Here is a 54,715-nt window from a genome sequence, read left to right as displayed (position 1 = left end):
GCTCGCACATATGCGGCGCACCGCGCTGCAAGACACTGAGGTCGGCGGCAAGACGATCAGGAAGGGCGACCGCGTCGTGATGTGGTACGTCTCCGGCAACCGCGACGACGAGGTGATCGACCGTCCCGACGAGTTCATCATCGATCGCGCCCGGCCGCGCATCCATCTGTCGTTCGGCTTCGGCATTCACCGCTGCGTCGGCATGCGGCTCGCCGAACTGCAGCTCAAGATCGTCTGGCAAGAGATGCTGAAGCGCTTCGACCGCATCGAGGTGGTCGGCGAGCCGAAGCGGGTCTATTCCAGCTTCGTCCGCGGCATCGAGAACCTGCCGGTGCGGATTCCGGGCTGAGCTTCGCCCTATTCGCGCTAGTCTTGTCACCTACTAGCGCGCGTGCTGACCCTTGTTGGTCGGCAACGGGCAATTGGTGCAGACCCGGTCGTCGCACATCCGGCAGATCGTGAAGCGATCCATCTCGGATGTATCCTGCCTTGCCAGCAGCTCGCGGATCAACGTTGCGAGCTGTTTTCGTTCAGCCGACGACAGCACGTCGAGCAGCGACGTGACGGCTGATATCCGCGACGCCAGCAGCTCGTTCCGGGATGCAGCGCCGGTCGCCGTCAGATGCAAGGCGACCTCGCGGCCGTCCTTGCCCGGACGGCGTTCGACCAGCCGGTCCGAAACCAGACGATCGACCAGCCGGACCGTTCCGGAATGCGACAGGCCGAGGATCCGCCTCAGCTTGTCGTTGGTCATGCCCTGGCCATAGCCGATGACGATGAGGGCCGCGGGCGTCTCGCCGCCGCGGCCGACCACCTCGCGTGCGCCCAGCTCGATCCGATCCATGACGGCGAGCGACAGCGCGCCCAGCAGATTGGCGATTCCGTTTTCCATGCGGGGAATAATATGTGCGCTACGCACAAAAAACAACTTGACCAGATATGTGCGCTACGCACATATTTATCCGGGAGAGCAAAAACGACGAAGAATGGAGAGAACGATGACGATCCGATGCGCCGCATTGGCCACGCCTGACGCCGCCGGCAGCGAGCCCACCCTGAAATACGTCCACGCCAACGGTGTGCGGTTTGCCTATCTCGAACAGGGCAGCGGACCGCTCGTGATGTTCCTGCACGGCTTTCCCGACAATGCCTGGTCGTATCGCAAGCAGCTGCAGGTGTTCGCGGATGCCGGGTATCGCGCGGTCGCGCCGTTCCTGCGCGGCTATGCGCCGACCGAGATTCCGGCCGACGGCATCTTCGATCCGATTGCGCTGGGCCAGGATCTCGAAGCGCTGATCGCGGCGCTGAGTGACGACGGACAAGCGCGTGTCGTCGGCATGGATTGGGGCGGCACGTCGACATTCCAGGTGCTGGCCACGGCGCCGTCGGCGATCAAGGCTGCGGTTGTCATGAACACCGCGCACCCGATCACAATCGCGAGCCTCAGGAGCGATCCCGATGCCGTTCGATCGGTCTTCCATGTCTATTTCTTTACGGTGCCTGGCGCTCACTCGGCGGTCAACATCGAGGGACTTCCGTTTGTCGACTACCTTTGGAAGTTGTGGTCGCCGGCCTTCGAGAACGACGCGCATCTCCGCTCGGTCAAGGAGACGCTCAGCTCGCCCGGCACCATGAAGGCGGCGCTGAAATACTACAACGGCCTGGTCGATGCGGGAGTTGCGGGCCGGCTGCCGATCAACGACATGCATACGCCGACGCTGACGATCTATGGCGGCAACGATCCGACAGTGCGGTATTCGATGAAGGAAGAGCCGCTGTTCAAGGGGCCCCATCAGCGCGTTGTTCTGCCCGATGTCGGACACTTCCCGCACCTCGAGCGTGAGGCCGAGGTCACCGGCCTGATCATGGACTGGTTCAAGACCCACGCCGCCGGCTGAACAGCCGTGCTTCAACCAGCGACCACGTCACGAAGTCTTTCGAATTCTCTCTGAACAGGAGTGCGCGCAATGGACGCCACGACACAGCAGCAATACGCCGAAACGTTTCACGGTCTTCACAGGACAGGCGATCCACTGGTCCTGTTCAACGCCTGGGATGTCGCGACCGCCAAGGCGATCGCCAAGACCTCGCCGGCCATTGCGACCAGCAGCGGCGCGGTGGCGTCCGCGCTCGGCTTTGCCGACGGCGAAAATGCCCCGCTCGACATCGTGGAAGGCCTGGTGTCGCGGATGACCGCTTCGGTCTCTGTTCCAGTATCGATCGATTTGGAGGCGGGATACGGCGACACTCCAGATGCCGCCGCGAATTCGGCTGCGAGGATCCTGAAGGCCGGCGCGATCGGCATCAATATCGAGGACGGGCTTGCCGGCGGAAAGCGGCATCTCGTCGATCCCGAGCAGCATGCCGCGAAGATCAGGGCGGTGCGGGACACCGCGCAACAGCTCGGCATTCGTCTCTTCATCAATGCGCGAACCGATCCGTTTCTGCTGAAGTTCGGCTCGCCGGAGCAATGCCTGGATGAAGCGGTGCGGCGCGCGAAGCTCTATGCCGATGCCGGCGCCGACGGCATTTTTGTGCCGGGCCTCACCGACCTCGCGCTGATCGAGCGGCTCGTTCAACTGACGCCGCTGCCGGTCAACATCATGGTGACGCGGGGCGTTCCCGAAATCGGCGAGCTCGCCCGCGCCGGCGTTCGCCGGGTCAGCCTTGGGCCGTGGCCGATGATGGCGGCGATGCGCGTCATCGGAGAGGCCGCCGCCGCGGTCGTCGCGAGCAAGCAATACGGCACGTTCCTGCAGCCGAACGCGTGACACCGGACGTTGCCAGGCCGAACAGGGGCTGACCGTCCGGCCGTCCTGTTCGGCCATGGTGGCTTACTCGATCACCTCGTCTGCGCCGCTGACGACTGAAGCAGAGAATTCGCGGCCAAGCAGCTTGGCGGTCTTCAGGTTGATGACGAACTCGACCTTGGTCACCAGTTGCACTGGAAGATCGGCCGGCTTTTCGCCCTTCAGCACCCGGCCGGCGTAGATGCCCGTCCGCCGATGCGACTGCATGAAATCTCCTCCGTAGCTCATCAACCCTCCGGCCATCGGGAAGTCTCGGGTTTGCGTAATTGCTGGAACGCCATATTCCATCGCGAGGTCGGCCAATCGCTTACTGCGAAACGCGAAATACGGATCGGAGGTGAAAACGAGTGCGTTCGCCGACTCCTTCGCCACGGAAGCGAATACAGCTTCAAATTCATCTTCCTTGCTTGCACTCATGATCTGCAGATGGACTCCCAGGGTTTCCGCAGCGGAGCGAAGCCTCTGCAATTGTGAAGGCGCGGTCGGACTTGTCGGGTTGGTAACGACTCCCAATGTGGTCGCCGCCGGCAGGAGTTCGTGCATCAACTCGAGCCGCTTCGGCGACACATCGACGCTCAGGCTCGAGACTCCCGTGATATTGCCTCCCGACCGCGACAGGCTGTCCACCACACCGAGTTGAACAGGATCGCCGCCCATCTCAAAGACGATTGTCTTGGTGGCACCGGCGGCTTTCGCGGCGAGCGCAACAGGAGCGCCGCCGGGCGCAACCACCAGATCGACATTGCGCTCGATCAATTCGCGTGCCAATGCCGGAAGCCTTGCATATTGCCCGTTGGCCCATCGGTACTCGATCGCAACATTTTGGCCTTCGAAGAAGCCAGCTTCGCGAAGTCCCTGGTGAAAGGCCCTCAGCCGGCTGCCAAACAGATCCGGCGATTCCGGGCAGAGATAGCCGATGACCGGCAAAGACGGCTTCTGCGCGTGCGAGGATGTGGTCCACGCGGCCGCACCCGCCATCATCAGAAGGAAATCACGCCGCCTGGAGCGTCCGTGCGACGTTGCTGCACTGGAATGAGCGTAACTCACGCGCTGCCAACCCGCTGCCGTTCCGCATCTGGCACAGCATATCGCACGATGCTAGGCCAGTCGCCGGTGGATTGCGCCGAGCACCGCCGCTCGGTTCGGCTAGAGCGCATCGCAGGAAATTCCAAATACCGGAATTGCCTCGTCGAAGCCCTTGATTTGTCGGCTCCCGATATCCTCCAGGGCACGCTTGTCTCTCACGCTGGCGGCGGTGCCGGCATCCATCAGGATTTCCGCATCTGCGGCAGATGCGCACAGGCGCGCCGCGAGATTTACGACGCTGCCAATGGCTGTGTAATCGAGCCGATCATCATAGCCGATCCGGCCGACGGTCGCCGGTCCGCTGGCGAGCCCAACTCCGAAGCCAACATTGTAGCCTCGCGACCGCCAACCGCCGATCAGCCCTTGCACGCGCTTCTGCATTTCGATCGCAAGGTCGACGGCTCTCAACGCAGGCTCCTCGACCGGAACGGGCGCGTTCACCAGCACCATCAGCCCGTCTCCGGAGAAGCTGATGAGCGTCGCTTCAAACTGCGCAATGACCCTGCCCAGAACCTCATAGTATTCGGACAGCACGCTCATGACTTCCTCAGGTGCGACGCCCGCGGAAAACGCGGTGAACCCTCGCAAATCGCAGAACACCACGACGACATCGGTACGGCGGCCATCCAGCACGCTGTCGTCACCGGTCCGATCGACGAGATCGGCGACCTGAGGCGCGAGAAACCGCTTGAGCTTCGCGATACGCTCCTGGTGTTGCTGTGCAAGCGCAAGCTCACCGGCCATCCTGTTGAAGCTGTTTGCGAGCCGCTGAAACTCGTCTCCGGTCTGAATCGAAATGCGGTGCTCGAAGGACCCGGCGCCGATCCGTTCCGTCCCTTCCTCAAGCAGCTTGATCGGCTCCATCATCCGGTGCGCAAACGCATAGGCGAGAAGTCCTGCGAATATGGTGCTGCCTGCGAGAAGCACTGTGGTCCGCCGCAACGCGGCGTAGATCGGGGCGTAAGCCTCGGAGAGCGGCTGTGCCACCACAACGGTCCAATCGGGCCCCGCCACAGGAGCCTCACTGGCAGCAACTTGACGCCCCTGTGCGTCACGGCTCGTTGCAAAACCGGCTCTGGGGCCGATCGCGTCGCGTATGGCGCGAAATGGCTGCGAAGTCGTCTCCTCCACGCCGCGGAGGACGAGGCTGATGTCAGGATGGGCGATGAGACGGCCCGGCCGGTCCAGGACAAAGGCAAGGCCGGTCTCTCCGACCTTGATCGCCGAGACGACATCCCAGATCAGCTTGAGATTGACTTCGGCGATGACTGCGCCGACCGCGGACCGGTTACCCACCAGCGCAATCGTCAAATAGGGTTCTGAGCCTCGGTTATAGCTGACATCGCTGAACCAGACCTGGCGCGCGTGAGCACCGACCAGCGCAGGTTCAGCCGAGCGGTCGGTACGGCTTTCAATGCGATTGAGGCCGACCCGCGAGACGTGGAGGCGCTCCAATCCATTGTTGTCGATGAGTGTCACGCTGACGATGGCAGGCGCTTGGCGAAACAGACGTAAGGCATCGGTCCGCCGCTCCTCGTCCACCTCGTCGGACCATGGCTGTTGGACCAGCCAGCCAAGCTGGCTTGCTATGTCGGAGATGAAGTTATGTATTTCAGCGGCAGCGGACGTCGCCTGAACGCCGAGCAGTTGGTCGAGCCTCGCGCGCTGATCGCGGTAACCGAACCAGGCTTCAATCGTCCCATTGATCACAAGCGGAAACGCGACGGCCAGAAAGAGCGCGAGAAAATATTTGGGAAAGAGGCCACGAAATCGATCTCGGACAATCATGCTCCGATACCTGAAAATGCGACTGAAATATCAATAAGCCCCAAAATGAAGGCTTGAAATGAAGCCTTGCCTTGCGGCCCGGCACTGCCACTATCTGCGCCCTGACACATAGGAAGCCGGGTTTAGGCTGCAATGCGGCCGTTGCCGATCCGGCCAAAAGACGCAGTTGCTCCAGCCGCCATTCGTTCACTTTGGCGTGTGCTATAGAATTCCGGCATAGCTGCGCAAGACAGATGCGAAGAGAGCCAGGTCCGTTCGCACGCTAATGCTCTTGGTGAGGACGCGCCAATGCGCGTCCCTTGTTTGACGCGTTTTCTTCACGCGAACCGATACCCCCTTCGCTTGAAAGCGCTCTAGCCGAGGCCATGATGGACCAGATTGCCACCCACCAGGACAGCGCGACCAGCCAGGACTGGCCGGTTGCGATCTACCGCACGCTGAAGGATTTTAGCGTGGCGCAGGTGTCCTACGTTCCCGACGCCGGACATTCCAAGCTGATCAAGCTGTCGCACGCCGATGCCGACATCAAGACCACGGTACTGACCACCGAGGAAGAGGGCGTCGCGTTGTCCGCCGGCGCCTGGCTCGGCGGCGATCGCGCGGTGCTGTTGATGCAATCGAGCGGCGTCGGCAATTGCGTCAACATGCTGTCGCTGATGGCGAGCTGCCGCTTCCCGCTGCTGACGCTGGTGACGATGCGCGGCGAATGGGCCGAGTTCAATCCCTGGCAGATCCCGATGGGCCGCGCGACGCCGCAGGCCTTCGAGATCATGGGCGCCACCGTGCTGCGGCTCGAGAACCCCGACGACACCGAGGAGGTGATCTCGGCCGCTGCCTCGCTCGCCTATGACGGCGACCAGCAAGTCGCGGTGCTGATCTCGCAACGGATGATCGGCCGCAAGAAGTGGACGAAGGAGACGCATTGATGTCAGCGCCAACAGGCACTCTCGATCGCCGCACCGCCGTGAAGGCGCTGCTCGCCGACCGCGGCGATTTGCTCGTGATCTCCGGGCTCGGCTCCTCGTCCTACGATCTGTTCGACGCCGGCGAGCACCCCGGCAATTTCTATCTCTGGGGCGCGATGGGCGGCGCCGCGATGGTCGGGCTCGGCCTCGCGCTGGCGCAGCCGAAGCGCCCGGTGCTTGTTGTCACCGGCGACGGCGAGCAGCTGATGGGCATCGGCAGCCTCTTGACCATCGCCACCAAGCAGCCCGGCAATCTCTCGATCGCGGTGCTCGACAACGGCCATTTCGGCGAGACCGGGATGCAGCTCAGCCATTCCGGCTTGGGGGCGAAGCTCGAGGTGATCGCTAGCGGCGCGGGCATCCGCAATGTCTCCGACATCGCCGACATGGCCGGCATCGAACGCTTCCGGAATAGCTTGCGCGATCTCGCTGGCGGCCCGCGGCTGGCGCGGATCCGCATCGCAGCCGGCGAGGTCGAGCGCGCGCTGCCGCCGCGCGACGGCACCTATCTCAAGAACCGCTTCCGCGGTCATCTCGGTTTCCAGGTGAGATGATGCGAAGCCGCGCTCAGGCGAGCTGGATATCCCAGAGCCCCTCGGCGCGGCACGCGGTGACCTCGTCGCGCAGCAATTTGGCGATCAGTGTGATCGCATTCGAGCCGGGATGCTCGACCGGCGAGGCTAGGGTCAGCTCGCGCCGCGGCGCTGGCCGCGCGATCGGCGCGGTCTCCAGTCGGCCGTCGGCGACCTCGCCGCGCACCGAGGACGGCGGCAGCATGGTGTATCCGAGCCCCTCCTCCACCAGGCTCGTCAGCACCCGGAACGAATCCGCCTCGAGCTTGACGTCGAGCGTGACCTTCTTCTTCGCCGCCGCATGCTCGATCATGGCGCGGAGCCCGTGCGAATGACTTGGCAGCACCAGGCGCTGGCGCAGCAGCCAGCCGATATCGACCTGCTTCTTCTGCTTCAGCCCGCTGCCGCGCGGGCCGACCGCGACGATGCTATCGCGGCCGAGGCTCTGCACCGCCAAATGCAGATCGACCGACGGGCCGTAGATCACCGCAAGGTCCATCTCGCCGCGGTGCAGCCACTCGATCAGATGGCCGCTGTAGCTTTCGACGATGCAGAGCGAAATGCCGGGATAGCGTTCCACCGTACGCCGCGCCAGCCGCGCCGAGATCACGCAGCTCACCGTCGGCACCAGCCCGAGCACGACCCGCCCGGACGGCGCGCCGCCCGCGGACTGGATGTCGTCGCGGATCTGGTCGATCTGGCGCACGATACCGCCGGTGCGCGCCAGCAGCAGCCGTCCGGCATCGGTCAGCACCATGCCGCGGCCGTTGCGCGTGAACAATTCGGTGCGCAGCTCGTGCTCCAGCAGCTTGATCTGCCGGCTCAGCGCCGGCTGCGCGACCCTCAAGGTATCGGATGCCTTGCTCAGACTCCCGAGTTCCGCGACGCACGCAAAGGTCCTAAGCTGGCGGAAATCCATACTTGCCAATCCTGGAAGGCAGGTTCATACGCTATAACAAAACAGCATAGGGAGTTTACCGGGACCCCACAACAGCGGGCGTTTTCCTCACGCGAACCGGCTTCCGCTTCGCCCGAAAACGCTCTGGCGCAACCTCTCGGCAAAACGAAATCATGACCGCACACGAACAGCACACCGACGACCACACCGACATCCGCGACGCCGTCGCAAAGCTCTGCGCGCAGTTTCCCGGCGAATACTGGCGCAAGCTCGACCGCCAGATGGCCTATCCGAAGGAGTTCGTCGACGCGCTGACTGAGGCCGGCTATCTCTCGGTGCTGATCCCCGAGGAGTATGGCGGCGCGGGCCTGAAGCTGTCGGCTGCGGCGGCGATCCTGGAAGAGATCCAGCGCGCCGGCTGCAACGGCGGCGGCTGCCACGCCCAGATGTACACGATGGGCACCGTGCTGCGGCACGGCAACGACGCGCAGAAGGCGAAATATCTGCCGAAGGTCGCGACCGGCGAATTGCGACTGCAGGCGTTCGGCGTCACCGAGCCGACCAGCGGCACCGATACCTCGTCGCTGAAGACCTTCGCCCGCCGCGAGGGCGACCACTACGTCGTCAACGGCCAGAAGATCTGGACCAGCCGCGCCGAATATTCCGACCTGATGGTGCTGCTGGCGCGAACCACGCCGAAGGAGCAGTCGAAGAAGCGCACCGACGGGCTCTCGGTGTTCATCGTCGACATGCGCGAGGTGAAGGGCAAGGGTCTGGAGATCCGCCCGATCCGCACCATGATGAACCACGCCACCACCGAAGTGTTCTTCACCGACATGAAGGTGCCGGCGGAGAATCTGATCGGCGAGGAAGGCAAGGGCTTTCGCTACATCCTGTCCGGCATGAATGCCGAGCGCATCCTGATCGCGGCCGAGTGCGTCGGCGATGCCAAGTGGTTCATCCAGAAGGCGACCAACTACGCCAAGGAGCGCAGCGTGTTCGGCCGGCCGATCGGCCAGAACCAAGGCATCCAGTTTCCGATCGCGAAGGCCTACGCCTCGATGCGCGCGGCCGAATTGATGGTGAAGGAAGCGACCCGTAAATATGAGGCCGGGCTCGATTGCGGCGCCGAGGCCAACATGGCCAAGATGCTGGCTGCGGATGCGTCCTGGGAAGCGGCCAATGCCTGCGTGCAGACCCATGGCGGCTTCGGCTTCGCCGAGGAGTACGACGTCGAACGCAAGTTCCGCGAGACGCGGCTCTATCAGGTGGCGCCGATCTCGACCAACCTGATCCTCTCCTTCGTCGCCGAGCACGTGCTCGGCATGCCCCGCTCCTACTGAGTTCTCAGATCATGCTGCCGCTTGAGGGATTGACCGTCATCGCCGTCGAACAGGCCGTTGCTGCGCCGTTCTGCTCGTCGCGCCTGGCCGATGCCGGCGCCCATGTCATCAAGATCGAGCGGCCCGAGGGCGATTTCGCCCGCGGCTACGACGCCGCGGCGAAGGGCCAGAGCAGCTATTTCGTCTGGCTCAACCGCGGCAAGGATTCCGCGGTGGTCGATCTCGCCACCAAGGAAGGCCGCGCGCAGCTCGAAGAGCTGATCGCGGGCGCCGACGTGCTGCTGCAGAATTTGAAGCCGGGCTCGATGGACAAGCTCGGCTTCTCGCGCGAGCGGCTGCGCAAGGCCTACCCGAAGCTGATCATGTGCACGATCACCGGCTATGGCGACACCGGCCCGTACGCCGACCGCAAGGCCTATGACCTGCTGATCCAGGCCGAGAGCGGCCTCGCCTCGATCACCGGCGGTCCCGAGGGCGCCTCGCGCGTCGGCATGTCGATCGTCGATGTCGCGACCGGCGCCACCGCGCATGCGTCCATTCTCGAAGCATTGATCGGTCGCGGCCATACCGGCCAGGGCGCCGATATCCGGATCTCGATGTTCGACGTGATGGCCGACTGGCTCACCGTGCCGCTGCTCAATGCCGAGGACGGCAAGTCGCCCAAACGCATCGGCCTCGCCCATCCCTCGATCGCGCCTTACGGCGTGTTCCGCTCGAAGGACGGCAAGGAAATCCTGATCTCGATCCAGAGCGAGCGCGAGTGGAAGACGCTGTGCGCCAAGGTGCTGGGCCAGCCCGGCCTGCCCGACGATCCGCGCTTTGCCAACATGGTCGGGCGCGTGCGCAACCGCGCGGTGACCGACCAGATCGTCAGCGACAGCTTCGGCAGGCTCACGCGCGAGGACTTGCTGGCGAAGCTCGCCGAGGCCGACATCGCCTTTGCCGAGGTCAACAGCATGGACGACCTCGCCAGGCACCCGCATCTGCGCCGCATCGAGGTCGACACACCGAACGGCAAGGTCAGCTATCCGGCGCCGGCCGCGATCGTGGTCGGCGAGGACAGGCACTACGGCAAGGTGCCCGCGATCGGCGAGCGCATCAAACGATCCTGAGATCCCTCCTGCCCGGGCAACACCATCATGACCGATAAACTCGACCTCGATCATCTCCGCCAGTGGATCGGCAAGACCACGGAGGCCTCCGACGTCGTCACCAAATATCTCGTGATGGGGCTGCGCGCGACGCTGTTCCAGGAGATCGGCGAGCCGAAGGCCGGCGACGCCGCGCCGTGGACCACGCATTGGTGCCTGGCGCAGCCGGTGTTTCCGATGTCGCAGCTTGGCCCCGACGGCCACCCGACCCGCGGCGGCTTCCTGCCGCCCGTGCCTCTGCCGCGCCGGATGTGGGCCGGCGGCGAGCTCGAATTCTTCGATAGCTTGCGTATTGGTGATGAAGCCAAGCGCAGCTCGAAGATTGCCGACGTCACGGTGAAATCGGGCTCGACCGGCACGCTGTGCTTCGTCTCGGTCAATCACGAGGTGACGACCTCGCGCGGGCTTGCGGTCCGCGAGCGGCAGGACATCGTCTATCGCGAGATGACGACCACGCAGAGTTCGGCGCCGGCCAAGGCACCGCCGCCTCCCCCGGTCGCGCAGCATCGCGAGAGCCACGTCTCCGATCCGGTGCTGCTGTTTCGCTATTCGGCGCTGACCTTCAACGGCCATCGCATCCACTACGACCGCGACTACGTCACCAAGGTCGAGGGCTATCCGGGCCTGATCTTCCACGGCCCGCTGCAGGCCTCCTTCATCGTCGAGCTCGCGGCGAAACTCCGTGGCAGCAAGCCGCCGAAGAAGCTCAGCTATCGCGGCGTGCAGCCACTGTTCGAGGGCAGCGAGTTCTCGATCAACGCCAACGACAAGGATGGCGGCCTGGAGCTGTGGACCGCGAATGCCGAGGGCCAGCCCACCATGAAGGGCACGGCGACCTGGTAGGTCGCGCGCGCGAACCACATCAGAATGCGACTGGACAACGAGGCGCTTTCATCAGCGCCTCGTTTTCCGTATTGTGACCGCATTCATCCCTGGACCTGAGATCATGAGTCGCTTCTGGAGTTCGGTCGTCCACAATCTGTCGCCCTACGTGCCCGGCGAACAGCCGAAGATCGACGGCCTGATCAAGCTTAATACCAACGAGAATCCCTACCCGCCGTCGCCGCGCGCGGTAGCGGCGATCACGGCGACCACCGATCGGCTGCGGCTCTATCCGGACCCGCGCGCGACCGCGCTGCGCGAGGCGATCGCGGCGCGCTATGGCGTCACGGCAGACGAGGTGTTCGTCGGCAACGGTTCGGATGAGGTGCTGGCGCACGCCTTTCCGGCGCTGCTGAAGCACGACAGGCCGCTGCTGTTCCCCGACATCACCTACAGCTTCTACCCGGTCTATTGTCGCCTCTATGGTGTCGGCTACGAGACGATCCCGCTCGATGCCGCGATGCGGATCAACCTCGCCGACTATCGGCGACCCGGCAGCGCCATCCTGCTGTGCAATCCCAACGCGCCGACCGGCATCGCGCTGCCGCGTGCAGCGATCGAGGCGCTGGTCACCGAACATCCCGACCGTCTCGTGGTGGTCGACGAGGCCTATGTCGATTTCGGCGCCGAGAGCGCCGTGCCGCTCGTCGCGCGCCACGACAATCTCCTGGTGATCCAGACGCTCTCGAAGTCGCGCGCGCTGGCGGGCCTGCGCGTCGGCTTCGCCATCGGCCAGCGCCCGCTGATCGAGGCGCTGGAGCGCGTCAAGGACAGCTTCAACTCCTATCCGCTGGATTGCTTCGCGATCGCAGGCGCAGTCGCCGCGATCGAGGACGACGCGTGGTTTGACGAGACCCGGCACCGCATCATCGCCAGTCGCGAGGCGCTGGTCCGCGGCCTCTCCGAGCTCGGCTTCGACGTGCTGCCGTCGCACGCGAATTTCGTGTTCGCCCGCCATGGCGCCCATCGCGGCGCGGATCTCGCCGCAAAACTGCGCGAGCGCGGCGTCCTGGTTCGGCATTTCCAGAAGCCGCGGATCGAGGATTTCCTGCGCATCACGGTCGGCACGGATGACGAGTGCGGCCGCCTGATCAGCCTGCTGAGCGGCATGGTCTGACCGCGGTCGGCAAACCACGCAACTTGCGATCGATGCTCCCAACCTGCATAGTGACCGCGCGGCAAGATGCACGGTTCTCCGGGAAGGACTGGTCATGCGATTTGCGATCGGCGACGCCACGGTCGACGTCATCGTCGACGACGATGATTTCGGGCTTCCGCTGTCTGAATTCCTGCCCGGATACGATCGCGGCCTGATCGAGGCACATCGGAACACACTGGAGCCGGTGTTCATCGATCTCGCCCGGGACATCGCGAAGCACGCGATCCAGAGTTTTGTGGTGCGAACCGGCGGGCGAACGCTGCTGATCGACGCCTGCATCGGAGAGCACAAGGACATCCCGGAGATCCCGGCCTGGCATCGGCGGCGCGGCAGCGACTTCCTCGATCGGCTGCGCGCGAGCGGTGTCGATCCGGCCGACATCGATCTGGTGTTCTGCACCCATCTGCATGTCGATCACGTCGGCTGGAATACGCGCCAGGACGATAGCCGCTGGCAACCGACCTTTCCCAACGCGCGCTATTTGTTCGGCCGCCGCGAGCTTGCCGACTGGATGGCGCAGCACGATGCCGGCCGCGCGCCGCCGATCCACGCCCGCGCGCTGGAGCAGAGTGTCATTCCGATCGTCGAAGCCGGCCGGGTCGATCTGGTCGACGACGGCCATGAGCTGGGACCGGGCCTGCGGCTCGTGCCGTTGCCGGGCCACACCAGCGGCCAGATGGGATTGATGGTGGACTATGCGCAGCATCGCGCGATCTTTTGCGGCGATGCCGTGCACAATCCGGTGCAGATCTTCCAGCCCAGCCTGTCGACGTCATCCTGTACCGACCCGCAGCTGGCCCGCGAGACGCGCACGAATATCCTGGCAGAGGCCGCCGACAGCGGCCGCCTCGTCATCCCCGCCCACTTCCGCGGCTCGCGCTGCGCCCATATCCGGGCGGACGGCCACAGCTACGCGCCAGTGTTCGACGCCGGACCTCGGTGAGGCTGCGATGCGCGGCCATGTGACTTGCCGCAATGATGAGGATACTCCTGTTTGACTGTTCACTCCGGCAGCGGCTTGCCGGCCTGCTCGCGGACGATGTAGTCGGCGTACCAGTCCGGCCAGTTCGCATCGTGGCCACCGGTCCGCTTCTCGTGCTCGCCATGCGCGGCCGCCGCGCGGCGGAGTGCGGCGGCGAGATCGGCTGGTGAAGAAAAATTCGTGCCGTTACCGTCGACCCGCCCGGGCAGGCGCTGCGTGACCTGCTGGAGCAGCCAGACATTGCCGTCGGGATCGCTGAAGGTCGCGAGCGAGCCGTAGCTCGGCCGTTCCGGATCGGGTCCCTTGATGCGGCCTTCCGCGCCACGGTGAAACACCTCGCTGACATCGACGCCGCGCGCGATCAGCTCTGCGCGCGCCGCCTCGATGTCGTTCACGATCAAGAAGCGCGGCAGCGGCGAGCCCTTGTCGAGATGAACCGAGGTCGGTGAGCCCGGCGGCGTCAATTGCAGCGCCCGGGATCCGTCCGCCCTGACGAAGTCGGCGTCGAGCCGCCAGCCCAGGTTTTCGTAGAAGCGCTTCGACCGATCGATGTCGGACACCGGAATCACGACGACCTCGAGCTTCATGTCGACACCCGGCTTCGAACCCTTCCTTTCGCCACTCATGGCTCGCTCCTTGAAATGTGAGGGACCGGGCCGAAGAGGCCCGTTGCGCCCGAACTAACAATAGCGCATATTACTATGAAAATCATAGTAACAATGCCGATGAAGAAAACGTGATGGTAAAGTCAAAGGGCAACCCTGCTGACCAGACGCTCTGTCCGGTGGCCCGCGCGGAAACCGTCGTGGGCGACCGCTGGACCGTGCTGGTGCTGCGCGAGCTGTTCGCACGCAACCACCGCTTCGAGGAAATTCAGGCCTATACCGGCGCAACTCCGCAGATGATCGCGGCACGGCTGAAGAAGCTGGAAACGGACGGACTGGTGACGCGGCGCGTCTACAACAAGCATCCGCTGCGCCACGAATATCATCTCACGGAAAAGGGCGAGGCGTTCTTCCCGGTGATGTTCGCGCTGCGCGCCTGGGGCGAGACCTGGTGCAAGTCGCCCCGAGACGGTCTTTCCATGAACTACACGCACCTCACCTGCGGCAAGCCGGCCGGGCTCGGTCCGGTCTGCCAGGGCTGCGGCGAGCCGCTGCAATGGACGGACATGGTCGCGGAGCGAACGCCCAAATATCAAAGAGAGCGCGATGCGCGATGGGAGGCCTTCAAGGCGACCCGCTGAATTCCCGACGCCGCCGGCGCAAGCGGACGAGGCGAAAGCATTCGCACGGTCGCAGCGTCTCGATCCCACGGGGCCGATCCGGCTGAGCCCCGCACAAAAACGGAGACCACCATGCCATTCGTTCGTATCGACCTGAAGCGCGGCAAGTCCGCCGAATATCGCAAGACCCTGGGCGAGATCGTCTACAAGGCGATGCGCGAGCTGATCAACGTGCCCGAGAATGACAAGTTTCAGGTCATCACCGAGCACGATCGCGGCGACCTGAATTATGCCGACAACTATCTCGGCAACAATTACAGCGACGATCTCATCTTGATCCAGATCACGCTGAATGCCGGGCGCACGGTCGAGATGAAGAAGGCGTTCTACAAGCGGATCGTTGATGATTTCCAGAGCCAGCTGCAGGGACGTCCGGACGATATCTTCATCAACCTGGTCGAGGTCGCCAAGGAAAACTGGTCGTTCGGCAACGGCATCGCACAATACGCGAGCTGAACGCGGAACAGGCATGCGCCGGACAGGCAGTGGCATGTCCGGCGGCTAGCCGTCCGTGGCTTGCGATCGGCGTTGCCGACACGCATAGTGCGCTCCCGCAAACAACAACAAGTAGGGAGGCAACCATGAGGACGATCGCAGCCGTGCTGTGCGCACTCGCGCTGATCACAACCGGGGCGCAAGCACAGACGCTCAAGGATTTCATGGCTGTTGTCATGAAGAAATGGACTGCGCCGTTCGAACCGTACGAGCTGATCGACAATATCTATTACGTCGGCACTGACGGGATCGCGGTCTACATCATCAAGACGTCGCAAGGGCTGATCCTGATGGATACGGCGATGCAGCAGTCGACCGGCATGATCAAGGACAACATCGCCAAGCTCGGCTTCAAGGAAGGCGACATCAAGATCATCCTCAACACCCACGCCCATCTCGATCACACCGGCGGCTTTGCCGAGATCAAGCAAGAGACCGGCGCGCAGCTGATCGCGGGCGAACGCGACAAGCCGCTGCTCGAGGGCGGTTACTATCCGGGCGACGAGAACAACGCCGATCTTGCCTTTGCGCCGGTCAAGGTCGACCGCACCGTCAAGGAAGGCGACAAGGTGACGCTCGGCGACGTGACGCTGACGGCGCACACCACGCCCGGCCATTCGCCCGGCTGCACCAGCTGGGAGATGACGGTGAAAGACGGCAGCCAGCAGCGCAATGTGCTGTTCTTCTGCAGCGGAACAGTGGCGCTGAACCGGCTGGTCGGCCGCCCGACCTATTCTGGCATCGTCGACGACTACCGCTCGACCTTCGCCAAGGTCAAGGCGATGAAGGTCGACGTGCTGCTCGGACCGCATCCGGAGGTCTACGACATGCAGGCCAAGCGCGCGGAGATGAAGGACGGCGCGCCGAACCCGTTCGTCAAGCCGGGCGAAAACGCCACCTATGTGGCGGGGCTGGAGCAGGATTTCGACAAGCAGCTCGCCAAGCAGACCGCTGCACTGCAGAAGGCCAATTAGAGAGCACAGCGAGAGGTCATACCGTCATCCTGAGGAGCCGCGAAGCGGCGTCTCGAAGGATCGACGGCCACCAGCGGGGCCACGCATCCTTCGAGGCTCGCTCCGCTTGCACCTCAGGATGACGTGGAATCGCCGCACACGCAAATTTCAGCCGTTGCCGTGGCAACTATGAGCCCGCGGCGGCTTGACATCGCAAGGCAATCCATCGAGAGGTGGATCGCCTTTCCGCTTTTCCGCCCGCAATGACGGAACGTAACAAGACAGCAATGGGAGCCGCCCGATGTCCTCGCGCAAACCCGCCGCCGGCAAAAGCAAGACCGTCACCGTCAAGGACGCCACCTTCGGCCTCCTGCGCGCGTGGGGCATCAAAAAGGTGTTCGGCAATCCCGGTTCGACCGAGCTGCCGTTCCTGAGCGACTGGCCCGACGACATCGACTACGTGCTCGGCCTGCAGGAGGCTTCCGTCGTCGGCATGGCCGACGGCTATGCGCTGGCGACGCGCAATGCCGGTTTCGTCAATCTGCATTCGGCGGCCGGCGTCGGCAACGCGCTCGGCAACATCTACAACGCCTACCGCAACCAGACCCCGCTGGTGATCACCGCCGGCCAGCAGGCGCGCTCGATCATGCCGCTGCAGGCCTTCCTCTATGCCGAACGCGCCTCCGAATTCCCGCGGCCTTACGTGAAATTCGCGGTCGAGCCGGCGCGCGCCGAAGACGTGCCCGCCGCGATCGCGCGCGCCTATTACGTCGCGATGCAGCCGCCCTGTGGGCCGACCTTCGTCTCGGTGCCGATCGACGACTGGGCGCATGCGACGCAGCCGCTCGATGCGCGCCAGGTCAGCCGCGAGATCGGCCCCGATCTGTCGGCGATGCAGGCACTGGCGGCCGCGCTCGGTGAAGCCAAGCGCCCTGCCCTCGTCGTCGGCCCCGCCGTCGATCGCGCCGAGGCTGTCGACCTCATCGTGAAGCTCGCCGAGAAGACCAAGGCCGCGGTCTGGGTCAGCCCGTTCTCGGCGCGCTGCTCGTTCCCCGAGCGGCATCCGCAATTCGCCGGCTTCCTGCATGCCGCACCGGGCCAGCTCTCCGATGCGCTGCGCGATCACGATCTCGTCGTCGTGGTCGGCGCGCCGGTCTTCACTTTCCATGTCGAGGGCCACGCCGCGATCTTCGACGGCGCGACCACGATCTTCCAGATCACCGACGATCCCGATGCCGCCGCGATGACGCCGAGCGGCCACAGCATCATTGCCACCATGAAGCCGGCGCTGACGGCGCTGCTCGAGATGCTGCCCGAAACCAGGCGCACCGCCCCGGCGGGCCGCGTCCTGCCGCCGGCGCCCGCGGCCGGCGATCCGATCCCCGCCGAATACGCGCTGCACGCACTCGCAGCCGCAATGGGGCCGCACGATGCGCTGGTCGAGGAGGTGCCGTCGCATCGCCCACTGATGCAGAAGGCGATGCCGATGCGCGGCCAGGACAGCTTTTACACCATGGCAAGCGGCGGCCTCGGCTACAGCCTGCCGGCCGCGGTCGGCATGGCGCTCGGCCGCAGCACAGGGCGCACGGTCTGCCTGATCGGCGACGGCTCGGCGATGTATTCGATCCAGGCGCTGTGGACCGCCGCGCAGCGCAAGCTGCCACTGACGGTCGTCGTGATGAACAATTCCGGCTATGGCGCGATGCGTTCGTTCAGCCAGGTGATGCAGGTGCGCAACGTGCCGGGCCTCGACCTGCCCGGCATCGATTTCGTCAAGCTCGCCGAAGGCATGGGCTGCGATGCAATGCGGGTGACGAAATCGGCCGAGCTTCCGGGCGCCTTCAAGCGCGCGCTGTCGCATCACGGCGCCAGCCTGATCGAGGTGATGGTGGATTCCGCGGTGCCGCTGCTCTACGCGCAGAAGGGGTGAAGTCGGGTCTCGCCACGTCATTGCGAGCGAAGCGAAGCAATCCATCGTCCAGCAAGCGGAAATATGGATTGCTTCGTCGCTGTCGCTCCTCGCAATGACGGCTGGATTGGCCTCACGCCCGTTACTGCGAGGGCACTGGCTCCAGTTCCAGCGCCGCCGCTGACGGCGTCGGCACCTCGCAGCCGGTGGCGCAGCAGCGGCCGGGCTGCTTCGAGGCTCGCTGTCCTTCATCAACAAGACCGCGGCCGAGCAAATTCTCGACCAGCTCAGCCTTCTCCATCACCGGATAGTTGCGCCAGATCTCGCGTTTCATCGCCTCCGGCGAACCGCCACCGTGCAGCGAGATCACCGAGTACCAGCCGGCTTCGTGCGACACCGTGAGGTCCTCGATCAGCCGCGCCACCTCGGCGCGCTGCTCGGCCGGAATGTCGGGCCGCCCGCCCATCACGGCGGCGAGCGAGGCGCGCGTCTCCGGATTGTGGTCCTCGTCAGGCCCCGGCAGCGCGACGATCAACCCGCCCGAGACGTAATGCGCGACGCGGTGCATGTCGTAGATCTTGGTCGCGAGCAGCAGCTTGCCGATGTTGGAGAACACCGCATCCGGCATCACCGAGCCGGCCAGGTCCTTCGTGCAATAGACCGAGGACGCGACGCCGCAGGCATAGAAACTCTCGGTGATGGTGATCAGCTCGACCATCGCCTCGCGGATATGCGCGTGCTTCTCGGCATCGAGCCCGTTGGCCTCGATCATCAGCGCGCCGGCGCCGATCAGGAGATCGCCGAAGCCGGCGCGCGCACCGATGCAGGAATGCCGGTGATGCGTGGCGTAGGACGTGGTGAGGAAGCCGCCCTCCTCGGTCTCGCCGGCGAGGAAGACCCGGTCATGCGGCACGAACACGTCGTCGAACATCACGACACCGACCGACTGGCCATACTTCGCCGAGAATTTCGCCGATGCGTCGCCGGGTCGGCCGGCCGGGCGCGCGACGATGGTGACGCCGGGTGCATCGACCGGCACCGCACAGCAGACCGCAAAATCCTTGTCGGCAGGAACGTGAGTGCGGCAGGGCATGACCAGGAATTCGTGCATGTAGGGCGCGCCTGTGACGATCGCCTTGGTGCCGCGGATCACGATGCCGTCGGGGCGGCGCTCCTTGATATGGACATAGACGTCCGGATTGGCTTGCAGGCCGGGTCGCTTGGAGCGATCGCCCTTGGCATCGGTCATCGCGATGCCGAGCGTCAGGTCCTGGTCCTGCACCTCGTGCAGATAATTGAGGAAGCGCTGGCTGTAGTCGGTGCCGTGGCGATCGTCGGTCAGCCTGGTCGCCTGATAGAGGCCGTTGAGCGCATCATGGGTGAGATAGCGCTGCGCACAGCCGGACGTTCGGCACACCAACCGCACCGCCTCCAACTTGTAGAGCAGGTCCTGCGAGCTCTCATTGATGTGGAGCATGCGGTTGACGGTCTTGCCCGAAGTGCCCTGCCGCGCCGTCATGATCGGCACATGCTCGGGCCGGTGCGCGAAATCGTAGGTCACGCCGACACCCGCCACGCCCGGCGCCAGCAGCGGCTCGTCCGCGACACACGCCACGGCCGTGCCGTTGACGAACACCCGCGGCTTGTAGCGGCGCAGGGATTCCCGGTAGTCCGCAGCCGTCATCAGCATGGCGCTTCTCCCTTGCTCATTTATTCTAACACTGTTAAATTATCTAACGCTGTTGAAATTGAGTCAAGAACGGATTCGCCGATGCAGATGCGCGAGAGCAGGAAGGAAGCGGTCAGCCGCCACAAGCGGGAGCTGATCCTCGATGCGGCGCGCAGCGTGTTCGCCGAGGAAGGCCTCGAGGGCACGAGCCTGCGGGCCATCGCGACGCGGGCCGGCTACACCCCGGCGGCGCTGTATTTCCACTTCGATTCCAAGGAAGCGATCTATGCCGAGGTGCTGCGGCAATCGCTGGCCTCGCTCGGCGAAGCCGTCAGCGCTTCGGTCGCGACGACCCGCGGCGCCAAACAGAGGCTACATGCCGCGGGCATGGGCTTCTTCCGCTACTACGCGGACCATCCGCGCGATCTCGATCTCGGCTTTTACCTGTTCCGCGGCGGCATGAAGCCGGCCGGGCTCGGCCACGACCGCGACCACGAGCTGAACGCCGCGCTGGAGGCGGCGCTGCATCCGATCGCCGAAGCCGCCGAAGCGCTCGGCGCGTCGAGGCAGAAGGCGAACACGGTGATGGTGGATTGCTTTGCGCACGCCACCGGCCTGTTGCTGTTGCTGCACACCGGCCGCATCAGGATGTTCGGCGCCTCTGCGCCCGATTTGATGGACGCCTATCTGCGCGACAGGATCGCGCAACTCGGCAAAGGGTGAGCTTGCGCACGCAAAGTGAGGAGGGCACCGGCGAGAGGGTTCCCTCCCCCCTTGTGGGAGAGGGTGGGGAGAGGGGTGCCACACGGGTGCGCTCTCGATCGTGTCTTAACGACACGCGAGCGAAGTTGCGATAGCGACGCTTCGATCAGCGATTTCGCCCGGGGCCACCCCTCACCCCACCCTCTCCCACAAGGGGAGAGGGAGCCCGACTAGCGTACTCGCCTCACATGAGCGACGCGCATTCCCTAGCCGTCACTTCCCTTGCGCTTCCCGCATCTTGGCCTGGATCTTGGCCATGCCGCCGATCCAGCGGTCGTAATTCTCGGTCTTCTTGCGCATGTAGCCGAGCACCTGCGGGTGCGGCAGGATCAGGAAGGTCTCCTGCTCGATGCCCTTGAGCGCATCCTGCGCGACCTGATCCGCGGAGAGGTCGCCGTCGCCGGATTGCGGGCCCCTCGGGATCGAGCGCAGCATATTGGTGTCGACGCCCTGCGGGCAGAGGATCGAGACCTTGATGTTGTCGGCGCGGTGCGAGATCGCGAGGTTTTCGGCAAAGCCGACCGCGGCATGCTTGGTGGTCGAGTAGGCCGGGCTGCCGACCTGCGACAACAGGCCCGCGGCCGAGATCGTGTTGAGGAAGTAGCCGCCGCCGCGCGCCTTCATCCGCGGCACCAGATGCCGCGCGGCATAGACATGCGCCATCACATGGATCGCCCAGCTTCGCGACCACGGCTCGTCCGAGGTGCCGCCGGCATTTTTCGACAGCGGATCGAAGCCGCCGCCGATGCCGGCATTGGAGCAGAACAGCGCGATCGGGCCGAACATGCGTTCGCTCTCCTCGATCACGTGCAGGATGTTCTTCTCCTGTCCGACGTCGCATTTGAAGGCGGCGCCGCCGACCGAGGCCGCGACGTGCTCGGCCGCCGCATGATCGAGATCGACCACCACGACCTTGGATGCGCCCGCGGCGTGGAACGCCTCGCACAGCGCCCTGCCGATGCCATTGCCACCGCCGGTGACCACCACGACTTTACTTGCCACCTGCATGGCTATCCTCCCGATATCTTGATCCTGTAAGGACCATGATATCGCATCTTTGGCCGATGCATGATCTTTTCGAGAGGCCGGTCCGGCCGCGAGCGCTGCGCGACCGGCTCAGCTCGCCAGCACGACGTCAAACACCGCTGTATAGTGGCAGGCGGCCCCGAGCAGCACGAAGCCGTGCCAGATCGCGTTCTGGAAACGCAGCCGCCGCCAGGAGTGGAAGATCACCCCGAAGCTGTAGAGGATGCCGCCGGCCAGCACGAAGCCGAGCGCCTTCGCCGGCAGCGCCTTGACCACGGCGTCGTAGAGCATGATGCCGCTCCAGCCCATCGCAAGATACAGCCCGACCGCGAGCCGGTCGAACCGGCCGGGATAGGCGAGCTTCAGCCAGATACCGACGATCGCGACGCACCACACGCCGATCAGCAACGCGATGGCAAAATAGCTGTCCTTCAGTTCGACGATGAACGGCGTGTAGGTCGCGGCGATCAGCAGGTAGATCGCGGAGTGATCGAAGCGCCGCAGCACCCATTTGGCGCGCGATACCGGCCAGAGATTATAGGTTGCCGACAGCGTCAGCATCGCGAGCAGGCCCGCGACATAGACCGAGACCACGGCAATATCGAACGGGCCGGCATAGACCGCGGTCAGCACGATCAGCGCGGTGGCCGCAACCAGCCCGAAAGCGACACCGACGAGATGGACCACGCCGTCGGCGATCAGCTCGGCGCGGTCGTAGTTCCACAGCGCGGCGCCGGCCGCGTGGATCGAGGACGAGGCAAGTTGCTTCAGGCGAAAGACCGTCATGCAGGGCTTTCCTGTGGGCCGATGAACTATGGGTAACGCGGGTGGCGTGGCGCGTTCAATCCCCTTGGTATTCCCCTCGCCTGCAAAGGCGCCGGAAATGTGAAACTTGATTTTGGCCCGATAATCGCCACCTTGCGGGTGATCGCCCGCCTCTTTTGGCTCCTCCTGCCGGACCTTTTCGTTAACCCTCCATGCCCCCCCGCTTCTCTGATATCGTCGAGGAAGCGCGTCTCTCGGCGCGGGCGCTGCTCGACTATAGCGAGGGCCTTTTCAAGCCGACGGTGCGGCTCGGGGTCACCGGCCTGTCGCGCGCCGGCAAGACCGTGTTCATCACCGCGCTGGTGCATGGCCTGACCCGCGGCGGCCGCTTCCCGGTGTTCGAGGCCTATAGCTCGGGACGGATCGCGCGCGCCTATCTCGCCCCGCAGCCCGACGATGCGGTGCCGCGCTTCGCCTACGAGAACCATGTCCGCACCCTGATCGAGGAGCGGAGCTGGCCGAGCTCGACCACCGACATCTCCGAGCTCCGCCTCGTGATCGAGTATCAGCGGCAAAATGGCGCGGACCGTAAGCTGACACTCGACATCGTCGATTATCCCGGCGAGTGGCTGCTCGACCTGCCGTTGCTCAACAAGAGCTACGAGCAATGGTCGGCGGAGAGCCTTGCGCTGTCGCGCGAGCCGCTGCGCGCAAAGCTCGCGGCGCCCTGGCACGCCCATCTCGCAACGCTGAAGCCCGAGGCCAAGGAGGACGAGCAGGCCGCTCGCACCGAGGCAAGACTGTTCACGGATTATCTGCGCGCCTGCCGCGACGAGCGCTTCGCGATGAGCCTCTTGCCGCCCGGCCGTTTCCTGATGCCGGGCAACCTCGCCGATACGCCGGCGCTGACCTTTGCGCCGCTCGACGTGCCGGCGGACGGCAGCGCGCCCGACGGCTCGCTGTGGGCGATGATGCGGCGGCGTTACGAGGCCTACAAGGACGTCGTGGTGCGGCCGTTCTTCCGCGACCACTTCGCGCGGCTCGACCGCCAGATCGTGCTGGCCGACGCGCTCGCCGCTTTCAACGCCGGCCCCGAGGCGCTGCATGATCTCGAGGCGGCGCTGGCCGGCATCCTCGACTGCTTCCGGATCGGCCGCGGCACGATCCTGAGTTCGCTGTTCCGGCCGCGCATCGACCGCATCCTGTTCGCGGCAACCAAGGCCGACCATCTGCATCACCAGAGCCACGACCGGCTGGAAGCCGTGCTGCGGCGGATCGTGGCCCGGGCCGCCGAGCGCGCCGAATATGCCGGCGCCGCCATCGACGTCGTGGCGCTCGCCGCTGTGCGCGCCACGCGCGAAGCGCAGGTCGCTCGCGGCCGCGACAAGCTGCCATCGATCCTCGGCACGCCGGCGCCGGGCGAGGTCGCCAATGGCGAGACGCTGGATGGCAAGACTGAAGTCGCGACCTTTCCGGGTGACCTGCCCGACAATCCGGAGGAGCTGTTCAACGGCGGATTCCGCGGCCTCTCGAGCTCAGGCGCCGAGGCCGCCGACTATCGTTTCCTGCGCTTCCGCCCGCCGAAGCTGGAACGAAACGGTGATACGGAGCCGGCGCTGCCTCACATCCGCCTTGACCGCGCCCTTCAGTTCTTGATCGGAGACAAGCTGCAATGAACGAGAAGACGCCCCCGCGGCGGCCGGCGACGTTCAAGCTCGACGATCCCGGCGTGGTCGTGATGGATCCGGACGACAGCGGCCGCCTCACCCGCGGCACGATCCAGATCGTGCCCGAGGCCGAACCCGCGCAGCTGCCGGTCCCGGTCGATACGCCGCTGCTGCCGGCGCGCCGCGGCTTCCGCTGGGGCACGCTGTTCTGGAGCGCGGTCGCGGGCCTCGTGGTGCTTGGCACCGGGCTTGGCATCCTCAATCTGGTCGAGGATCTGTTCGCACGCAACGAAGGTCTCGGTGTCCTCGGACTGGGGCTCGCCGTCATCGCGACGGTGGCGCTGGCGGTGGTCACCACGCGCGAGCTGGTCGGCCTGGCACGGCTGGCGACCATCGAGAAGCTGCATCTGCGCGCCGCCGAAGTGCTGATCAGCGACGACCGCGCCGCGAGCCGGGCCATCGTAGCCGACCTGCTCAAGCTCGCGCACCGGACCCCGCAACTCGCCCGCGCCCGCAGCGCGCTGCAGAGCCACACCGACGACATCATCGACGGCGCCGACATGATCCGCCTCGCCGAGCGCGAACTGATGACGCCGCTCGACGAGGAGGCGCGGCGGCTGGTGTCGACGGCCGCGCAGCGCGTCTCGGTCGTCACCGCGGTCAGCCCGCGCGCCATGATCGACGTGCTGTTCGTGTTCGTGGCGAGCCTGCGGATGATCCGGCAGCTGGCGCGGCTCTATGGCGGTCGGCCCGGCGCGCTCGGCATGATCCGCCTGCTGCGCCACGTCATCGCGCATCTGGCGATCACCGGCGGCATGGCCGCAAGCGACAGCCTGATCCAGCAGATGCTCGGCCACGGCATCGCGGCAAAACTCTCGCAGCGCCTCGGCGAAGGTATGCTCAACGGCCTGTTGACCGCCCGCCTCGGCCTCGCCGCGATCGACGTCACCCGCCCGCTCCCCTTCAACGCTTTGCCGCGCCCCGCGCTGACCGATCTGGCGAAAGACCTGATCCGCAAGCGCGAGGAAGAGGAATAGCTTTGCTTTCCATGTGGGTCACGAGCACTTCGACGCGGGAAGCGCCCAACGGTCATTGTTGGTTCGGACGGATACATCATCCTCGCGACCATACATAGTCGCAGATCGACCTGATCTACTGCTGAGAAAGGTCAAGGCTCTGGAAAGAGCCTCGACAAAGGTCGATGTCGGATAGCCCGCCATCTTCGCCGAGCGCGGTCAGGCGCTTGCGAGCTCGGCCGACCGCATATATCGGCCGTTCTCGTACAGAAGGGGAGCGATCTTCTCCGAGACCAAAACTCGATCGACTGCGCCAATAATCACCGAGTGAGTTCCAAAAGGAAGGACCTTCTGCGCGGACGCCACTATGTTGGCTTGAGCGTCCGTCAGAATGGGAATTCCGTCGAACGAGAGGCTCCAGTCCCCAACACCGAAGCGGTCCCGCCCCTTCAGCTTTCCGCCAAAAGTCGCGGATATCTCCTGTTGGTCGATCCGGAGTACGTTGACGCAAAAGCGTCCACTCTCAACCAGGGGATTGTGGATGGCCGCCGCTCCGTTCACGCAGACCAGGACAGTCGGAGGATCCGCGCAGACGGAAGTGATTGCAGTCGCAGTCATGCCGAACCACTCGCCGTCTCGTGTGCAGCTCACGACAGACACGGTTGCGGTCAGTCGCCGCATGGCTGATTTGAAATCGACCAGAGGTGCGTTCATGTCGTCCTCCCGATCGAACCGCCAACAAAATCCGGTTCGAGTGGAAACGTGATGATCGTTACGCCGGCGGTCGCATAGTTGGGCACATCGGCCGCCGCCGCCTCTCCTTCCGGAGAGGCGAGCGCCGCCCGCAGCGAGGCCTCGTCGTCGAATTCGCACTCAACGACCGCATAATATGGCGACGGCTGGGATCCGGCTTCGACGCCGAATCCGTACCGAAGCGATCGAAGTTTGGGGAACTTGGCGACCAGCGGAAGATGAACTTTCACGAGGTGACTTCGAAAATCCTCTTCCGACTTTGGCGGATGATAAAGCGCGATGAGCCTATGCATTGAATCCCCCTGCTAGTACGGCTGAATCAGTTCTTCGATGCCGAACAGCGCACGGCCATAGATAAGGCTCGCCATTTCCGGGTGGACGAACGCGTGCCTGCTGGCGATCTCGCTGTCCCGCCAGATCCGCTGTAGCGGGTTCGCAAGGGCAAAGCTTCCTGCACCGTTCACGCTGAGGAGTTTATTGATGGACTCGCGGCACAGCTTGGCGGCGTGACCCGTGTCCATACGGACCCGTGCGCGTGTCATCAGGTCGAGCTTCTCGCGCCGGAGCGCGGCGCCGTCAATGTCGGCGCAGGCTCGTGCGACGAGCAGATAGGCGGAGTCGATGTCGCACATTGCTTCCGCCAATTTGATCTGGTGCGCGGGAGATTGGCGGGCTTCGCTGAACACCGTGTACGCGACGGGCTTCCCGGCCCCCTTCTGGAGGGTCAGATCTACCGCATGTCGCGCCAGCCCGATTTGGACAGCCACGAGAACGATCTCGGCGACCGGCACGAACGAAGCATGGTAATTCGGCTCGTCGGCCCACTCGCGCGCATAGTTCTCGGCTGCCATGTCAGCGAAAGCTTGTACCCGGTGGTCGGGGACAAATACGTTATCCGCAACCAGCGTATTGCTGCCTGACGCCCGCATTCCGGCCACATGCCAGGTGTCGCGAATTGTGAGGTCGCTTAGCGGTATGAGGGCGAGCGCAGTGATCGGCGAACCATCGGCGTTCTCTCCGATCTTGATGCCCAAGGTACCCCATTGTGCATGCAGAGAACCTGAGCCGTACCACCATTCGCCACTCACGCGATATCCGCCATCAACGCGCTCCGACTGCACCGGCATCGTAAACACACCGCAAACCCTGGCGCCAGGCGTCTTGCCAAACACCTCTGCTTGGGCGCGTTCAGAGAACAACGTCGCGAACCACGTACAGACATTCAGAAGCGCGACAGCCCAACCGGTGCCGCCGTCCGCCCGACCGATCTCCGAAACGGCATCGATGAAGGTTCGGAAGTTCGCGCCGGCGCCTCCGAGACGCTCCGGCACCGCGATGTGGAACAGCCCTTCGCGTTGCAACGCAGCAATGGTCTCATCACCTACGCGGCGCGCGTCCTCGGCGGCTTGCGAGTTCGCCTTGACCAAGGACTGCAATCGCGTGGCGCGCTCGACGATTGACTTTTGAGGTCCCAGCGGATCGATATACGAGGCAGTTGGCTCGGAAACATTCGACTGTTGAGCGACTGAGTGCACAGGCATCTCCTCCTGATGTTGCTTTGATAGTGGCGCGACCCGTCGGCGTGACGATGCGCACAACTCTCGTAAGCAGAAGGTGTGCCAACACTGAAAACTGTTCGTACTCGTTTGAGTTTACTAAGCGATTCGAAATGTGGTCCCCTTGGACTGTCGACGGATGGTGGTTGAAAATAGCCAATCTCAACGGCTCGATCGGCTGAAGTCAGCCATGTTGGAGATCGATCATGGCGAGATACCTGGCGGCTAGTGCGTAAATGTCGGGAGAAGGGAGAACGTAGTGTCGCGGTTCACAAGCTTCGCGTTGAAAGAGAACATCGCTGATCGGACTGGCACCGGTTCATCCGCGCGAAGCAGCGTCTTGCCCGACATCTCCGATCTGAGTGCGTGCGTCCACTTCTCGCCTCACGACGGGCAGATCTGGTTGGCTGACCAAAGAGCCGTGCTTCTGAATCTGGACGCCATGGTGGCGCTGCGCCGCGAACTGATCGAGGCGAACGGCCCCCTGAAAGCCAGGCAAATTCTGTTTCGCATGGGGCATGCTGCGGGAACGCGGGAAGCGCAGGTCGCGATGAAGGTTCGCGTAGATCGCCCGCAGATTGACGCGTTTCTTGTAGGGCCGCAACTTCACGCGTTGCGTGGCGAAGTCTTCGTTGAGCCAGTCAACATAGAAGCAAACGTCGAAACCGGAGAATACTTCAGCGAACTTACATGGCGCAATTCTGCCGAGGCTGAAGCTCATGCTGCCTCGTTTGGTGGAAGCTCTGAACCGGTTTGCTGGATGCAGATTGGCTACGCGTCCGGCTATACGAGCGCCATCATGGAACGGGCGATCTTGTTCAGAGAGGTGGAGTGTATCGCCTGTGGGTCCCCACAATGCCGGATCGTTGGAAAGCCTGTCGAGGAGTGGCCGGAAGATTATGCGGCGCAATTCATGCCTCGCCGATCATTTACGGGAAAGCGGGTTGGCCCCTCGATCGACGCGAGGGCGGCAGAAAAACCGGTCAGCTCCAACGTCGTAGGTACTTCGCCCGGATTCCTCGGCGCGTGGCATCTCCTACGGTGCGTCGCGCCTCTGGACACAACCGTGCTTCTTCTTGGCGAAACGGGGGTCGGAAAGGAGATCTTCGCGCGCGCCCTGCACAGCGCGAGCTCGAGGTCAAAAAAACCACTCTACAGCATCAATTGTGCGGCTTTTCCTGAAACGCTGATCGATGCGGAGCTCTTCGGCGTGGAGAGAGGTGCGTACACCGGCGCGCACCAGGCGCGAGAAGGGTGGTTCGAAGCCGCCGATGGAAGCACGCTTTTTCTGGACGAGATCGGGACGCTAAGCTCAACTACCCAAGCGAAGCTCCTGAGAGTGCTGCAGGAGGGACAACTGAGCCGTATCGGGGGCACCAAGACCAAGCAGGTCAACGTGCGTGTGGTCTGCGCGACAAATCTGGACCTTGATGCCGAAGTGGCAAAGGGCACGTTTAGGGCGGATCTGCTGCACCGATTGAATGTCTTTCCGATAAAGCTCCCGCCTCTCAGGGACAGGCGGGACGACATCCCCCTGCTTGTCAGTCATTTCCTCCATAGGTTCAACAAGAAGACCGGGAGGCACGTGACCGGCTTTACGGCCGAAGCGATTGAGGCACTTCTGGTCTACGAATTTCCTGGCAACATCCGCGAGCTCGAGAACATGGTGGAGCGTGCTGCGATCTTAACTCATGACGAGGAGCCCATAAGTCTATTTCATCTCTTCAGTCACTCGCAGATATCCAATCGAACGGTCTTCAAGCCCCAAACTACGGGGAAGCTTGGCGCTCTTTCGTACGCAGACGAGCAGATCGCAACCGGCGATCCAACCGAGTTCGTGATCCCTCGCAAACTGTCTCTTGGAGAAATCGAAAAGTTAGCAATCCAGAAAGCGCTGGCCTCATGTAAGGGAAATATCTCAGAAGCGTCCCGAACCTTGGGAATCTCTCGGTCGAAGCTGCGCTACTACATTCAAAAGCAGCAAAGCCGGTCTCAGTGATTCCGGGTGAGCGGGAGCTCCGCGTCACCGTCTCTCGCCGTCCGCGCGGAAGCTCCCTCTTATCCCAACCTTCTTCCCGCACGCGGGGACAAGGAGAAGGCCAACACGCGCCAGCGGAAGAACGTCGTATCGGGCGGCGGCGACAGATCGGGGGTCCAGCCGCTGATCTTCTCCAGCGCATAGGTATCCATCACCATGCCGCGCCAGCTCCGCGTCACGCGCTCCAGTGGCTGGCGCACCGCTGATGTCTCGCTCCATAGCGGCAGGTTGTTCTCGGGCTCGCGCCCGACATAGATGCCGACGTGATCGCGGATCTTGCTCAAGCCTGGATCGGCAAAGCCCTGGAAGCGGCCGCGCTCATTGACCTCGATCACCGGCACCCGCCCGCGCAGCATCCAGCGCAGCATCGCATAGGTACGATAATCCGTGGTCGCGACCCAGGTCGCGCCGGTCGCCTGCACCTGCAACAGGGTGTGCGCGGCCACCACATCATAGCCCGCCTCGGTGCCGATCGGATCGGTGCGGCCGATCAGATTCCACGGCGCGAACATGTAATAGAGGAAGACGCAGACGACGAAGACGATGCCCGACGTGATCGCGCTCCGCGCCCACGAGACGGTCGATTTGATGAGCCCGAGCGACCAGCCCTCGAACGGCATCCGGGTGACGTTGATGGCAACCGCCGCGAAGCCCGCCGGCCACAGGAACATCGGCCAGGTGTCGCCGACCCGCAAGGTCAGCGACTTCCAGAGGAAATAGGCGAACGGCACCAGCACCGCGGTTGCCAGCAGGATCGCGACCGGCTCGCGCCTGAGATAGCCGCGCCACGCCGTCAGCACTGTCCCGAACAGCGTCACCGGCAGCAGCACGAAGCCGACCAGGCCGAATTGCATGCCGATGAACTCGCCGAGCGTGCGGAAGGTGAGGTCTCGCTCGGCGGTGGCGCGCACCGCCTGGAAGCGGAACGAGGCCCAGTCGTGCTCGGCGTTCCAGATCAGCACCGGCGAGAACACGACGATCGCGATCAGCGCGGCGAGGTAGGGATACGGGCTGCGCAGCCAGCGCCAGCGCCAGTCCGGCACCAGCGCAAAGGCGAGCACCGCCGGCGCGAACATGATCGCAGTGAATTTCGACAGCAGCGACAGCCCGGCAAACAGCCCCGCGGCCAGCCACCAGCGCCCCTCATTGCTCTGCGCGAGCCGCACCAGCGACCACAGCATCGCCACCGAAAACGGGATCAGCGCGGTGTCCGGCGCGACCTTGGCCATTAACAATCCGTAATACAGCGCCGCCTCCGGCAGCAGCAGCGCGAGCATCACGGCGCGGACATTGTTCGATGTCACGCGGCGGACGATATCGGCGAGCAGGAGCTGGGTCGCCAGCATAGCCACGATGCCACCGAGGCGGACGCCGAGATTGGTGTCGCCGAGAACAGCTGTGCCAAAACGGATGAACCAGGCGACCATCGGGGGATGGTCGAGGAAGGACAGCACGTTTTCCTTCGACCAGGTCCAGTAATAGGCCTCGTCGGTGCGCAGATCGAGCGCATGGGCATAGACCAGCCGCATCGCGGTCATGGCGACGATCACGGCGATGACGCCACGCCAATCCGGCGCGCGCGAACGGGCCGGCTTGACGCTGATGTTATCGGCTCCGGATTGGGCTGGGGCTATCGTCACGGCGCTTTTTGTTCGACTCTTAACGGAGTGTCAACGTGCCGCACGGCCAGCTACCACGGCCCACCCGGACCCGCGGTGGTGTTCAGCGCGGGAATTAAGCACTAGAATTGCTGATATGAATCACATGGCCTCCCCCTCGCGCGAACATTTGCAGGACATGGCCCGCGGCATCGGCCAGCGGCAGGTTCGCCTGGTCACGGGGGCGATCATGTTCGCCTACCTGATCAGCCATTTCCTCAACCACGCACTCGGCAATATCTCGACCGAGGCGATGGCGATCGGGGTGCATTACCACACCGAGTTCTGGCAGTTCCTGCCGGTCGCGATCGTGTTCTACTCGGCCTGCCTGGTACATACCGGCCTCGGCATCTGGGCGCTGTATCAGCGCCGCGAGTTCCACTGGAAGGCGATCGAGCCGCTGCAGCTCACGCTCGGCCTCAGCATCCCGATGCTGATCGTCGCGCACGTCGTCGGCGTGCGGCTCGGCCAGACCCTGTACGGACACGAGAAGCTCTATCCGCAGGAGCTGTACACCTTCTTCATCGCCTCGCCGAACCGGCTCTGGACGATGCTGGCGGTGCTGGTAATCGCCTGGGTGCATGGCTGCATCGGCCTGTATTTCTGGCTGCGGCTGCGGGCATTCTTTACGCGCGCCGCACCGTTCCTGCTCGCGACGGCCGTGCTGATCCCGACGCTGGCGATGCTCGGCATCTATCAGGCCGGCCGCGCCACCATCGCCGACTATCAGGATCCGGACTGGAGGCGCGAGGAGCTCTCGGTCCAGAAGCTCGGCACGGCTGCCCAGGGGAGCACGCTCGAGAGGATCACCGATGACCTGACGATCGGCTATCTCGGCCTGCTCTGCCTCGTGCTGCTCGCGCGCGGCGCGCGTGCGCTGCTGGAACGCCGCGGCGGCATGATCGCGCTGTCCTACGGCAACGGCCGCACGCTGCGGGTACCCAAGGGACTGAGCGTGCTGGAAGCGAGCCTGCGCTACAACGTGCCGCATGCCAGCGTCTGCGGCGGCCGCGCGCGCTGCTCGACCTGCCGCATCCGCATCATCGGCGATCACGCCCAACTGCCCGAGCCGTCGCCGCGCGAAGCCTTCGTGCTGCACCGGGTCGGCACCGACGATCCGTCGATCCGGCTGGCCTGCCAGCTGCGGCCGACCGGCGACCTGACCTTCTTCCAGCTGTTCCTGCCGCACACGATGTCGGCGAACGCGCACGCCGCCAATCCGACGCGGGTCGGCCAGGAGCGCTATCTGGTCAGCATGTTCGTCGACATGCGCGGCTCGACGCAGCTTGCCGAGAAACGGCTGCCGTTCGACACCGTGTTCATCGTCAACCGCTTCCTCGGTGCGGTGTCGCAGGCGGTGCTGGAAGCCGGCGGACGGCCCAACCAGTTCATCGGCGACGGCATGCTGGCGCTGTTCGGGCTCAGCACCGACCGGCAGGTGGCCTGCCGCCAAGCGCTGCGCGCGGCGGCGCTGATCGCAACCAATATCGACGAGCTGAACCAGTTCCTCAGCCACGATCTGCGCGAGCCGATCCGATTCGGCATCGGCATCCATGGCGGCGAGGTGATCGTTGGCGACATCGGCTATCGCGACCACATGGTGTTCACCGCGCTCGGCGACGCCGTCAACGTCGCGGCACGGCTGCAGGATATGACGAAGGCGCTGGCCTGCGAGGCGGTGATCTCCGACGAGGTACGTGCCACCGCAGGGCTCGCCGACGATGCCCTGCCGGCGCAAGAGGTCGTGATCCGCGGCCGCAACGAGCCGATGACCGTGCGTACCGTCGAGGCGACGCGCGTCCTATCCGCGCTGGTCGACGACCGGCGTGCCGTCGCCGCCTGACCGGGTTCACCTTCCCTTTCGCTCAATGTGACCTGCCGCACATCCGAAGCTGCGCTCAGCAGAGATGCTCGAACGTGCCCGGTGCCGGATGCGACTGACTGGCGATGGGTAACACTGCAACCGCGCCGCGACAGAGTTCAACGCGCATCTGAAGGAGACGACCATGCATCGCAAAGTCACGCTTGCTCTCGCGACTGCTGCAACGCTTGCTGCCGCCGCGCTGGCGCCGACCTCGGCTTCGGCCAAGCCGTTCTTCTGGCATCCGTACCACCATCACTTCTGGGGCGGCCCCGGCATCTCCGTCGGCTTCGTCGACTCCGGCTGCTACGTCACCCGCCTGGTGATGACGCCCTACGGCTATCGCTATCGCACCGTAAACGTCTGCTACTGATCGCACCTTCGATCCGGATGGAAATGCCCCCGGTCGCCTGACGCGGCCGGGGCTTTTCGTTGTTGCGTCGCAACGCTGGTGGACGCTGCGAAAGCTCAATTGACTTGCAGTTGCCCGATGCGACATTTGTCGCCGCGCGCATTCCATGATGCGAAGGCGCGCAAGCCAAGGTGAGCCTGGTGATGACCAGCTCACGACAGAACAGCTTCGGAGGAAGCGGAATGCTCGATCGACGAGACTTGATGAAGCGTGCCGGGTTGGCCGCTTTGGTGACGGGGCTGGGATCAAAGGGCGCATTCGCCCTCGACACCGTGACGCTGCCCTTCGGAAATGGCGAACGGCCGCTGGTGCGCTACCCGCAGAAGCGCCCGATGATCGGCCTGACCGCCCGGCCGCCGCAGCTGGAAACGCCGTTTGCGGTCTTCAACGACGGTCCGCTCACGCCGAACAACGCGTTCTTCGTCCGCTATCACCTCGCCGGTGTCCCCTACGATCTCGATCCGGACAAATTCACGCTGGAGATCAAGGGCAAGGTCGACAAGCCGCTGAAGTTGTCGCTGAAGGAGATCCGGAAGCTCAAAGCCACCGAGCTTGTCGCCGTCAACCAGTGCTCAGGCAACAGCCGCGGCTTCTTCAATCCGCGCGTCGCCGGCGGTCAGCTCGGCAACGGCGCGATGGGCTGTGCACGCTGGCACGGCGTGCCGCTGAAGACCGTGCTCGACATGGCCGGCGTGCAGGCCGGCGCCAAGCTGGTCACCTTCAATGGCATGGACGGTCCGGTGATGGACACCACGCCTGACTTCGTGAAGGCGCTCGACATCGACCATGCGCGCGACGGCGAGGTGATGCTGGCCTGGGGCATGAACGGCGAGGATTTGCCGTTCCTCAACGGCTTCCCGCTCCGCCTCGTGGTGCCCGGCTATTACGGCACCTATTGGGTGAAGCACCTCAACGAGATCACCGTGATCGACAACGTCTTCGAGGGCTTCTGGATGAAGTCGGCCTACCGGATTCCGGATACGCCGAACAATGCGGTCGAGCCCGGCACCGCACCAAAGGCGACGATCCCGATCAACCGCTTCACGGTGCGCTCGTTCATCACCAGCGTTGCCGACGGCGCCAAGCTGAAGGCCGGCCGCACCACGCTGCGCGGCTTCGCCTTCGACGGCGGCAAGGGCATCAAGGAGGTCGTGGTCTCGACCGACGGCGGCAAGAGCTGGACACCGGCCAAGCTCGGCAAGGACCTCGGCAAATACGCCTTCCGCGAATGGAAGCTGAAGGTTGCGCTGCCGGCCGGCGCCTCGGAGCTGAAGGTGCGCGCCACCAACAATGCCGGCGACACCCAACCGATGGACCCGTTGTGGAATCCGGCCGGCTATCTGCGCAATGTCGTCGAAACCGTGCGCGTCACCGCGGCGTGAGGAGAAGCACCATGACCAGCAAGCTGCTTGCCTCCCTCGCCGCGATCGCCGTGCTCTCGATCGGAGCTACGATGGCCGCGCCCGTCAACTATACGCTTCCCGAGGAGACCGCGGCCTTCAAGCCGGGTCCCAACCTCGACGTGGTGCAGAACAACTGCACCGCCTGCCACTCGGCCGACTACATCAAGACCCAGCCGCAGGGCGAGAAGTTCAAGAAAGACTTCTGGCAGGCCGAGGTGACCAAGATGATCAAGGTCTACGGCGCGCCGATTGACCAGGTCGACGTCGGCAAGATCGTCGAGTATCTTTCCACGACCTATTGAGACGCGGCCAATCGATCCCCCGCGCGCTGGCAGAAGGCCCGCGCGCGGGCGCCCTTGATCCAATTCGGTTCACTGGAACCGATCTTTTTTGCAGCGCATCAATTGACCACGAAACAGGCAATCCGGCAGCAAAACCCCGCAAAGCAGGTTGTTTCCTGGCAAAAGCACACCGCGGTTTGATCTACCCAGCTTTTTTCAAACTGCTATCCTGTGCGGTACGGACAAGCCGGTTTGTGCGGGGACCGACTGGTCTGTTTTCGATTGATTCCGCGGAGACGACTGGAATGCCCAAAGGTACAGTGAAGTGGTTCAACCCGACCAAGGGTTACGGATTCATCCAGCCCGCATCGGGCGGCAAAGACATTTTCGTGCATATTTCAGCAGTTCAGAAGGCCGGTCTTCAGAGCCTCAACGAAGGCCAGTCTGTTGAGTACGAAGAAATTGCCAATCGCGGCAAGACATCAGCCGAGAACCTCAAGGTCTAGCGCACCGCGCCAGGTCCAGCGGCGCACTCTCGGACACGATCCGGGAGTGAGGGCCGATCCAACATCACACGACGTGACGTTCGGCGGGGCGGGCACGGCGCCCGCGCGCCACGGCGTTGAACTTTTTTCGATCGCCTTGGAACGCGCGCGGCACGAACGCTCAGCCGTTCAGTCTTCCGTGACCCATTTGGCGACGGTCATGACGTCAGGCGGTTGCAGATAGCCGCGGGGCCAGAGATCGACGGCCCATTCCACCTTGGTGGCGCGTTCGAGCAGAACGGCGGTGTTGTGCGGCGTTTGCCCCAACGAAAATCCACGATAGTGGGGATCGCCGACGTCGTGGAACTTGAACAGGTTCCACGACTGCATCACCAGCATCAGGCTGGTCGTGTTCCGCGTGGTGTCCCAGCAATCGAAATTGTGCTTGTCGTCGTTGGCGCGGAAGTCCGCTTTCGCCACGCGCTTGTCGGTGCCGAGGATCGGCCCCATCCGGCGATCGAACCAGATCACGGCCTTTTGCACGGCCGCACGTTCGGCGGCGGCGTTGGCACGGCCCGTGGCCATGATCCTGGTCAAAGCCGCCCTGTCCGCTGCGCCGAAGTCGAGCATCTCGCGGCGCCGGCAGACGAAGCCGTAGCATACCGTCATCGCCGAGGCCGACGGCGGATAGATCGAGACCGACGTATAGAGCTGCATGATGCCGGAGCTGTACTCGGCCGCGCGGGACGGCGTCATCGCGAACAGCGACAAGACGGCTGCGCATATCGCGCCGGCAGCCCCGGTTCGCTTCGCAGGTATCGGCGGATTGGCATCGTCCATGTCGCGGCCCCCAACTGACGGGACAATTATCGCGGGTGCGTTGCGATGCCAAGACATCCTGCGCATGGCTGTGGATCAGATCCGGCGCATATCATCCGACCGGAAGCGGCGCGTCGCGCTTGACTTCCTCCATCACCGCGTAGGTTCGCGTCTCGCGCACGCCCGGCAGTGCCAGTAGGGTCTCGCCGAGAAATCTGCGATAGGCGGTCATATTGGCGACGCGGGCCTTGACCAGATAGTCGAAGCCGCCGGCCACCATGTGGCACTCCAGCACTTCCGGCGCGGTCTGGACCGCCTTGGCGAAGCGCTCGAACACATCGGGCGTGGTCTTGTCGAGCAGCACCTCGACGAACACCAGGAGGCCGAGGCCGAGCCGATGCGGGTTGAGCCGCGCGCCATAGCCCTCGACGAAGCCGTCGCGCTGCAGCCGCTTCAGCCGTTCGCCGACCGAGGTCGGCGACAGGCCGATCCTCTCGGCCAGTTCAACATTGGCAATCCGGCCATCCCCTTGCAGGATCGAGAGGATTTTGCGGTCTATCTTGTCTATCTCTGTCATATCCACGGCAATACATGAAATGATCCGGATTTTCTAAGGCAAATCGGTTAATTTGTCTATCGAACTGCGGTGCGACCAAGCGTAGGTGTTCCCGTGCAATCCCAAGGAACCGCCCGCCAAGGAACCATCATGCCAGACCCGCTCCCGCCGCCGTTCAGCGCGCCCTACGCCCCCGGTGACACCGCGATCGCCGGCCGCCTGCGCCAGGACGCCAGGCTTGGCGACGACCAGGAGGCGAGGGTCGACCGCACCGCGCGACGCCTGATCGAGGCGATCAGGGCCAACGACGATCCGCTCGGCGGGGTCGAGGACATGCTGCGCGAGTTCGCGCTGTCGACCAAGGAGGGCCTGGCGCTGATGGTGCTGGCGGAGGCGCTGCTGCGGGTGCCCGACGCGCGCACCGCCGACCAGTTCATCGAGGACAAGCTCGGCCAGGGCGACTTCGTCAACCACGAGACAAAATCGAGCGCCTTCATGGTCAACGCCTCGGCCTGGGCGCTCGGCATGTCGGTCCGCGTGATCCAGCCCGGTGAAACACCGCAGGGAACGATAGGTCGGCTGACCAAGCGGCTCGGCGCGCCGGCGGTGCGCGCCGCAACCCGGCAGGCGATGCGGCTGATGGGCAGCCATTTCGTGCTCGGCGAGACCATCGAGGCGGCGCTGTCGCGGGCGCAATCGCACACAGCGCGCGGCTCGCGCTATTCCTTCGACATGCTTGGCGAGGGCGCCCGCACCGCCGACGATGCCCGCCGCTATTTCGAATCCTACGCCCGCGCGATCGACGCGATCGGCAAGGCCGCCGGCGATCAGCCCCTGCCCGACCGGCCCGGCATCTCGGTCAAACTCTCCGCGCTGCATCCGCGCTTCGAGGCGGTGAGCCACGCTCGGGTGATGACCGAGCTGGTGCCACAGCTGATCGATCTCGCGCGCCGCGCCAAGGCGTTCGACCTCAACTTCACCGTCGATGCCGAGGAAGCCGACCGGCTGGAGCTGTCGCTCGACGTCATCGCCGCGGCCTTCGCCGATCCATCGCTTGCCGGCTGGAGCGGCTTTGGGCTTGCGGTCCAGGCCTACCAGAAGCGCGCCGTTGACGTGATCGATTATATCGATGCGCTCACGCGCGCGCTCGACCGCAGGATGATGGTGCGCCTGGTCAAGGGCGCCTATTGGGACACCGAAATCAAGCGTGCGCAGGAGCGCGGGCTCGACGGCTATCCGGTGTTCACCCGCAAGGCGATGACCGATCTGAATTACATCGCCTGCGCGCGAAAGCTGCTCGGCTTACGGCCGCGGCTGTTTCCGCAGTTCGCCACCCACAATGCGCTCACGGTCGCAACCATCCTCGAACTCGCTGACGATCCCACGAGCTTCGAATTCCAGCGGCTGCACGGCATGGGCGAAGCGCTCTACGCACAGCTCGGCGACGACAGGCCGGAGATCGCCCATCGCACCTATGCGCCGGTCGGCAGCCACCGCGACCTGCTCGCCTATCTGGTGCGCCGGCTGCTCGAGAACGGCGCCAACTCGTCGTTCGTGGCGCTGGCGGCTGACAATCGCGTCTCCATCGTGGACCTGTTGCGCCGCCCGGCCGAGATCATCGGCGCCGACACCAACGCTGCTCACTCCGGAATTCCGTTGCCGGCCGATCTCTACCGGCCGCAGCGCGAGAATTCGCACGGCATCGAATTCGGCGAGCGAACGGCGCTCGACGCGCTGACGTCTTCGATTGCCGTCGAACCCAAGGCGGCGCCTGGCATGGTCGCGACATCGACGGTCGAACAGGCGAACGCCGCGGTCGCTGCCGCCCGCGGTGGCTTCAAGGCCTGGAACAGCACGCCGGCCGCCCAACGCGCGGCGATCCTCGACAAGGCCGCTGACCTGCTCGAGCAGCGCCGCGCGCACTTCCTCGCCTTGCTGCAAAGCGAAGGCGGCAAGACACTCGACGACGCACTCTCCGAGGTCCGCGAGGCGATCGACTTCTGCCGCTACTATGCAGCGATGGGCCGGAACCTATTCGGACAGGGCGAGGCGATGCCCGGGCCGACCGGCGAAAGCAACATGCTGGAGCTGCGCGGCCGCGGCGCATTCGTCGCGATCTCGCCATGGAATTTCCCGCTCGCGATCTTCCTCGGCCAGGTGACAGCGGCGTTGATGGCGGGCAACGCGGTGATCGCAAAGCCGGCCGAACAGACGCCGCAGATCGCAGCCGAAGCCGTCGCGCTGCTGCATCAAGCGGGCGTGCCAAAATCGGCGCTGCATCTGGTTCAGGGCGACGGCACGGCCGGTGCCGCGCTGGTCAGCCATCCCGCCATTGCCGGCGTGGTCTTCACCGGCTCGACGGAGGTGGCGCGCGCGATCAACCGGACGCTGGCCGCCAAGGATGGACCGATCGTGCCGCTGATCGCCGAGACCGGCGGCATCAACGCGATGATCGTCGATGCCACCGCGCTGCCCGAGCAGGTCGCCGACGATGTCGTCACCTCGGCGTTCCGTTCCGCCGGCCAGCGCTGCTCGGCGCTGCGGCTGCTGTTCGTACAGGACGACGTCGCCGACCGCATGATCGAGATGATCGCGGGCGCCGCGCGCGAACTGAAGATCGGTGATCCCATGCAACCGTCGACGCATATCGGCCCCGTGATCGATGCCGAGGCCAAGCAGCGGCTCGACGCGCACATCGCGCGGATGAAGCAGGAAGCGCGGGTGCATCTCGCCGGCGAGGCGCCGGCCGGCAATTTCGTCGCGCCGCATATCTTCGAGCTGTCCGCCGCGAGCCAGCTGCGTGAGGAGGTGTTCGGCCCGATCCTGCATGTCGTGCGTTACCGTGCCGAGCGGTTCGGCGACGTGCTGGCGGCGATCGAGGCGACTGGATTTGGGCTGACGCTCGGCATCCACTCACGCATCGACGACACGATCGAGCACGTGATCGACCGTCTTCAGGTCGGCAACATCTACGTCAACCGCAACATGATCGGCGCGGTCGTCGGCGTGCAGCCGTTCGGTGGCAGCGGCCTCTCCGGCACCGGCCCGAAGGCCGGCGGCCCGCATTACCTGACGCGTTTCGCCACCGAGCAGACGGTGACGATCAACACCGCCGCCGCGGGCGGCAATGCCGCGCTGATGGCGGGGGTGGAGTAAGCGCTTCACCCTCCCCTGGAGGGGGAGGATCGGCTCACGATGAGCGAAGCGAATGAGAGACGGGGTGCGGTGATCTCTCAACACAGGCACTGTTCACGTGGCGAGACCGTCACCCCACCCCGTATCGCATCTCGCTTCGCGCGATGCGATACGACCCTCTCCCTCCAGGGGAGGGTGAAGCGAGGGTAAGAAAGTGCCGTTGCATCGTGCCCCTGACATGGGTCAAATGGCGGTCCGATCGGGATCATCGCTTGCGATTATTCCAGCTACCGGAAAAACACCAACAAGCGCCACGGGAGCGACGGCACGATGGAAAAAGGCATTTTTGACGGGCTCAAGGTCCTGGACTGCGCGAGTTTCATCGCGGCGCCCGCGGCCGCCACCGTGCTGTCCGACTTCGGCGCCGACGTCATCAAGATCGAGCCGCCCGGCGCCGGCGATCCCTACCGCAATCTGCCCAATTTGCCCGGCTATCCCGCAAGCGAGCACAATTTCGCGTGGATGCTCGAGGCCCGCAACAAGAAGAGCCTCGCGCTCGACCTCACCAAGCCTGACGCGCGCGAGGTGCTCTACAAGCTCGTCGCCGAGGCCGACGTGTTCATCACCAACATGCCGCCGCAGGTGCGGGCGAAGCTCGGTATCACCCACGATCATCTCGCCCATCTCAACGACCGGCTGATCTATGCCTCGTTCACCGGTTACGGCGAGAAGGGCGAAGAGGCCAACAAGCCGGGCTTCGACTCCAACGCCTATTGGGCCCGCTCCGGCCTGATGGACCTGGTGCGCGCCGACGAGGACACCACGCCGGCCCGTTCGGTGGCCGGCATGGGCGATCACCCCTGCGCGATGGCATTCTATGGCGCGATCGTCACCGCGCTGTTCCAGCGCGAGAAGACCGGCAAGGGCTCGCATGTCTCGACCAATTTGATGGCCAACGGCGTCTGGGCTAACGGCGTGCTGGCGCAGGCCAAGCTCGCCGGCGCCAAGTTCAAGAAGCGCAAGCCGCGCGAAGAGGCGCTCAACGCCGTCACCAACCACTACAAGTGCAAGGACGGCCGCTGGCTGATCCTGTCGCTGCTGAACGAGGACCGGCAGTGGCCGACCTTGGCGCGCTGCATGGGCCGCGAGGACCTCGTCGCCGATGCGCGCTTCGCCACCAAGGCGGACCGCCATGCGCGCTCGGTCGAGCTGATCAAGATCTTCGACGAGGTGTTCGCCGGCAAGGACCTCGCCGAATGGCGCAAGATCCTCGACGGCAACGGCCTGGTGTTCGGCGTCGTCGGCATCCTCGACGACATCCCGAACGACAAGCAGATGATCGAGAACGAGGTGCTGGTGCGCTTTGAGAACGACACCATGTTGACCGTCAACAGCCCGATCTTCATCGATGGCGCCAAGAAAGTGCAGCCGCGCAAGCCGCCCGAAGTCGGCGAGCATTCCGACGAGATCCTGCGCCAGGCCGGCTATGACGAGGCCACGATCCAGAAGCTGCGCGCCTCCGGCGCGGTGGCGTAAGGCCGCCCGACGCGACGGCCCGCTAGGCCCTTGCGCCGATCAGGCTCCTGATCAGCGCAAGCAGGCTCGCTGCCATCTCTCGCCGAAATCCGCGACGGGGGTTTGCGAGTTGTTGCAGCAGCATTCCGATCAGCGCGGACACGAACAATTCCGCATGCCGGCGCGGCTCTGCTGAGCCGCCCGCGCGCAAGGCGAGCTCGGCGCTTTGCCGCAAGACACCGAACCACTCTTCGACCACGGTCCGGTAGCGCTCGCTGCGCGCTGCGGCCAGGAAGGCTTCGTAGCAGGCGATGTGGATCTCGGCCCGCGTCTTCAGCTCGTGATCGTACCAGCCCACCAGGGATTCCAGCCACGCCTCGACATCGAACGCCTTGCCTTGCAGGCTGAGCGCCAGCGCTTGCAGGCGGCCGGTCTCGCGGGCCAGGGCGAAACGAAGGGCGCCGTCGATCAGCGCGTCGCGTGTCTTGAAGTGATGGGTGATCGCGCCGAGCGACAGGCCCGCCTCCGCCGCCACCGCCCGGTGGGTCACGCCGTCGAGGCCCTTGCGCCCGATGATCCGAAGCGTCGCTTCCATCACCGGACGCTCGCGGCCTCCGCTCTCCGGTTCGCTGCGCTTCATCGATTGCCGCTCAGTCCTGCCATGCAGAATCAACAGAACAAATGTTCTGTTTTGCGGAATATACGTATCGTCGAGTAAATCGACAAGCATCTGAGGACCTCGACGATGCCCCGTTACCGCCTGCATTACTTCCCGGAATCCGGCAACAGCTACAAGCTCGCGCTGATGCTCACGCTGTGCGGCAAGACGTTCGAGCCGGTGTGGACCGATTTTGGCGGCGGCATGACCCGGACCGCGCAATGGCGCGCCACCGTCAACGAGATGGGCGAGATTCCGGTGCTCGAGGTCGACGGTGAGCGCCGCACCCAGACCGCGCCGATCCTGCTGCAGCTTGCCGAGCAATACGGAAAATTCGGCGGCGAAACGCCGGCGGAGAAGTTCGAGCTGCTGCGCTGGCTGTTCTGGGACAACCAGAAGCTCTCCGGCTACATGGCGACCTATCGCTTCATGCGCACCTTCACGGCGTCAGCCGATCCGAAGGTGCTGAAGCATTTTCGCGCGCGGCTCGACGACTTCCTCGGCATTCTCGACCAGCACGTCGGCAACAACGCCTTCATGATCGGAGAGCGGCCGACGGTGTCGGATTTCTCGATGATGGCCTATCTGCATTATCCCGGCGACGAGACCGACTACGATTTTGCGACCAGCCATCCCAACATCAGCGCCTGGCTCGGCCGCATCGCCGCCCTGCCCGGCTGGAAATCGGCCTATGACCTGCTGCCCGGCCCGCGCCTGAAGCACTATGTGTAGGAAAATCAGCGCTTCAACCAGGACCAGACAACGGCCACAACGATAATGCCGATGATGACCGCGAGCCCGATCGCCCAGCTGCTGACGCGGACGGCGCTCACCGCCTGACGCTCGGCCTCGTTGGCCGCGATCTCGCGGTTGCGCTGCTTGTCCTGCTCGGGAGCACTCATCGGCCGGTCTCCGCTCAAGGGCTGGGCTGTTCGGGTCGTGGTCGCGAACCACAATGTAGCATCAAATAATGACGCGCAGCCGCTTCGGTTCCGGCTGGAATCACCGCCCCTTCACGAAGCACATGCCCATGCGGGAGGTCTTCCCCGCGACCTGGCAGGCGAGGCCCTCGGCGCAGGTCCAGCCGCGAAAGCTGCGGTCGGTCTCGGCCGGCCTTTCGCCCGGCAGATAGCAGTGTGCGCCCCAGCCATCGCTGTATTCGGTACCGGCAAGCTCGGCGCTGGCGCGCAACTGCGGCCGGTTGGAGAAGCCGCGCGAGAAGTCCGGCGCCTTGCCGTCGCGGAAGCTTGTGAGGATGTCGCGGCGGCGAGGTTGATCGGCGAAGAAATGCGGCGAGGCTGGCACCACGGTGGAGTTCGACGGCTTTGCCGCCATCCAGTCGACGCCGGGGAAATGGAAGCCGCCAATGCCGCGGGTCTGGTGGCAGCCGGCGCAGGTGACGTCGTTGAGGCGGCGCTCGAAGCCGGCCAGCGACTTGATGTTTTGCAGATTCGTCCCGTCCGCCGCGGCCTTCTGCAATGCGCCGACCACGTCACCTTCCGAGAACACCGCCGGGCCGGCCGTCCCCTCGCCCTGCACCATCCCGAACTCAGGCTCCAAAGCGCTGACGTCGAAACCGGTCGGCGTCGGTGCGACCGCGCCGGTTGCAAGGAAGCGATCGGGGATCAGCAGGGTGCCGCGATCGAGCTCGGCAAAATGCCTGGGATCCAGCAGCCATGCCTTGAAGTCGCGCTTCAGCGCCTCGTCGGCCAGAATGCGATCGCGATCGATCTGGTTCTCCAGCGGCGCCTCGGCAAAGCGTTTTGTCGTGCCATCATAGTCGAACACTTTCAGGAGATAGTCGGTGCGGAAGTCGCGCACCGCGGATTTCGGCGCGTGAGCGATCTGCAGATTGGTCTCGATGCGGTCGATATTCCGGGCATCGATCAGGTCGAGCGGGCCGTCCTTGCCGAACAGCCTGTCCATCGCCGGCGGTGCGCTTGCGGTCGCGAGCCAGCGCCGCGCGAGGTCGCGGCAGGTCAGCGACACGTCGTTGCCGTCGCCCTTTGCCTTCAGCACCAGGTTCAGCGTCATCGGCAGCCGCTGCGACACCGCGTTCTCGCCGATCAGCGGCACGTCGGTGCGGGTCAGCCGATAGATCAGCCGGATCTCGCCGCAATCTTTCGGCGCCACATAGGCGCGATCCATGCGGTTGACGATGCCTGACAGCACGAAGCGAACGTCAGCGGATTCAAACAGCCCGCGATCGAACAGCTGGAACGCAAAGCCGTCGCCGACGCCGATGCTCTCGTTCGGCAGGCCTGCCTCGTGCTTCGCGACATAGCCATTGAACTCGCGATCGAGCGCCTCGCGCACCGGCACCATCGCAGGCAACCCGAACAGATCGCGGTTCGACAGCGGCGTGTCGGCGGAACGTTCCGGCGAGAGCATCCGGCCGAGGCCAAAGCGGTCATGATCGAGCTCGCGCAGGATCGCGGGATCGATCACCGCCGCGCCGCGCTCGAGCGCGCGATCATCCGCTGCGCGTGCGGGCACGGCGCCACCGAGCAGAACGGACATCACCAGGAGGCATTTCAGCACGCGGCTCATGCCCCACTAACACCGCACGGCAAACCCTATTCAAGAAAAAAGGCGCTTCACATCGCGGTGAAGCGCCTTGGTATCGTCGCGTTTCGCAGATCAGCGGGAGACGATCAAGCCTTTGCTGGTGACCACCACCCAACGGCCGTCCTGCTTGCGGATCGCGTCGACGCGGCCGAGGCCGGGGATGGGATCGCCGGCGTAAACCTCGTAGATGCCGCCGCGGCCTTCGATCAGTGCGCCGCCATTGCCGACGTCGCGCAGCGACCAGCCGTCGACCACCGGCATACGGCCGACCTCCGGCCTGGGGGCGGCCGGTGCTGCCGCGGCAGTCGCCGGCGGGATCGAGCCGGTCACCTCGCGGGCCGGCGTCGTGGCAGCGACGGCCGTCTGCGGGGCGCGGAGCTTATCGACGGTCTCGCTGAGCTTGTTGAGCTTGGCGATCGGCTCGGCCTGGGCCTTCTCGACCTTCTCGATCCGGTCGCTGGCCTTGCTGAACTGGGCCTGGCCGGCCTTGGCGGTCTGCTCCACGCTGGCCTTGAGCGCCGTGATCTCGGATTCGATCCGGGCGAGCGCGGCGTCGGCCGCTTCCTTGGCGGCAGCGTCCTTGGCACCGTCGTTGGCAGCCACATCCCTGACGGAGGCAGCGGCGGGCGCGGCGAGATGGCCGAGCCCGGCGGTCGCGAGCGCGCCGCCGATGGCCCCTGCCACGGTCGCCAGCGCAATCACGGCGGCCATGGCCCCGAACCGGCGCGTGCCGGCCGGTTTGCCTGCTGTCTTGGCGCCCTGCTCGGAGGCGGATGCCTCGTGGTCCCAGGTCCGGTCACCGGGCGCCATGATCATCAGCTTGCCCGGGAAACGCGGCTCTTCCCGCTTGCCGGTCTCGACCTTGGGCACGTCCATGTTGGTCGGCTCGATCTTCGCGTCGATCTTGGCCTCAATCATGGGATCGAGCCGGGAGGGCTCAGCCTTCGGGGATTCAACCTTCGGCGCGTCCATCCTGGGCGCGTCGGCCTTTGGCGAGGTCTCTTCCTGCTCGGGCGCAAGCCTGGGAGCCTCGACACCGGCCGCCGCCACCACGGGCTCGCTCTTCGCCGCCGTCTCGGCGCCGGCTTGACCGCTGACCGGCTCGCTCTGCTGCTCACTCACGTTCAAAGTCTCCAGACTGGGTTGACAATTCGGTAACTTTTATTGCTTGCGAAATGGTTACCCCACGCCGCCATTACCTAAATTTTAGGGAGTTTTCCGGGCCGGATTTGGGCGATGTTGCCATGCGGCAATCTGCGTCAGCTCCGTTTGCGCGCGGCGTTTTCCCGACTAACATACCGCCGTCTTCCAGCCAGAAGGCAGGAGAGCGCCATGACGATCGAGAAGTGCATCAACGAATTTGATGTCGATGACGTCATTTTTGAGGAAGGCTCGACCGGCCGCGAGCTGTTTGTCGTGCTCGACGGCACCGTCGACATCGCCAAGACCGATGGCGGAAACAAGACGGTCATCGTCAGCCTCGGCAAGGGCGAGTTTTTCGGCGAGATGGCCGTGATCGACGGCTCGGCGCGCTCCGCAACCGCGATTGCCTCCGCGCCCGCGACGCGGGTGATGCGGATCAACCACGCCCGCTTCGTCTATCTGGTCAGCCAGCAGCCAGCCTTCGCGCTGATGGTGATGGATGCGCTCTCGAAACGCCTGCGCGCATCCAACGCCGTCACCTACCGAGCGGCGGCCACCCCATGAGCGAGCGCAAGCCGAGCCCGTTCAAGACGCTGTTCGAGGCCGACGTCGCCACGCTGATCCAGGCGGCCGACGACGTCTACCAGATCCGCTTCAAGAACCGCGCGGCGAACGCCTATCTCGTGCGCGGCAGCAAGCGCACCATCATGATCGACGTCGGACTGTCGACCAACTATCCGTCGCTGGTCGCCTGTCTCGACCATCTCGGCATAACGCCGGGGATGATCGACATGGTGGTGCTGAGCCACGAGCATCTCGATCATATCGGCGCGGCCTATCATTTCCATGGCTCAGCCTACATCGCCGCGCACCGGCTCGCCGCCAACAAGATCATGCTGCGCGACGACTTCTCGATGCTGCGCAAGATGTTCAACGAGCCGAACGTGCCGATCGACATCGACATCTGGCTCGAGGAAGGCAATCTGATCGACCTCGGCAATTTCCGTCTCAACGTGATGTACACGCCGGGCCACACCTCGGCCTGCATCTCGCTGTTCGATCAGGACAAGGGGCTGTTGTTCGCCGCCGACACGCTGATGCCCGGCGGCGTGATGGGCGGCGTGTTCGGCTCCGGCTCGATTGCCGACTACATCCAGTCGCTGGAGCGGCTGAAGGGCCTCAATTCGAAGATCCTGCTGTCGGGTCATGGCCGGCTGTCCGACACGCCGCAGGACGACGTGCGGATCGCGCTCCAGCGCTCGCATGCCCTCCTCGAGGACACCGCGCAGTTGTTCGACGCGCTCGATGCGCGGTCGAATTTCGAGCCGATCATGCAGTCGGTGCGCGATCTCAACAAGCTCGACGATTGACGCTCGGCCCCGGCAAGCCGCCCGTTGTGGCCCGCCATCACTTTGCACTAGGATCGGCTCAACGACAAAAATCATGGGCTCGGCGATGCAAGCCGTTGCCGACAGCGGGGAGGCAAAACCAATGCAGGCTGACACGATGGCGCAGATGCGCCGCCGGGTGGTGATCTCCTCCACGATCGGCAACGCGCTCGAATGGTTCGACTTCACCGTTTTTGGCCTGTTCGCCGGCATCCTGAGCAAGCTGTTCTTTCCGGCGGACAATCCGCATTCGTCGCTGCTGCTGACCTTCGCGACATTCGGGATCGCCTTTGCGGCCCGGCCGTTGGGTGGCCTGGTGTTCGGGCTCTATGCCGACAAGCACGGCCGCAAGAAGGCGCTGGTCGTGATGATATCGCTGATGGCTGTCGGCACCGGCCTGCTCGGCTTGCTGCCGACCTACGGCGCGATCGGAATCGCAGCGCCGCTGTTGCTGCTGCTGGCGCGGCTGATCCAGGGCTTTTCCGCCGGCGGCGAGTTCGGCAGCGCCAGCGCGATGCTGATCGAATTCGCGCCGCCCGGCCGGCGCGGCTTCTACGGCTCGTTCCAGATGGTGTCGCAGTCGCTGGCATTCGGCCTTGGTGCCGCGATGGCGATCGGTCTCAATCTCGGCCTGACGCCCGACGCCTTCGCGAGCTGGGGCTGGCGCGTGCCGTTCATCCTCGGCATTCTGATCGGGCCGACGGGATGGTACTTGCGCCAACGGTGCGACGAGTCACCCGAATTCAAGGCGTATCTTGCCGAGAAGGCTGCGACGGCGCAGCCGAGCAAGCAGACCACGCTCGGCCAATTGTTCTCCGAACATCCACGCGAGTTGATTGCCTCGTTCTGCCTGATCGCGGCCGGTACGGCGATCAATTATGTCAACGCGATCTTTCTGCCGACCTATGCGGTCGCCGAGCTGAAGCTGCCGATCCTGAATGCACAGCTCGGCCTGCTCGTCGTCAGCCTCATCAATGCGGCGGTGGCGGTGGCCAGCGGCGCGCTCTCCGACCGGATCGGTCGCCGCGCAGTGCTCGTTCCGGCGCTGATCGTCTACAGCCTGCTGTTCTATGTGATCCTGCAGCGGCTCGTCGCCGCCCCGACCACCGCGAACCTCTGGCAGTTGCAGATCGTCGCAGTCCTGCTCGGCGCCCTGGCCGGGCCGATGCCGGCCTTCATGACCGAGATATTTCCCGTCGGCGTGCGCTCGACCGGAGCATCGCTGATGTACAATCTCGCCGTGATGCTGTTCGGCGGACTGGCGCCGTTCATCAACACCTGGCTGGTCCAGGCGACGGGCGACAAGGCTGCTCCCGTCTACTACATCCTGTTCGCCGCGGCAGTGGGTCTCGTGGGTCTGGCGGTCTATCGCGGGCGGCCGTCCGTGCCGGGGATCGCAACTCAACCGGCGCAATGATCTCCACGTGCGCGACCGCACATACGCCGCTGCATTTGACAAATCCGCGCGTGGCCTGTTCAACAACGGCAACAACAACGCTGAAGAACAGGGAGCGAGGACCATGAAGCTTTACGACTCGATCGGACCCAATCCGCGCATCGTGCGCATGTTCATGGCGGAGAAGGGCATCGAGATACCCAAGGAGGCCGTCGACCTGCGCAAGGGCGAGAACCGCGAGGAAGCGCATCTGAAGCGCAATCCGCACGGCCAGATGCCGGCGCTCGAGCTCGACTGCGGCAACTACCTCTCGGAGATCACGGCGATCTGCGAATATCTCGAGGAGAAGCACCCCTCGCCCGCGATGATCGGCACCACGCCGGAAGAGCGCGCGGAGTGCCGGATGTGGACGCGCCGCGTCGATCTCAACATCGCCGAGCCGCTCGCCAACGGCTATCGCTTCGGCGAGGCGCTGAAATTCTTCGAGAAGCGCATTCCGGTCGCGCCCGAGGCCTCGCCCGGGCTGAAGATGATCGCCGCCAACCGCATCAAATGGCTTGATAACCAGATGGCCGACGGCCGCGACTACATCTGCGGCAAGCGCTTCACGCTCGCCGACATGCTGCTCTATTGCTGGCTCGATTTCGGCAACCAGGTCGGCCAGCCGCTGGACCAGTCGAACGCCAACATCGTGGTCTGGTTCAACCGCGTCGGCGCGCGGCCGTCGGTGAAGGCGTAGGGCTCTTCTTATCCTCCCCTGGAGGGGGAGGATCGGTTCGCATGAAGCGCAGCGCAGTGCGAACCGAGGTGGGGTGATCTCTCCACTCGGGCAGCGTTCACGCGGAGAGACCTTCACCCCACCTCGCCGCTCATTGCATTCGCGTCGATCCTCCCCCTCCAGGGGAGGATGAAGACCACCGGACCAAATCGTTGGTCGCTTAAATCACCACCGGCTTGTCCGGCAGCTCGTTCGGGCCGCCGGCGACGTGCGGGAAATGCTGCGCGAGCTCCCGCGACACCGCCTCGATCCCTTTGATCACGCCCTGCTCGAACCGGCCTGCCCGAAAGTCCGCTTCCATTGCGCGGCAAATCGTTTCCCAACCGACGTGGCCGACCTTCGCATCGATGCCACGATCGGCGACGATCTCGACGTCGCGGTCGGCGAGCAAAAGATAGATCAGAACGCCGTTGTTATGATGGGTGTCCCAGATCCGCAGATGCGCGAATATGTCGAGCGCCCGCTCCCGCGCCGGCTGATTGCGGAACAGCGGCACGCCGTCGAGCGCGCCCTCGACGACGAAGCGGATCTGGCCGGAATGCGTCGCCTCGCCGACCTTGATCGCCTGCTCGATGGCGCTGAGCACGCGCGGCGGAAACTCGCGCCGCACGCGCCAGCGGTGTTCGAGCAGATGCTTGCCGATGCGCTTGATGCTCATATGCCTACCAGCTCCCCGAAGCGCCGCCGCCGCCGAAGCTGCCGCCTCCGCCGCTGAAGCCACCGCTGTCGCTCGAGCTCGAGCCGCTGCTCCAGCCGCCACCGCCGCCCGACCAGCCGCCGGAATAACCGCCGCCACGCCGGTACGGTCCCGAGCCGGCCGCCGGACCGCCGAAATTCAATCCGCCGAAGATCAATGCCGCAACGGCCGCGAATAGCCCGATCACCATGGCGGTGGCGAGCGAACCGGCGACCATCCAGGTGAAGACACCGACGATGCCACCGGTCGCGGCCGAGCCCAACAGCCGCCCCAGCATCGCGCGCAACACGCTGGCGACGATGATGACGACGAAGATCACGACCGGATTGGCAAAGTCGACCAGGTTCGGCCCCTGCCAATGTTCGGGCTCCGGCGCCGGCAGCTGCTCGCCATTGATCAGGCGGATCATGCGGTCGACGCCGGCCGAGATGCCGCCGGCGAAATCGCCGGCCTTGAATTTCGGCGTGACGTCCTCGTCGATGATGCGGTGGGTGACGACGTCGCTCAGCACGCCTTCGAGGCCGTAGCCGACCTCGATGCGCAAATGCCGGTCGTTCTTGGCGACGACGAATAGCGCGCCGTCGTCGATCTTCTTGCGCCCGATCTTCCAGGCCTCGGCAACGCGAATCGAGAACTGCTCGATCGTCTCTTCGCCTGTGGTCGGCACGATCAGGACCGCGATCTGGCTGCCCTTGCGGGTCTCCAGATCCTTCAGCCTGTCGTTCAGCGAGGCCACGTCACTCGCCGACAGCGACCCGGTCTGATCGACGACGCGGCCGGTGAGCTGGGGCACCGCGACCTCGGCCCACGCCGGGCACACGAAGCCCAGCAGCAAGGCAAGCAGGATGATGCGTGCGGCGGTCATCGCGCTGGTGGGCACGCCGCCGCTATTTCGACGGCGCGGGCGCCGGCGCCGGATTGAAATCGACCTTCGGCGCGGTCGAAATCTCCTTCTCGTTCTCGACCGAGAAGTTAGGCTTCTCCTTGTAGCCGAACACCATCGCGGTCAGATTGTTCGGGAAGGTGCGGATGCCGACATTATAGTCCTGCACCGCCTTGATGTAGCGGTTGCGCGCCACCGTTATGCGGTTCTCGGTGCCTTCGAGCTGCGCCATCAGATCGCGGAACAGCGCATCCGATTTCAGCTGCGGATAATTTTCGGTGACGACCAGGAGCCGTGACAGCGCGCTGGTCAGTTCGCCCTGCGCCTGCGTGAACTTCTGGAACGCGGCCGGATCGTTCAGCACCTCGGGCGTCGCCTGGATGCTGCCGACCTTGGCGCGCGCGTTGGTGACGCCGAGCAGCACGTCCTTCTCCTGCTGCGCAAAGCCCTTCACCGAGTTGACCAGGTTCGGCACCAGATCGGCGCGCCGCTGGTATTGGTTCACCACCTCCGACCAGCTCGACTTGACCGTCTCGTCGTTGGTCTGGATCGCGTTGTAGCCGCAGTTTGTCAGACTCAATGTCGCCAGCGCTGCCAGCACGGTCCAAAGCTTGCGCATGAAGATGGTCCTCCCGGTGGATTCTTGATCAGAGTAACAGATTTTCGCCCGACAATCCCGCGTGGCGGGATTCGCGGCCGGTTTTGCCGATGATGGCCCTTGCCTATCCCTCCCTGCGCCGTTCATCATGCCAGGAAAATCGATCCTGGGAGGATCCATTGGCGTCTGAACAATTCGAGACGATTGTCGTCGAACGGCCTGATCCTGCGATTGCGCGGATCGTGATGAACCGGCCCGAGGCGCGCAACGCCCAGAACCTGCAGATGACCTACGACCTCAACACCGCCTTCGACCAGGCGGTGCAGGACGACGCAATCAAGGTCATCATCCTCGCCGGCAACGGCCCGCATTTCTCGGCCGGTCATGATCTCAGGCCTGGGGCCAAGAACCAGGCCGGCGTCGATTTCCCGCCAGTCGGAAATTGGGGCGGCTTCGCCGAACCAAACGCGCATGGGCGCTTCGCGCGCGAGCAGGAGATCTACCTGCAGATCACACGGCGCTGGCGCAATCTCGCCAAGCCCACGATCGCCGAAGTGCATGGCAAGTGCATCGCCGGCGGGCTGATGCTGGCCTGGGCCTGCGACCTGATTGTCGCCAGCAGTGATGCCGAGTTCTGCGATCCCGTGGTGACGATGGGCGTCTGCGGCGTCGAGTGGTTCGTGCATCCCTGGGAGCTCGGCGCGCGAAAGGCCAAGGAGATGCTGTTCACCGCCGACGTCTGGAGCGCCGACGAGGCGCATCGCCTCGGCATGGTCAATCACGTGGTGTCGCGCGGCGATCTCTCCGCCTTCACGCTGGCGCTGGCGCGCAGGATCGCGGCCAAACCCGCCTTCGCGCTGAAGCTGTCCAAGGAGGCGGTAAACCGCTCGATCGACATCATGGGACAACCGGCTGCGATCGATCAGGCCTTCGCGCTGCATCAGCTCTGCCACGCACATAATCTTCAGGAATACGGAATGGTGGTAGACCCCGCGGGTCTGCATCCCTCCGTCAAGAAAAACGCCAACGTGAAGTGACCAGATGGACCTCACCCTCAGCGACGAGCAGCGGCTGCTGCGCGAAAGTGCCGACCGCTTCGTGGCGGAGACCTTCAAGTCAGAGCATCGCAAGAAGACGGCGAACGACCCGCTGGGTTATTCGCCCGCAATCTGGAAACAGTTTGCCGAGCTCGGCTGGCTGGCGCTGCCGATCAGCGAAGCCCATGGCGGGCTTGGCGGCGGCGCGATCGAGATCGGACTGTTGATGGAGGCATTCGGACGCGGACTGGTGTCCGAGCCGTTCCTCTCCACCGTCGTGGTCGGCGCCGCGCTGGTTGCCGAATGCGGCACCGAGGCGCAGCAGCAGGCGATCCTGCCCAAGGTCGCCGAGGGCGCGCTCACGCTCGCCTTCGCACATTCGGAGCGCGCCGCGCGCTTCGACCTCGGCCATGTCGACACGACGGCTACCAAGACCGGCGATGGCTGGCGGCTGAACGGCAGCAAGATCGCGGTGCTCGACGGCGCATCGGCCAGCCAGATCATCGTCTCGGCCCGCGTTGCCAATGCCAATGGCGCATCGGGCAAGCTTGGCCTGTTCCTGATGCCGGCAGGAACACCCGGCCTCACCCTGCGCGACTACGCGCGGCTCGGTGGCGGCCGCGGCTGCAACCTCGATCTCAGGGATGTGCAATTGCCGGCCGACGCGCTGCTCGGCGACGGCAAGGATGCGCTGCCCGCGATCGAGACCGTGGTCGACCGCGCGATGGCCGCGCTCGGCGCCGAGGCGGTCGGCATCATGCAGACGCTGCTCGACACCACGCTCGAATACACCAAGATTCGAAAACAGTTCGGCCGGCCGCTGTCGGCCAACCAGGTGATCCGCCATCGGCTCGCCGACGTGGCGATGCAGGTCGACGAGGCGCGTTCGATGGCACTGCGCGCCGCGCTGATGGCCAATGCCGAGCCGATGGCGCGCAGCCGCGCGGCGTCCGGCGCCAAGGCGAAGATCGGCAAATGCGCGCGCTTCGTCGCCGAGCAGGCGGTGCAGCTGCACGGCGCCATGGGCGTCACCGAAGAGCTCGACATCGGCGCCTATTTCAAGCGGCTGCTCGCCTTCGACACACTGTTCGGCAGCAGCGCCCATCATTATCGCCGCCACGCCGCGCTGAGCGGCCGCGCCCACGCCTAACGGAGAGCGCACCATGGATCTCACCTTCAGTGCCGAGGAACGCGCCTTCGAAAAGGAAGTCCGCGACTACATCGCCGAGAGCCTGACGCCGGAAATGAAGCGCGCCACCGCGCTGACGCCGTCGGTGTTCTCCGATCCCGATATCGGCATGGCCTGGCAGCGCGCGCTGCACGCCAAGGGCTGGGGCGCGCCGGGCTGGCCGGTCGACCATGGCGGGCCGGACTGGACGCCAGCGCAGCGCTGGATCTTCGAGGCCGAATGCGCCCGCGCCGGCGTGCCGAATGTCAACGTGATGGGCGTGAAGATGGTCGGTCCCGTCATCATCGGCTTCGGCTCGCCCGAGCAGAAGAACTTTTACCTGCCGCGGATCCTCTCCGGCGAAGACTACTGGTGCCAAGGTTATTCCGAGCCGGGTTCGGGCTCCGACCTTTCGTCGCTGAAGACCCGCGCGGTGCGCGACGGCGACGACTACATCATCAACGGGACCAAGATCTGGACCACGCATGCGCACCACGCCAACCGCATGTTCGCGCTGGTGCGCACCAATGACGGCGAGCGGCAGCAGGATGGCATCAGCTTCATCCTGATCGACATGAAGACGCCTGGAATCACCACGCGCCCGATCCTGACCATCGGCGGTGACCACGAGGTCAACCAGGTGTTCTTCGACGACGTCCGCGTGCCCGTCGCCAACCGGGTCGGCGAGGAAGGCAAGGGCTGGACCTACGGCAAATATCTGCTCGAGTTCGAGCGCGGCTCCGGCA

The 54,715-nt window shown here is 64.6% G+C and carries 54 protein-coding genes (2 of these 54 cut by a window edge); 33 read left to right on the top strand and 21 right to left on the bottom strand.

The window, feature by feature from the left end; translation table 11 throughout:
- On the top strand, positions 1-349 hold the end of the coding sequence (locus tag BraRD5C2_RS38420) for a cytochrome P450 (protein WP_223977543.1). The gene continues 926 nt to the left of window position 1, outside the view; only the last 349 of its 1,275 coding nucleotides appear in the window; its start codon lies off the left edge, out of view; it ends in the stop codon at positions 347-349.
- 33 nt (positions 350-382) lie between these two features.
- On the opposite strand, the gene BraRD5C2_RS38415 is transcribed toward BraRD5C2_RS38420, so the two are convergent.
- Positions 383-892, bottom strand: a complete 510-nt coding sequence (locus tag BraRD5C2_RS38415) for a MarR family winged helix-turn-helix transcriptional regulator (protein WP_223977541.1) — start codon at positions 890-892, stop codon at positions 383-385.
- 106 nt (positions 893-998) lie between these two features.
- On the opposite strand from BraRD5C2_RS38415, the gene BraRD5C2_RS38410 reads away from it, so the two are divergent.
- On the top strand, positions 999-1,898 hold the full coding sequence (locus tag BraRD5C2_RS38410) for an alpha/beta fold hydrolase (protein WP_223977539.1): 900 nt from the start codon (positions 999-1,001) through the stop codon (positions 1,896-1,898).
- Positions 1,899-1,967: 69 nt separating this feature from the next.
- Positions 1,968-2,771 (top strand): isocitrate lyase/PEP mutase family protein, encoded by an 804-nt coding sequence (locus tag BraRD5C2_RS38405; RefSeq protein ID WP_223977537.1) that lies wholly within the window; start codon positions 1,968-1,970, stop codon positions 2,769-2,771.
- 63 nt (positions 2,772-2,834) lie between these two features.
- Here BraRD5C2_RS38405 and BraRD5C2_RS38400 read toward each other — a convergent pair whose 3' ends face one another.
- Both BraRD5C2_RS38400 and BraRD5C2_RS38395 read right to left on the bottom strand, forming a co-directional pair.
- Positions 2,835-3,788, bottom strand: a complete 954-nt coding sequence (locus BraRD5C2_RS38400; protein ID WP_223977605.1) for an ABC transporter substrate-binding protein — start codon at positions 3,786-3,788, stop codon at positions 2,835-2,837.
- Between the two features lie 168 nt (positions 3,789-3,956).
- Entirely contained in the window at positions 3,957-5,684 is a 1,728-nt protein-coding gene (locus BraRD5C2_RS38395) for an adenylate/guanylate cyclase domain-containing protein (RefSeq protein WP_223977535.1), read from the bottom strand.
- A 365-nt stretch (positions 5,685-6,049) separates the two neighbouring features.
- Between BraRD5C2_RS38395 and BraRD5C2_RS38390 the strand changes: the two genes are divergently transcribed.
- Together BraRD5C2_RS38390 and BraRD5C2_RS38385 are read left to right on the top strand one after the other, a co-directional pair.
- Positions 6,050-6,610 carry a thiamine pyrophosphate-binding protein gene (locus BraRD5C2_RS38390; RefSeq protein ID WP_223977533.1) on the top strand — a complete coding sequence of 187 codons (561 nt, stop codon included), beginning with the start codon at positions 6,050-6,052 and terminating at the stop codon, positions 6,608-6,610.
- Positions 6,610-7,203: a thiamine pyrophosphate-dependent enzyme gene (locus tag BraRD5C2_RS38385; RefSeq protein ID WP_223977531.1), complete on the top strand. Its 594-nt coding sequence runs from the start codon at positions 6,610-6,612 to the stop codon at positions 7,201-7,203. The genes BraRD5C2_RS38390 and BraRD5C2_RS38385 overlap by 1 nt, the downstream gene beginning before the upstream one ends.
- A 13-nt stretch (positions 7,204-7,216) precedes the next feature.
- On the opposite strand, the gene BraRD5C2_RS38380 is transcribed toward BraRD5C2_RS38385, so the two are convergent.
- Positions 7,217-8,140, bottom strand: coding sequence for a LysR family transcriptional regulator (locus BraRD5C2_RS38380; RefSeq protein ID WP_223977529.1), 924 nt, complete (start codon positions 8,138-8,140; stop codon positions 7,217-7,219).
- A 152-nt stretch (positions 8,141-8,292) separates the two neighbouring features.
- Here BraRD5C2_RS38380 and BraRD5C2_RS38375 point away from each other — a divergent pair, with 152 nt between their 5' ends.
- The 5 genes from BraRD5C2_RS38375 to BraRD5C2_RS38355 all read left to right on the top strand — a co-directional run bounded on the left by BraRD5C2_RS38375 (position 8,293) and on the right by BraRD5C2_RS38355 (position 13,597).
- The gene (locus BraRD5C2_RS38375) at positions 8,293-9,462 is read left to right on the top strand and encodes an acyl-CoA dehydrogenase family protein (protein WP_092116491.1); all 1,170 of its coding nucleotides are present in this window, start codon (positions 8,293-8,295) and stop codon (positions 9,460-9,462) included.
- Positions 9,463-9,473: 11 nt separating this feature from the next.
- Entirely contained in the window at positions 9,474-10,574 is a 1,101-nt protein-coding gene (locus BraRD5C2_RS38370) for a CaiB/BaiF CoA transferase family protein (protein ID WP_223977527.1), read from the top strand.
- Positions 10,575-10,601: 27 nt separating this feature from the next.
- Positions 10,602-11,456 carry an HTD2 family dehydratase gene (locus BraRD5C2_RS38365; RefSeq protein ID WP_223977524.1) on the top strand — a complete coding sequence of 285 codons (855 nt, stop codon included), beginning with the start codon at positions 10,602-10,604 and terminating at the stop codon, positions 11,454-11,456.
- Between the two features lie 103 nt (positions 11,457-11,559).
- Positions 11,560-12,612, top strand: a complete 1,053-nt coding sequence (gene hisC, locus BraRD5C2_RS38360) for a histidinol-phosphate transaminase (protein ID WP_223977522.1) — start codon at positions 11,560-11,562, stop codon at positions 12,610-12,612.
- 94 nt (positions 12,613-12,706) lie between these two features.
- Positions 12,707-13,597: an MBL fold metallo-hydrolase gene (locus tag BraRD5C2_RS38355; protein WP_223977520.1), complete on the top strand. Its 891-nt coding sequence runs from the start codon at positions 12,707-12,709 to the stop codon at positions 13,595-13,597.
- A gap of 59 nt (positions 13,598-13,656) precedes the next feature.
- Here the strand turns inward: BraRD5C2_RS38355 and BraRD5C2_RS38350 are convergent, their stop codons facing one another.
- Positions 13,657-14,262, bottom strand: coding sequence for a VOC family protein (locus BraRD5C2_RS38350; protein WP_223977518.1), 606 nt, complete (start codon positions 14,260-14,262; stop codon positions 13,657-13,659).
- 113 nt (positions 14,263-14,375) lie between these two features.
- Between BraRD5C2_RS38350 and BraRD5C2_RS38345 the strand changes: the two genes are divergently transcribed.
- From BraRD5C2_RS38345 to mdlC, 4 genes are all read left to right on the top strand, one after another.
- Positions 14,376-14,882, top strand: a complete 507-nt coding sequence (locus BraRD5C2_RS38345; protein ID WP_223977516.1) for a winged helix-turn-helix transcriptional regulator — start codon at positions 14,376-14,378, stop codon at positions 14,880-14,882.
- Positions 14,883-14,993: 111 nt separating this feature from the next.
- On the top strand, positions 14,994-15,377 hold the full coding sequence (locus tag BraRD5C2_RS38340; protein WP_223977514.1) for a tautomerase family protein: 384 nt from the start codon (positions 14,994-14,996) through the stop codon (positions 15,375-15,377).
- A 125-nt stretch (positions 15,378-15,502) separates the two neighbouring features.
- Positions 15,503-16,390, top strand: a complete 888-nt coding sequence (gene blaBJP, locus BraRD5C2_RS38335; RefSeq protein ID WP_223977512.1) for a BJP family subclass B3 metallo-beta-lactamase — start codon at positions 15,503-15,505, stop codon at positions 16,388-16,390.
- 280 nt (positions 16,391-16,670) lie between these two features.
- Entirely contained in the window at positions 16,671-18,299 is a 1,629-nt protein-coding gene (mdlC, locus tag BraRD5C2_RS38330; RefSeq protein ID WP_223977510.1) for a benzoylformate decarboxylase, read from the top strand.
- A gap of 121 nt (positions 18,300-18,420) precedes the next feature.
- Here mdlC and BraRD5C2_RS38325 read toward each other — a convergent pair whose 3' ends face one another.
- On the bottom strand, positions 18,421-19,968 hold the full coding sequence (locus tag BraRD5C2_RS38325) for a 4-hydroxyphenylacetate 3-hydroxylase family protein (RefSeq protein ID WP_223977508.1): 1,548 nt from the start codon (positions 19,966-19,968) through the stop codon (positions 18,421-18,423).
- 81 nt (positions 19,969-20,049) lie between these two features.
- Between BraRD5C2_RS38325 and BraRD5C2_RS38320 the strand changes: the two genes are divergently transcribed.
- Positions 20,050-20,670: a TetR/AcrR family transcriptional regulator gene (locus BraRD5C2_RS38320; protein ID WP_223977506.1), complete on the top strand. Its 621-nt coding sequence runs from the start codon at positions 20,050-20,052 to the stop codon at positions 20,668-20,670.
- 252 nt (positions 20,671-20,922) lie between these two features.
- Here BraRD5C2_RS38320 and BraRD5C2_RS38315 read toward each other — a convergent pair whose 3' ends face one another.
- Both BraRD5C2_RS38315 and trhA read right to left on the bottom strand, forming a co-directional pair.
- Positions 20,923-21,717 carry an SDR family oxidoreductase gene (locus tag BraRD5C2_RS38315; protein ID WP_223977504.1) on the bottom strand — a complete coding sequence of 265 codons (795 nt, stop codon included), beginning with the start codon at positions 21,715-21,717 and terminating at the stop codon, positions 20,923-20,925.
- Between the two features lie 108 nt (positions 21,718-21,825).
- Entirely contained in the window at positions 21,826-22,521 is a 696-nt protein-coding gene (trhA, locus tag BraRD5C2_RS38310; RefSeq protein ID WP_223977502.1) for a PAQR family membrane homeostasis protein TrhA, read from the bottom strand.
- A 191-nt stretch (positions 22,522-22,712) separates the two neighbouring features.
- Here trhA and BraRD5C2_RS38305 point away from each other — a divergent pair, with 191 nt between their 5' ends.
- The gene (locus BraRD5C2_RS38305; protein WP_223977500.1) at positions 22,713-24,176 is read left to right on the top strand and encodes a YcjX family GTP-binding protein; all 1,464 of its coding nucleotides are present in this window, start codon (positions 22,713-22,715) and stop codon (positions 24,174-24,176) included.
- On the top strand, positions 24,173-25,204 hold the full coding sequence (locus tag BraRD5C2_RS38300; RefSeq protein WP_223977498.1) for a YcjF family protein: 1,032 nt from the start codon (positions 24,173-24,175) through the stop codon (positions 25,202-25,204). The genes BraRD5C2_RS38305 and BraRD5C2_RS38300 overlap by 4 nt, the downstream gene beginning before the upstream one ends.
- Positions 25,205-25,402: 198 nt before the next feature.
- Here the strand turns inward: BraRD5C2_RS38300 and BraRD5C2_RS38295 are convergent, their stop codons facing one another.
- The 3 genes from BraRD5C2_RS38295 to BraRD5C2_RS38285 are packed head-to-tail and all read right to left on the bottom strand — an operon-like array spanning position 25,403 to position 27,471.
- Positions 25,403-25,897, bottom strand: coding sequence for a flavin reductase family protein (locus tag BraRD5C2_RS38295; protein WP_223977496.1), 495 nt, complete (start codon positions 25,895-25,897; stop codon positions 25,403-25,405).
- On the bottom strand, positions 25,894-26,229 hold the full coding sequence (locus BraRD5C2_RS38290) for an EthD family reductase (protein WP_223977494.1): 336 nt from the start codon (positions 26,227-26,229) through the stop codon (positions 25,894-25,896). Before BraRD5C2_RS38290 ends, BraRD5C2_RS38295 begins: the two co-directional genes overlap by 4 nt.
- A 12-nt stretch (positions 26,230-26,241) precedes the next feature.
- The gene (locus BraRD5C2_RS38285; RefSeq protein WP_223977492.1) at positions 26,242-27,471 is read right to left on the bottom strand and encodes an acyl-CoA dehydrogenase family protein; all 1,230 of its coding nucleotides are present in this window, start codon (positions 27,469-27,471) and stop codon (positions 26,242-26,244) included.
- Between the two features lie 280 nt (positions 27,472-27,751).
- Between BraRD5C2_RS38285 and BraRD5C2_RS38280 the strand changes: the two genes are divergently transcribed.
- Positions 27,752-29,491 (top strand): sigma-54-dependent Fis family transcriptional regulator, encoded by a 1,740-nt coding sequence (locus BraRD5C2_RS38280; protein WP_223977490.1) that lies wholly within the window; start codon positions 27,752-27,754, stop codon positions 29,489-29,491.
- A 59-nt stretch (positions 29,492-29,550) separates the two neighbouring features.
- Here BraRD5C2_RS38280 and BraRD5C2_RS38275 read toward each other — a convergent pair whose 3' ends face one another.
- Positions 29,551-31,068, bottom strand: coding sequence for a glycosyltransferase family 39 protein (locus BraRD5C2_RS38275; protein ID WP_223977603.1), 1,518 nt, complete (start codon positions 31,066-31,068; stop codon positions 29,551-29,553).
- Positions 31,069-31,294: 226 nt separating this feature from the next.
- Here BraRD5C2_RS38275 and BraRD5C2_RS38270 point away from each other — a divergent pair, with 226 nt between their 5' ends.
- The 5 genes from BraRD5C2_RS38270 (at position 31,295) to BraRD5C2_RS38250 (ending at position 35,651) form a co-directional block, all read left to right on the top strand.
- Positions 31,295-33,031, top strand: a complete 1,737-nt coding sequence (locus tag BraRD5C2_RS38270) for an adenylate/guanylate cyclase domain-containing protein (RefSeq protein WP_223977487.1) — start codon at positions 31,295-31,297, stop codon at positions 33,029-33,031.
- A gap of 163 nt (positions 33,032-33,194) precedes the next feature.
- Positions 33,195-33,422, top strand: coding sequence for a hypothetical protein (locus BraRD5C2_RS38265; RefSeq protein WP_223977483.1), 228 nt, complete (start codon positions 33,195-33,197; stop codon positions 33,420-33,422).
- Positions 33,423-33,643: 221 nt separating this feature from the next.
- Positions 33,644-34,843 (top strand): SorA family sulfite dehydrogenase catalytic subunit, encoded by a 1,200-nt coding sequence (sorA, locus tag BraRD5C2_RS38260; protein ID WP_223977479.1) that lies wholly within the window; start codon positions 33,644-33,646, stop codon positions 34,841-34,843.
- Between the two features lie 11 nt (positions 34,844-34,854).
- The gene (gene sorB / locus BraRD5C2_RS38255) at positions 34,855-35,166 is read left to right on the top strand and encodes a SorB family sulfite dehydrogenase c-type cytochrome subunit (RefSeq protein WP_223977476.1); all 312 of its coding nucleotides are present in this window, start codon (positions 34,855-34,857) and stop codon (positions 35,164-35,166) included.
- Between the two features lie 284 nt (positions 35,167-35,450).
- Complete coding sequence (locus BraRD5C2_RS38250; protein WP_163149424.1) at positions 35,451-35,651, top strand: cold-shock protein; 201 nt, start codon at positions 35,451-35,453, stop codon at positions 35,649-35,651.
- Positions 35,652-35,819: 168 nt separating this feature from the next.
- Here the strand turns inward: BraRD5C2_RS38250 and BraRD5C2_RS38245 are convergent, their stop codons facing one another.
- Positions 35,820-36,470, bottom strand: coding sequence for a hypothetical protein (locus tag BraRD5C2_RS38245; RefSeq protein WP_223977473.1), 651 nt, complete (start codon positions 36,468-36,470; stop codon positions 35,820-35,822).
- A 91-nt stretch (positions 36,471-36,561) separates the two neighbouring features.
- Entirely contained in the window at positions 36,562-37,026 is a 465-nt protein-coding gene (locus BraRD5C2_RS38240; protein ID WP_223977468.1) for an Lrp/AsnC ligand binding domain-containing protein, read from the bottom strand.
- 129 nt (positions 37,027-37,155) lie between these two features.
- On the opposite strand from BraRD5C2_RS38240, the gene putA reads away from it, so the two are divergent.
- Both putA and BraRD5C2_RS38230 read left to right on the top strand, forming a co-directional pair.
- Entirely contained in the window at positions 37,156-40,161 is a 3,006-nt protein-coding gene (gene putA / locus BraRD5C2_RS38235; RefSeq protein ID WP_223977466.1) for a bifunctional proline dehydrogenase/L-glutamate gamma-semialdehyde dehydrogenase PutA, read from the top strand.
- A 309-nt stretch (positions 40,162-40,470) separates the two neighbouring features.
- Positions 40,471-41,676 carry a CaiB/BaiF CoA transferase family protein gene (locus BraRD5C2_RS38230; protein ID WP_223977463.1) on the top strand — a complete coding sequence of 402 codons (1,206 nt, stop codon included), beginning with the start codon at positions 40,471-40,473 and terminating at the stop codon, positions 41,674-41,676.
- 22 nt (positions 41,677-41,698) lie between these two features.
- On the opposite strand, the gene BraRD5C2_RS38225 is transcribed toward BraRD5C2_RS38230, so the two are convergent.
- A complete protein-coding gene (locus BraRD5C2_RS38225) occupies positions 41,699-42,421 on the bottom strand; it encodes a TetR/AcrR family transcriptional regulator (RefSeq protein WP_223977460.1) in 723 nt (240 codons plus the stop codon).
- On the opposite strand from BraRD5C2_RS38225, the gene BraRD5C2_RS38220 reads away from it, so the two are divergent.
- Positions 42,401-43,045, top strand: coding sequence for a glutathione S-transferase family protein (locus tag BraRD5C2_RS38220; protein WP_223977457.1), 645 nt, complete (start codon positions 42,401-42,403; stop codon positions 43,043-43,045). The two genes, BraRD5C2_RS38225 and BraRD5C2_RS38220, sit on opposite strands and share 21 nt — an antisense overlap.
- 5 nt (positions 43,046-43,050) lie before the next feature.
- Here the strand turns inward: BraRD5C2_RS38220 and BraRD5C2_RS38215 are convergent, their stop codons facing one another.
- The 3 genes from BraRD5C2_RS38215 to BraRD5C2_RS38205 form a co-directional block, all read right to left on the bottom strand.
- Complete coding sequence (locus tag BraRD5C2_RS38215; RefSeq protein WP_223977455.1) at positions 43,051-43,215, bottom strand: hypothetical protein; 165 nt, start codon at positions 43,213-43,215, stop codon at positions 43,051-43,053.
- Between the two features lie 100 nt (positions 43,216-43,315).
- The gene (locus tag BraRD5C2_RS38210) at positions 43,316-44,863 is read right to left on the bottom strand and encodes a hypothetical protein (protein WP_223977453.1); all 1,548 of its coding nucleotides are present in this window, start codon (positions 44,861-44,863) and stop codon (positions 43,316-43,318) included.
- Positions 44,864-44,953: 90 nt separating this feature from the next.
- Positions 44,954-46,009: a hypothetical protein gene (locus tag BraRD5C2_RS38205; protein WP_223977451.1), complete on the bottom strand. Its 1,056-nt coding sequence runs from the start codon at positions 46,007-46,009 to the stop codon at positions 44,954-44,956.
- 204 nt (positions 46,010-46,213) lie between these two features.
- Between BraRD5C2_RS38205 and BraRD5C2_RS38200 the strand changes: the two genes are divergently transcribed.
- From BraRD5C2_RS38200 to BraRD5C2_RS38185, 4 genes are all read left to right on the top strand, one after another.
- Positions 46,214-46,588 carry a Crp/Fnr family transcriptional regulator gene (locus BraRD5C2_RS38200; RefSeq protein ID WP_223977449.1) on the top strand — a complete coding sequence of 125 codons (375 nt, stop codon included), beginning with the start codon at positions 46,214-46,216 and terminating at the stop codon, positions 46,586-46,588.
- A complete protein-coding gene (locus BraRD5C2_RS38195) occupies positions 46,585-47,394 on the top strand; it encodes an MBL fold metallo-hydrolase (RefSeq protein WP_223977447.1) in 810 nt (269 codons plus the stop codon). Before BraRD5C2_RS38200 ends, BraRD5C2_RS38195 begins: the two co-directional genes overlap by 4 nt.
- A gap of 121 nt (positions 47,395-47,515) precedes the next feature.
- The gene (locus BraRD5C2_RS38190) at positions 47,516-48,829 is read left to right on the top strand and encodes an MFS transporter (RefSeq protein WP_223977445.1); all 1,314 of its coding nucleotides are present in this window, start codon (positions 47,516-47,518) and stop codon (positions 48,827-48,829) included.
- Between the two features lie 103 nt (positions 48,830-48,932).
- The gene (locus BraRD5C2_RS38185; protein WP_223977443.1) at positions 48,933-49,547 is read left to right on the top strand and encodes a glutathione S-transferase family protein; all 615 of its coding nucleotides are present in this window, start codon (positions 48,933-48,935) and stop codon (positions 49,545-49,547) included.
- A gap of 199 nt (positions 49,548-49,746) precedes the next feature.
- Here BraRD5C2_RS38185 and BraRD5C2_RS38180 read toward each other — a convergent pair whose 3' ends face one another.
- Genes BraRD5C2_RS38180 through BraRD5C2_RS38170 form a run of 3 tightly spaced genes read right to left on the bottom strand, consistent with a single transcriptional unit; the run spans position 49,747 to position 51,785 of the window.
- Complete coding sequence (locus BraRD5C2_RS38180) at positions 49,747-50,244, bottom strand: TPM domain-containing protein (RefSeq protein WP_223977441.1); 498 nt, start codon at positions 50,242-50,244, stop codon at positions 49,747-49,749.
- A gap of 4 nt (positions 50,245-50,248) precedes the next feature.
- A complete protein-coding gene (locus tag BraRD5C2_RS38175) occupies positions 50,249-51,148 on the bottom strand; it encodes a TPM domain-containing protein (RefSeq protein WP_223977439.1) in 900 nt (299 codons plus the stop codon).
- 22 nt (positions 51,149-51,170) lie between these two features.
- Positions 51,171-51,785, bottom strand: a complete 615-nt coding sequence (locus tag BraRD5C2_RS38170) for a LemA family protein (protein ID WP_223977437.1) — start codon at positions 51,783-51,785, stop codon at positions 51,171-51,173.
- Positions 51,786-51,943: 158 nt separating this feature from the next.
- Here BraRD5C2_RS38170 and BraRD5C2_RS38165 point away from each other — a divergent pair, with 158 nt between their 5' ends.
- The 3 genes in view from BraRD5C2_RS38165 to BraRD5C2_RS38155 are tightly spaced (at most 13 nt apart) and all read left to right on the top strand, a layout consistent with a single transcriptional unit that may run on beyond the window.
- Positions 51,944-52,801, top strand: coding sequence for an enoyl-CoA hydratase (locus BraRD5C2_RS38165; protein WP_223977435.1), 858 nt, complete (start codon positions 51,944-51,946; stop codon positions 52,799-52,801).
- Between the two features lie 4 nt (positions 52,802-52,805).
- Positions 52,806-53,951 (top strand): acyl-CoA dehydrogenase family protein, encoded by a 1,146-nt coding sequence (locus tag BraRD5C2_RS38160; protein ID WP_223977432.1) that lies wholly within the window; start codon positions 52,806-52,808, stop codon positions 53,949-53,951.
- Between the two features lie 13 nt (positions 53,952-53,964).
- Positions 53,965-54,715, top strand: the 5' portion of a protein-coding gene (locus tag BraRD5C2_RS38155) for an acyl-CoA dehydrogenase family protein (protein WP_223977430.1). Its footprint extends 446 nt past the window's final position; the window shows 751 of its 1,197 coding nt (coding positions 1-751); the start codon lies at positions 53,965-53,967; the stop codon falls past the right edge of the window.

This window comes from Bradyrhizobium sp. RD5-C2, assembly GCF_019972155.1.
Classification (GTDB): domain Bacteria; phylum Pseudomonadota; class Alphaproteobacteria; order Rhizobiales; family Xanthobacteraceae; genus Bradyrhizobium.
This window is presented reverse-complemented; position numbering and strand designations above follow the sequence as displayed.

Excerpts from the sequence above, each read along its gene's own strand:
- BraRD5C2_RS38295 (WP_223977496.1), bottom strand. The coding sequence starts at position 25,897 with ATGAACGCACCTCTGGTCGATTTCAAATCAGCCATGCGGCGACTGACC.
- BraRD5C2_RS38195 (WP_223977447.1), top strand. The coding sequence starts at position 46,585 with ATGAGCGAGCGCAAGCCGAGCCCGTTCAAGACGCTGTTCGAGGCCGAC.
- BraRD5C2_RS38355 (WP_223977520.1), top strand. The coding sequence starts at position 12,707 with ATGCGATTTGCGATCGGCGACGCCACGGTCGACGTCATCGTCGACGAC.
- BraRD5C2_RS38270 (WP_223977487.1), top strand. The coding sequence starts at position 31,295 with ATGGCCTCCCCCTCGCGCGAACATTTGCAGGACATGGCCCGCGGCATC.
- BraRD5C2_RS38320 (WP_223977506.1), top strand. The coding sequence starts at position 20,050 with ATGCAGATGCGCGAGAGCAGGAAGGAAGCGGTCAGCCGCCACAAGCGG.
- BraRD5C2_RS38245 (WP_223977473.1), bottom strand. The coding sequence starts at position 36,470 with ATGGACGATGCCAATCCGCCGATACCTGCGAAGCGAACCGGGGCTGCC.
- BraRD5C2_RS38350 (WP_223977518.1), bottom strand. The coding sequence starts at position 14,262 with ATGAGTGGCGAAAGGAAGGGTTCGAAGCCGGGTGTCGACATGAAGCTC.
- BraRD5C2_RS38160 (WP_223977432.1), top strand. The coding sequence starts at position 52,806 with ATGGACCTCACCCTCAGCGACGAGCAGCGGCTGCTGCGCGAAAGTGCC.
- BraRD5C2_RS38400 (WP_223977605.1), bottom strand. The coding sequence starts at position 3,788 with ATGGCGGGTGCGGCCGCGTGGACCACATCCTCGCACGCGCAGAAGCCG.
- BraRD5C2_RS38220 (WP_223977457.1), top strand. The coding sequence starts at position 42,401 with ATGCCCCGTTACCGCCTGCATTACTTCCCGGAATCCGGCAACAGCTAC.
- BraRD5C2_RS38405 (WP_223977537.1), top strand. The coding sequence starts at position 1,968 with ATGGACGCCACGACACAGCAGCAATACGCCGAAACGTTTCACGGTCTT.
- BraRD5C2_RS38305 (WP_223977500.1), top strand. The coding sequence starts at position 22,713 with ATGCCCCCCCGCTTCTCTGATATCGTCGAGGAAGCGCGTCTCTCGGCG.
- BraRD5C2_RS38325 (WP_223977508.1), bottom strand. The coding sequence starts at position 19,968 with ATGCTGATGACGGCTGCGGACTACCGGGAATCCCTGCGCCGCTACAAG.
- blaBJP (WP_223977512.1), top strand. The coding sequence starts at position 15,503 with ATGAGGACGATCGCAGCCGTGCTGTGCGCACTCGCGCTGATCACAACC.
- BraRD5C2_RS38240 (WP_223977468.1), bottom strand. The coding sequence starts at position 37,026 with ATGACAGAGATAGACAAGATAGACCGCAAAATCCTCTCGATCCTGCAA.
- BraRD5C2_RS38200 (WP_223977449.1), top strand. The coding sequence starts at position 46,214 with ATGACGATCGAGAAGTGCATCAACGAATTTGATGTCGATGACGTCATT.
- BraRD5C2_RS38230 (WP_223977463.1), top strand. The coding sequence starts at position 40,471 with ATGGAAAAAGGCATTTTTGACGGGCTCAAGGTCCTGGACTGCGCGAGT.
- BraRD5C2_RS38380 (WP_223977529.1), bottom strand. The coding sequence starts at position 8,140 with ATGGATTTCCGCCAGCTTAGGACCTTTGCGTGCGTCGCGGAACTCGGG.
- BraRD5C2_RS38300 (WP_223977498.1), top strand. The coding sequence starts at position 24,173 with ATGAACGAGAAGACGCCCCCGCGGCGGCCGGCGACGTTCAAGCTCGAC.
- BraRD5C2_RS38275 (WP_223977603.1), bottom strand. The coding sequence starts at position 31,068 with ATGACCGCGATGCGGCTGGTCTATGCCCATGCGCTCGATCTGCGCACC.
- BraRD5C2_RS38385 (WP_223977531.1), top strand. The coding sequence starts at position 6,610 with ATGTCAGCGCCAACAGGCACTCTCGATCGCCGCACCGCCGTGAAGGCG.
- BraRD5C2_RS38175 (WP_223977439.1), bottom strand. The coding sequence starts at position 51,148 with ATGACCGCCGCACGCATCATCCTGCTTGCCTTGCTGCTGGGCTTCGTG.
- BraRD5C2_RS38215 (WP_223977455.1), bottom strand. The coding sequence starts at position 43,215 with ATGAGTGCTCCCGAGCAGGACAAGCAGCGCAACCGCGAGATCGCGGCC.
- putA (WP_223977466.1), top strand. The coding sequence starts at position 37,156 with ATGCCAGACCCGCTCCCGCCGCCGTTCAGCGCGCCCTACGCCCCCGGT.
- BraRD5C2_RS38190 (WP_223977445.1), top strand. The coding sequence starts at position 47,516 with ATGCAGGCTGACACGATGGCGCAGATGCGCCGCCGGGTGGTGATCTCC.
- BraRD5C2_RS38250 (WP_163149424.1), top strand. The coding sequence starts at position 35,451 with ATGCCCAAAGGTACAGTGAAGTGGTTCAACCCGACCAAGGGTTACGGA.
- trhA (WP_223977502.1), bottom strand. The coding sequence starts at position 22,521 with ATGACGGTCTTTCGCCTGAAGCAACTTGCCTCGTCCTCGATCCACGCG.
- BraRD5C2_RS38225 (WP_223977460.1), bottom strand. The coding sequence starts at position 42,421 with ATGCAGGCGGTAACGGGGCATCGTCGAGGTCCTCAGATGCTTGTCGAT.
- BraRD5C2_RS38375 (WP_092116491.1), top strand. The coding sequence starts at position 8,293 with ATGACCGCACACGAACAGCACACCGACGACCACACCGACATCCGCGAC.
- BraRD5C2_RS38340 (WP_223977514.1), top strand. The coding sequence starts at position 14,994 with ATGCCATTCGTTCGTATCGACCTGAAGCGCGGCAAGTCCGCCGAATAT.
- BraRD5C2_RS38345 (WP_223977516.1), top strand. The coding sequence starts at position 14,376 with ATGGTAAAGTCAAAGGGCAACCCTGCTGACCAGACGCTCTGTCCGGTG.
- sorA (WP_223977479.1), top strand. The coding sequence starts at position 33,644 with ATGCTCGATCGACGAGACTTGATGAAGCGTGCCGGGTTGGCCGCTTTG.
- BraRD5C2_RS38370 (WP_223977527.1), top strand. The coding sequence starts at position 9,474 with ATGCTGCCGCTTGAGGGATTGACCGTCATCGCCGTCGAACAGGCCGTT.
- BraRD5C2_RS38170 (WP_223977437.1), bottom strand. The coding sequence starts at position 51,785 with ATGCGCAAGCTTTGGACCGTGCTGGCAGCGCTGGCGACATTGAGTCTG.
- BraRD5C2_RS38290 (WP_223977494.1), bottom strand. The coding sequence starts at position 26,229 with ATGCATAGGCTCATCGCGCTTTATCATCCGCCAAAGTCGGAAGAGGAT.
- BraRD5C2_RS38390 (WP_223977533.1), top strand. The coding sequence starts at position 6,050 with ATGATGGACCAGATTGCCACCCACCAGGACAGCGCGACCAGCCAGGAC.
- BraRD5C2_RS38180 (WP_223977441.1), bottom strand. The coding sequence starts at position 50,244 with ATGAGCATCAAGCGCATCGGCAAGCATCTGCTCGAACACCGCTGGCGC.
- BraRD5C2_RS38185 (WP_223977443.1), top strand. The coding sequence starts at position 48,933 with ATGAAGCTTTACGACTCGATCGGACCCAATCCGCGCATCGTGCGCATG.
- BraRD5C2_RS38410 (WP_223977539.1), top strand. The coding sequence starts at position 999 with ATGACGATCCGATGCGCCGCATTGGCCACGCCTGACGCCGCCGGCAGC.
- BraRD5C2_RS38210 (WP_223977453.1), bottom strand. The coding sequence starts at position 44,863 with ATGAGCCGCGTGCTGAAATGCCTCCTGGTGATGTCCGTTCTGCTCGGT.
- BraRD5C2_RS38415 (WP_223977541.1), bottom strand. The coding sequence starts at position 892 with ATGGAAAACGGAATCGCCAATCTGCTGGGCGCGCTGTCGCTCGCCGTC.
- mdlC (WP_223977510.1), top strand. The coding sequence starts at position 16,671 with ATGTCCTCGCGCAAACCCGCCGCCGGCAAAAGCAAGACCGTCACCGTC.
- BraRD5C2_RS38265 (WP_223977483.1), top strand. The coding sequence starts at position 33,195 with ATGCATCGCAAAGTCACGCTTGCTCTCGCGACTGCTGCAACGCTTGCT.
- BraRD5C2_RS38395 (WP_223977535.1), bottom strand. The coding sequence starts at position 5,684 with ATGATTGTCCGAGATCGATTTCGTGGCCTCTTTCCCAAATATTTTCTC.
- BraRD5C2_RS38365 (WP_223977524.1), top strand. The coding sequence starts at position 10,602 with ATGACCGATAAACTCGACCTCGATCATCTCCGCCAGTGGATCGGCAAG.
- hisC (WP_223977522.1), top strand. The coding sequence starts at position 11,560 with ATGAGTCGCTTCTGGAGTTCGGTCGTCCACAATCTGTCGCCCTACGTG.
- sorB (WP_223977476.1), top strand. The coding sequence starts at position 34,855 with ATGACCAGCAAGCTGCTTGCCTCCCTCGCCGCGATCGCCGTGCTCTCG.
- BraRD5C2_RS38315 (WP_223977504.1), bottom strand. The coding sequence starts at position 21,717 with ATGCAGGTGGCAAGTAAAGTCGTGGTGGTCACCGGCGGTGGCAATGGC.